Origin of the sequence: Streptomyces sp. NBC_00576 (genome assembly GCF_036345175.1) — a bacterium.
Classification (GTDB): domain Bacteria; phylum Actinomycetota; class Actinomycetes; order Streptomycetales; family Streptomycetaceae; genus Streptomyces.
The window spans coordinates 286,295-343,765 of record NZ_CP107780.1 but is presented as its reverse complement, the minus strand read 5'-3'; the positions used below and the strand labels follow the sequence as shown (position 1 = coordinate 343,765).

The window sequence follows — 57,471 nt, the reverse complement described above, 5'->3', positions numbered from 1 at the left end:
GACGGCGATGCGCCCGCCGACGAAGGCCGTGCAGGACCCGGAGACCGGGAACTGGGTGTCCGGCTACAACGCGGGCTCGCTGGGCACGGAGCCGATGGACCCGGCGCCGCCGGAGGCCACCCCGGAACACCCCGTCGTCGTGAACTCCGGCTGGACGGGCGGGTTCCTCAACGAGGAGGCGTACCAGTGGGTGCGCTCGGTGGAGTCGCTCAGCGATGAGGAGTGCATGCTGCCCTACGTGGTCGGCCTGGACCTCAACACCGCGTTCCTGGCCGCCGCGGCCCGCCTCACCGTGGGCCTGTCCGCCCCCGACCACTTCCACCATCCGATGTTCAACCCGAAGATCCCCGGCTCCTGGCTGGTCGACCTGTCCCACATCGCGCTGGACCAGCGCCTCCCGTCGCCGTTCACGCCGGACGGTACCCGGCCGACGGGACCTGCCTGGTACCAGACGCACACGGTCGCCTACGCCCAGGAGCTCGGCTACGACGTCCACCCGATCGAGGCGTACCTGCGCCGCGAGACCGGCGCGTACCTGGACCCCTGGCACGACCGCCTCAAGACCGCCTACGTCGACACCCTCGCCGACCTCGGCGTCACCAAGGACCTCTCCGACACCGAGTTCCTGGCGGCGATGGAGCAGCACAAGCAGGCCGACCCGGCGATGGCCGCCGTCCTCGCAGCCATCAAGGCAACCGTGAAGGGCGGCGTGGGCAAGCTCCGCGAGCGCCCCCAGGGCAAGCACTACACGGAAGGCGAGAGGTGGCCGGCCCTGGAACGCCCGACCTGGCGCCCCGACATCCGCGCCGCCGTCATCTCCAAGGCGCGGGTCAACATGCACCGCAAGCTCAACAACATGGTCAAGATGACGGGCCTGTACCCGCTCGCCGTTCTGTCCGACTGCGTCGTCTATCCGTCGCCGGGGGAGAGCCCGCTGGACTTCCTGCCGTACGCCGCCTCCGGCAAGCCGCAGCCCGGCGGGTTCCGTCTCGGACCGACGTCGGGCCTGGCGAAGCTTGAGGGCGTCCAGTCGATGCTGTGGGCGGTCGACCTGATGGAGAAGGGCCTCAACCCGGCCCGCCACATCAAGGGCGGCGACGCCGTCCTCGACGAAGGGGAGTGACCGGTGGGCGAGATCGACGACGCCATCGAACGGGCCGACCGGGAGTCCTTCACCCGCCAGCCGCCGAAGACCCTCAAGGGCCAGATCGGCTATCTGCTCAAGCAGTTCGGCAGCGCGAAGGCCGTCGCGCAGGAGCTCGGGGTCACCGCCGACTCCGTCAACCGCTACCGGCGTGGCGCCCGCAAGCACGCCCGCGCCGACGTCGCCGCGAAGATCGACGACGCGGTACGGCAACGGTGGCAGCCCCAAGTGCGCAAGCGCCGCCAGAAGCAGGCCGCGACGTCCGGCGGGATCACAGTGGAGACGAGGGCCCGGTTCGGATACACCGCGCCCGTCGGCACGACCGACGACGGACGGTTCAGGCGCCTGACCGTGCACCTCCCCCCGGCCTACGCGCAGCGCCTGTTCGACGCCCGCAACGCGGGAGCGAGCGACCAGCAGATGCGTGGAATCATCGCCGAAGGGTTTAAGGAAATCTATTTCCAGGACGGCGGAGGGCGCGCTACTGGGCTCTCGGACGTCGCTATCAACGACATTGATTACCTCGACCTGGATTACTGAAGGCGAGGCCGCAGCGCACCCTGATCGCCGTCTCCGCCCGCATCAACGCTGTCGCGGAACCGATCCCCGCCGCCTGGCCGCACTCGCCCACAGCGGGCCTCCTGGCCCTCGATGAGCCCGCGCGCTGCTCATCGAACACCTTCGCAAACGCGATGCTCACCGTCTCGGACAACCTGCTCGGCATCCGTGCTGGCGGAGGAGTCGGTGGCTTCCGCGAACGTGTACCCGAGGAAGGTCGCGCCGACCACGCGCAGCCCGGCCAGGTCCCCGCCACGCTTGCGCAGGCTCAGCCCGCGGATCCGCCACCCGTTCAAGCGGGTGGCGCCGGCCTCGACCCGGCGGTCGAGGCCGGCCAGCGGCTCGACCTGGACCACCCGCCCGCGGGCTGCGCCTCACGAGCGCAACCCAGCGCCAGCCGCCCGGTTCAGAAGGCGTGCGCCATCAGCTCCGCGAACAGCGCATGCTCGTCGACCTCGAGGCCCCGCGAGCGGAACCAGCCGCAGATGTTTGCGCAGTCGCGCTGGAGGAAGCCCATCCCATTCAGGTTGCCGACCAGGTCGACGATCTGCGGCAGGTCGATGATGACCAGCCGCTCGCCCGCCGCCAGGATGTTGTACGCCGAGAGGTCACCGTGCACGAAGCCGTTCTGCACCATCGTCGCGAGCGCATCGGTGAGCTGCTCGAAGTACGCAGCCAGTAGCTCGGGTGAGGGTCGAGTCTGGGCGAGCCGGGGCGCGGTCTCGACGGCGCCGTCCTCGTCGAAGACGGTGATCCACTCCATCAGGATCTCGGTGCCGTCGATCTGGACCGGGTAGGGAACCGGCAGCCCGAGGCCCCAGAGCCGCACCAGCGCACCCCACTCGGACACCGCCCACTCGCCGGCCGCGACCTGCCGGCCGAAGGTGCTCTTCCGCTTGAGGGCCCGCTCGTCACGTGAGCGCTTCATCGAGCGGCCCTCGGTGTAGGACGCGGCGCGGTGGAAGGCCCGGTGCTCGGGAGAGCGGTACCGCTTGGCCGCCATGATCACGCCGGCGGCGGGGTCGAGCGGGTCGGCGCGCTCGACGAGGTGGACGTCGGCCTCCTTGCCGGTCTTGAGGACGCCGAGCTCGGTGTCGATCGCGCCCTGCGAGGTCACCACCCAGTCCGGGAGCGGCTCGGGACCTCGGCAAAGGGGTTCGACGCTGAGCCAGGTAGACCAGCGCTGGCCGTCCTCGAGGTCGTCGTAGGGACGGAAGTCGAAGACGAACCGGTCGTCGACGTCGCCCAGGTCGTCCGGCGGCGGGACGTAGCGGTGGGCGTCCGTGCTGAAGTCGTCAGAAAATGCCGGGTGCTGAGGGTGCTGTGAAAGATCGTCGTGAGACATCGCTGGAGGTGCTCCATGAGGTGAGACAGAGGCGGTCTGCGGGCAGGCCGAGGACAGTCGTAGTCACGGTCGTGCCTCCTCTCGTGGAGCACCGGGCAGTTCCCGGTGTGCCGCCCATGGTGAGTGGCGGACACAGGGAGCGGCAACCGAATAAAGCCGGGGCGGTTTTCGGGCTCGGCCAACTGGTACTGGCGCCGGGCCCGGTCGGCCGCATAGTCCGCTCGTTCCAGACGCTGCTGCTGATCACACTTGGGACCGAGGCCGCCATGGCCGGCTTCCGGGGCCGCTCCACACTCGCCACCAGACTGGTCAACGAGCTGGTCGAAGCCACGGACCGAAAGATCCTGATCAAGACCATCGCCCACCACGGACGCGTCGATCTTCCCTGCAGAGACGACTCGGCTACATGGAGCCGCACCGTACGGGCGCTGAGCTGCTGTTCCAAGTGCTGACGGAACGTGAGGAGAAGAACAGCGTCGCCACCTCCTCCAATGAGTCGTTCGGCAAAGCGCACATGTTCCGCCGAACCTGTGCGAAGTGGTGCCGACGTTTCACAGGTTCCGCCTGCGCTCGGCGGTCCGGTGGTGCAGTACGGAGGACGGCTCTGGCATGCTGTTCCCATGCAGCGATTCAGAAAGGACGATGCCGCGTAGACGGCCGTCACAGCTCCGCGCCGCTAGCCGTTTCTCCAGGCAGCAGTCGCATGGAGCGTCAGAACCTGGGTTCGCGCGCGGCTCCGGCAAGTTCGCAGCCGCAGCCGCTCGTCTTGAACGAGACCGGCTGTGGCCCGGCGCGATAGCTCAAGCCCTTCGGCAGTGGTCACGGATAGCCCATCGTCCGGGGCTTGCCCTTTCGGGTGGTTGCGGATGCTCGCTATGCAGTCCCTTCCATACGACCGATGAACGCGCAGTCCTCGAACTCGCCCTCCACGCTCTGCCTCCGCGAGTTGCCCGTGAACTGCGAGGCATGGTCGAACCGCTCGATGAGCTCTATATCGCCGGCAGTTGGCCAGACCCGACTGCTTCACCGGACGACGGTTGGTGGGCACGCCGCTGTTGGGGGTGACAGCTGGACGTCACGGGGCCGCCGTGTGTTCGTTCCTGCTGGCGATCCGGAAATCACGATACTCGTCGCGGATGATGCCCTGGTTGACCCAGCGGTCGGGGATTACGCCCGGTTCGCTGCAGGCCCGGTTGACAGCCTCCTCCGGAGCCGAAACGGTGGCGATCTGCTTGCCCCAGGTCTTGTCATCGGGTTCCAGGGGCGGAAACTCCGAGATGGCGTCGAAGGTGTCGGTGCCCGCGTCTTGGATTTCACTCAGATAGATCGAGACGCCTTCGGGGTCCATGCCGAGGGCAGCGGCGACGAGCTTGGGGTGAGGGTATTCACCAGGTCTGCCAGGCGGGATGTTCGGTGCGTTCACGTCCTCGCAGGAGTGAGTCGGAGAACGCCTGGACATGGGGTCGAAGTGGGGGCGGGGTTGCTTCGATGCGGCGTCGGCTGCGGTCGGCCACGAGCCGGTTGGCATGGTCGGCAGGCAGGCAGGCAGGCAGGTCGGCGTTGAGCGTGGCGCGGTCGGTCGTCCAGGCCCCGGCCGCCTTCGCGTGGAGGCCGGCGACCCGGGGATCGGCGGCGGTGCGCTTGCGGACCTCGCCGGACGACTCACCCGTACGTGGGTCACAAGATCACACGGACCCTGATCCTTACTCCATGACGAAGGGCGTGTATCCGACCGGGACCTCGTTCACCTGAAGGTCAGCGAAGACCAAGGTCAGGTTGTGCGCGTTGGTCTCAATGCGTACCTCATGGAAGTCAATCCCGACGGCGTTCGACCAGAGGCGAGTCGCCTCCGACTCGGGGAGAAGCTTGGCTCCCGGGTACAGGGCATGCCACTTCACGCCCCAGACGTATCCGTCAAGGTCGGCACCGGTTTCGTGGTCGATGAGCCGGTCGTCCAAAGAGACCCGCCAGGTCTCCGCCGACACTGAGGTCTCACACTGGGCTTCGACGCAGTACCGAAAGAGATACCGCAGGTGGGATGGCGTGACGCCGGTACGGGGATCAGCCGTCGCGCAGACGATGACCTCGTAGTCACGCATGTAGTTGGCGTATCCGTGATGCACGAGAGCGTGATCGAAGGTCTCGTCCAGCATCTGTTCAAGCACGGCGGTATCCATGCCGCCCTTCTACCTCACTCGGCCAAACCGTCGACAACGAGATACACGGGTGTCAGCGCCGTCGCCTCAAAAATCGACCGGACATGTCCTGGCCGTCGATCACTGCCGGGCTGCAACGGGTCCCCGGCCTCAGGCGGTCCGGACTGCCGCCGCGGCCGGGGCCTGGGCGAGCCGTCCCCGGATCGGCCCCGGAGTCTCCCGTTCATCCCTCCAGCGTGATGGACAGGATCGCTCCGATGAAGCCTTCGGTGGCCATCTGGGAGCCGTGCCAGGTCTCCCCGGACTCCTGCTTGGTCCCGTACATCTTGAAGTAGAACAGGGGGTCGCCGCCGGAGGCGGTGGCGTTGCCGACGCCTGGGTCGCGCCGGGCGTAGTTCTCCATGGTGATGTAGTCGTTGCCGCTGGTCGCCACGGTGGCACCGAAGTGGTACTCGAAGGTGCTGTTCCTGTCCCGCGACGCCTCCTGATCGGCGTCGCCGTAGCCGACCGTCACCAGGGCGGAGCCGGGCGGCGGGGGCGGCAGGAACTCGTTGAGGCCCAACTCGTGCAGGGCCTGGTCCAGTTCGGCCGAGTTGGCCGCCTTCAGGTCCTGGAAGGCGCGGCTCATGTTCTGGGAGTAGGCCAGGTATGCCTTCTGGTCCCCGTCCACTCCCTTCTGGAAGGCGTCCTTGACGCCGTCCAGATGCTCGCTGCCGCTGTCCTCGACGATGTCGAGGACCCGGGCCAGGAAGTTCTCCCAGGCGCCGATCCCCTGGGCCGAGATCCCCTTCTTGCCGGTGACGAACTCCGCCATCTCGTTGCAGCGTTGCGGGGTGAGGATCGACAGTCCGGTCGCCTTCTTCGTCATGCCCAACGCTCCGGCCATACCGGTCTTCTTCGTCTCCACCACGGGCTTGACCTGGTAGAGCCGCAGTTCCCCGGTCTCGCCCTGCACGTGCAGGTAGCGGGTGCCGCGGCGGAACCGTACGCGACCGGCGAGCGCGGCGTTGGCCGCCTGGATATGGGCGTCGGTGGCGAAGAAGACCTTCGACTCGCCCGGTCCGTGCTCGATCGCGAGGTCCAAGCCGTCCGAGAGGCGCAGCGGGACACTGCCATTGAACGCGACGTTGGCGGTGCGCGCCTGCGTGTCGGAGAAGTAGCTCCCGCCCGCTTCTTGTTGGCTGGGGAAGAAGTGGTCGTCGCTTTCGGCGCTCTTGTTCGAACCGATGGACGCACGGCGGTGCTTGGACGGGTAGTTCTCCGTGCCGGGGTCGATCTCGACGTAGCGCTGGACGGGGGCCCGTTTGCCGCCGTGCGCCGGGGCGGCCCCGGCGGCGCCCGCGTCCGCCGCGTGCCCAGGACCTGGGGAGTGGCTGCCGCCCGCCATGACGCGGTGGGCGTTGGCCTCGGCCTCCCGCTCGAACCGGTCACAGGGGTCGCTCACGCTCAGGCCCTGGCCGGAGTCCGTGCCGGAGACGGGGCCGGAGCGCTGCTGGATGACATGAGTGAGCTCGTGGGCGAGAGTGTGCTTGTCCGAGCCGTTCTCGCCGATGACGATGTGCCGGCCGGAGGTGTACGCGCGGGCGCCGATCTCCGTCGCCGAGCGCTGGGCGGCGGCGTCCGCGTGCACGCGGACGTTACCGAAGTCGGCGCCGCCGAAGCGGGTTTCCATCTCGGCGCGGACACCGGGGTCCAGCGGCCGACCTGAGGAGTGCAGCACGTCGTGGACGCCGGACCGCCTCTGCACGGAGGGCTCCTGAGCGTTCTCGACGCGGTGCTCGCGCTCCTCCCCTGACAGCAAGCGGGCCACGGCCGCGTTTCCCACGGTGCGTTGCAGCGCTCGTAGGGAATCCGGGGTCAGCCGTCCGGCTGGGGCCCGCACCGGGACGGCAGGGCCAGCGGCCGACCGGCGAGGCCGGACCGACGCCTTGCCGGTTGCGCTGTCTGACTCCTCGTGTTTACGCACGGTGCTCCTTCGCCGGAGGACGGTGAACGTGCCTCTCGCCACAGTCTGTCCACGCACCCCGGCGCGGCGGAAGAGTCGGAAGGGCACCCGTGGGGCAGCTTCTGCCCGGGCCGGGGGCACCCGGGACCGAGTGGACCGGCTGGGTCGCCGTGCACGCGGACGCGGAAGCAGCCACTGCCGATTGGACGGCGACATGCTCGCCCGACTGCTCGCCGATCACCGTGGCCCGACCAGCCTCTACTACCTGCACGTGCCGTTCGAGCAGACCCTGGCCCGCCACGCCACCAAACCGTGGGCGGGACGGGCGGCGCGGACGCAGCCGGGGATCGGGGCGCGCTCAGCCGGCTGCGCGTCGGCCGGGCCGCCGCGCAGAGCTACGTCGTAGTGTCCTTCCGCCCAGTCGATGCCGCAGAAGATCGCGCTCAGTTTCTCTACCTCCGTGCCAACGTGGGGTTTCACTTCCCAGGCGGAGCACGCGGCGCTCCAATAGAAGTGCTCGGGGCACGCCATCCCATGAGCCGTTCGTGTCTGCAGCGACCGGCAGGGACCTCGGCCTGCTGAAGAGCTCTCGGGCTCGCGAACTGCTGAGAGGACGGCCCCTGCCAGCGGGCTGGCGACATGAAACCTGTGATGTCCTCGCTCCTGCCGGGCGGGGCCGGTCTTTGACAAGAGATCGAGTCCCGGAACTACCGAAGGTCTCGACCGACAGGGCGAGGGGCGAGGCGGAGTCGGTCCGACCACGGGAATCCAGTCCCGGAACCCGGAACGGGGGCAGGCTTCCACCTCGCACAGCGGGCCCTTGCACTCTCGCGCTCAGGCTCACCGATGAGCTATTAGAACTACTGGTACTCCGCCAATCACCAGGTCGTCACCGACGCCGACACCCGCCTGATCGTCGTGGTCGGGTGCCCCGTTTGGTGGTGAAGCTCCTGGTGCAGCTCGGGGTGGTGGCGGTTACGGGGCTGCTGAATCTGCCGCTGCCCCGCGTGGTCAGCTGAGCTGCGGGTGGTCGGCCGAGAGCTGGGCGGGACCAGCCGTGCCCGGTACGGCAGCAGGGTCCGGACCGCGTGTCGCGGTCCGGACCCTGCCCGTGCGGTGCCGCCCTGCGGTGGCGGTGCGTCAGCTCTGGGCGGTGTCGTCGCCCGCCTGCCCGGCGCCCTCGGCCGCGCCTGCCTTCTCGCGCATCTTGCGCACCAGCTCCGCCTTCCGGTCGGCTGCACCCTGGCGGTCGAGGTTGCGGTGCGGACCGTTGTTCTGCCGTTCGGCGCGGGACAGCTTCTTGCGCTGGCCGCCGCCCATGCCCACGGGGTTGTTGATGTTCTTGCTCACGGTCACGGGTTCTCCGGTAATGATGTGAAGTGATCTACGGGTCCATCGATGGGGGACGGGCGGCGACGTCGAAGGACGTCAGCAGCGGCCCATCATGTTCTCACTCGTAAATCGGCGTCTGGAAGAACATGACAAAGACGTTACCCGGTCCCGTCGGCCCCGCACACCAACCTTTCGCCCCCGGCGTCGGCCGGGCCTTCTGCGAGCGCCTGGGGTCAGCTGTTTCCTTCCGGGAATCGCGGCACAGCCGGCACCCACCCGGTGGTCTCCGCCTGCCCGGGGCAGGTCCAGCTGGGCGTTGCTGGGCCGCCGAGGACGTTGTCGGACGATTGCGGCCTCCAGTCCCGGCGGCGTCGACTTCCACCACCAGCTCGGGTTCCACCACCAGCTCGGGTTCCACCAGCGTGACGACCAGCTTTTCCTGGCCGCCACACCCGGCAGAGAACGACCAGCCTGTCCACGGATGACCGCCCCGTCCCGGAGCGAGTAGGCCGGCGACCGCAGCACCTGCCGCCTGAGCGAGGGTGGTGGTGCGGCCGCCGTACTGAAGGTGCCCTTGAGCGTTGTACCTTGCCGAGCAGCAGCGTGCGGGGAGTGCCCAGAGGGCCGGTCACGGTCACTGCGCCGACGATCGCCTCGCTCGTCTCGCGGACCTTGTATTTCTGCCAACCCCTCACCGACGGGCGGTAGGCGTCTTCCAGCCTCTTGAAGACGACGCCTTGTGCACAGAAAGTCATTGACCATATTCCTACCGTCGTGATCGTGAACGGGGTGGCGGGTACGGGCCACCGCGGAGGACGTGCAAGTCCCACCGGACGGGGTGGGGTTCGACGCGAGGCTGCTGGAGGCGGTCAGTGCGGTCGCCGTGGGCGAGACGGTCCCGGAATCCGGCCGGCACGCTGTGGTCGAAGCCAGGTCGTCCAGCTCTGTCAGAAGGCGAACAGCGCCATGGCCGGCAGCAGCAGGAGCAGTTGCAGCCACACGAGCCATCGTCGAGGCAGGCACAACGCCAGCAGTCCGAGAAGTCCGGAGGCGGCGAAGAGCGTAAGCCCCAGCGGCCAGTGGGTGGTCCAGTCGGCGCCGGAATGGGCGTACTGGTCCGCGCAGTAGAGCCAGATCAGGGCGGCGAGCACGAAAGAGACGGGGAGCAGGCCGAGACCGAAACCGGCCCGGATCCGTATGCGGCGGCTTTCCTGCGCGGACCGCGTACGAGGGGCGGCGACAGGGGCGCTGGTATTCACATCTGTCCTGTCCTGGTGGCCCGGGCGGGGCGGCTCGCCGCCATCCTCCGGCGGGGGTGGCCGAGGGCGCCGTATGAGGGCCGCCGATGTGCGCGACACGCCCGGAGCGGGGTGTCTTCTCACGGGAGAGACTAACAACGGCCGCTGGTCACCCCTGCGGCGGACGACGGCAGCGGTAGGCGGGATGCCGGGCGGCCGTTCATCCGGCGCGATGTGGTGGGGACCCGGCGCCGGTCCGTCCTGGTGGGGTCAGTACGCGGAAAGGTCAGGTCACGAACCGCGCTGGACACGCTCCAGGGCGAGGGCGGCGGACCGGCGCGTCGGCTGCGACGGGTCCGGGAGCTGGCCTGCCCCTTGGCCGGGCTGCTGGTTCCAGCCCAGAATGCGGCTGCCGATCGTGCTCAGTTCCTCGCTGCTGGGCGGGACGTCGATGTAGAACAGCGCCTCGTAGGGCCGCTTGTCGTCGCCTCCCCACCGCACCGCGCCGTCGCATTCGGCGAGGATGTCCCGGATGACGGCCAGCTGCGGCGCGAAGAAGCCCCCGGATATGCCCTCCGGGTACCAGCCGCTGCGGATCGAGACCGCGGTCCCCGAGGCTTGGTTGCTCTGCGGGGAGGAGAGGCTGGTGCTGCCCAGCTTCCTGAAGCCCACCACGTCGCCGGTCCGCAGGGCGTCGATCTCGTAATGAAAACGGCGCACCACGTAGACGAGGACCGCGGCAACGTCCCCGGTCCGTACCTCCACCGAGAGATTGCTGCCGTTGACGGCTCTGGACCATATGGTGCCGCCGTCGTTGGCCTTCGCCTCCGTTGCCCAGCCGTTGGCGCTGACCGGGGTCTTCCTCGGCGTCGGGTGTTCGTCGGTAGGTGTGGGCGGCCGGGTGGCTTTCACCGTCCTGCCCTTGCTGGCGGCCATCGCCGGGACCTGCCCCGCCCAGCCGGACAGGGCCGTACCGGCCAGCACCCCGGTGCCGGTCGTCAGAACGGACCGGCGGGTCGGGCGCCGGGCGGTCTTCTTCGCGTTCCCATGCTGTTCGGACATCGGATCTCCAGTCATTTCCGCACTCTTTTCCACTCGCTCGGCATGGGTCACAGGTTTCGGGCAGGCGCGTTGTACTTTTCGAACGTCTGGTAGACGCTCAGGTTTTGGACCCCGTACTCCGTCGCATCGGCGCCGGTGCCGTTGTAGCGTGCGAGGACGGCCTGTGTTTCAGTGTCCGTATAATCCAGGCCGGGAATGCGCTGACCGATGGAATGCGCATCGGATATGTGGACGAGGGCCACAGTGGTGATGTTGTACTCGTTGTTCGTGTACAGATTGTTCCAGACGGTTTCCATTGTGTGCCAGTCCGACGCATCGAGCGTCGCCTCGTTGGTGATTCCCGCCGAGGAGCAGTAATTGCGGGCACTGATGGCGGTGGCGGCGAAAATCTGACCCAGCCCTGCACTGGCGTCCTCCCTGGAACCGACCGGCATTTCCGGGACCGGCGTGATGAGCTGCTGCCAGACGGGCATGTTGTTCCATGCCTCCATTTGCTCCATGTAGCTGTAGTACTCCTGGACAAGGGTGTTCGCGACATCGTCCAGATAGGTGTACTTCCGGTATTCCCAGAAGATCGGAACCTGGATGAGAGACTTGCGCATTTTCAGCGAGCGGGCGAGTCCGGTGATGTAGGAGTCGTACTGGAGAACGACGTTCAGGGCGTCCTCCGTCGAATGATTGGTGTACCAGGTGGTCTCGTCCACACCCAGGGACTGCATGGTCGCCCGAATGTCGGCGAGCAGTGCGTCACGGTTTGCCGTGTCGAACGCGACGTCCAGCTTCTGGGTGGGGACGGGATCGAAGGTGTTCTGCCCACTGTCCCGGTCGGAGGAGATGTCGTTGTCGATCTGGATGGCACCGGTTCCCGACCCGACGGAGATCGTGGAAATCTGATCGAAGGCCCAGTCCTCCGGCATCGAGAAGCCGAGATTTCCGCTGAATCCGGTCGACATGTCCGAGACGAAGCTCGCGGAGGTCGCACCGGAGGCGGCGACGCGGCTGCAGATGTTTCTCGGCCCGTAGACGCCGATTTTGTAGCCGGCGGCATACTGGTCGAAGCGCTCCTGGATTCCCTGGAAATGCGGAATGATGTTGCTGGTGACATCGGCGTCGAGTGCGTCGTAGTCCACCGCGAAGTAGATCCGCGTCCCTCTCTTGAAGCCGTAACCCTGGGCTGCGTCGATGGCGGCCGACGCGTCCGCCACCCCCTGGCTGTGGTTGAAGTAGCTGACCGAGCCGCCGTAGGTCTGGTAGATCGGGAATACTCGCAGGCCGGCGCCCGCGATGGTGTCCAACTCCCCGGCCTGGATCTTCTTGTTGAGGGTGGTGCCCGCGACATTGGTCAGGTATCTGCCGATGATCGAATATCCGGACGCCTTGAGCGCTGCTGCGCGGTCGGCGGTGACCTCGGTGACGCAGTCGCAGGCGGTGCCCGAGCGGCTCGGGTCTCCGGTGCTGACCAGCAGGGAGGCCCAGGTCTGGAAGTTTCCGGTGCCGGTGACGGGAAGCCGCATGAAACTCTGGAAGTTCGCGACCGCGTCTGCCAGATCCGATCCGAAGGAACTGGCGAAAACTGCCCCCGAGCGCTTGTTGAATACCATGGCGGCAGTGAAGAGCTGAACGAAGGTGCCACTCGAACCGACCGACAGGGTATTGGCCTTCAAACCGGCCTGCGTCCCCGGCCCGAAGACGCCGTTCGCTGTGGCGTCGTCATAGCCGATGGCGAACTGGATCGCGAACATCAGCGCCTTCTGGACGTCCCGGGAGAAGTAGCCGTCGCAGGGGATGATGAAGAAATTTGCGCGGTTGATGTAACTCGCGTTCATCCACTGCTGGATCGCGCGCACCTGGTCGCTGCCGCCGCTGATAAGGACGTAGGGATCCATTGTCAGCAGCGCTTTGAAGACCTTGGGAGTGACACCGTTCCCAGGAAAGGTACTCGCGACGCCCATGTTGGCCTTGAGTTGGGTCACGCTGGAGCCGGTCGTCGAGTCGTACGACCCGGATATTCCGCTGCCGTCGTATCCCTTGCAGTAGAGGCCGGACTGGACGATGCGGTTGATGTTGGCGTTCCCGTTCGTCCCGTCGATGACCGGATAAAGCGAGGTGAGTTTGCCGAGCGTGGTCGGGCCGAAAGTATCGGACAGTGCGGTGATACCCAGCTCGTACTGGAGAGCCCGGGTCAGCGCGTACATGACGTCCCAGCCGGTTGTGCCGTCCTCGACAACCGTGGGTATTCCGGAGACCCCCGCGTAAGTGGTGTTGATGAATTTCTGCGCCTGCAGCACCATGGCGTCCATCGGTGTCCTTCCCCCCGGGTCCCGGCGTGGAGTCCTGGGCCGCCGGAAAGATCCAGCACAGTCCGTCCCCGCAGCTTTTCCTGAATTAGATCCTTGCAGATCCTGCAAGCGTTGATGCGTTCCAGTCCAGGAAATTTGCCCTACCTAGAGGCTATCGATATGTCCGAGTTGTTGGAGCATTGGAGAGATTTTTCGGATTTCGGTGCGGGTGAATCTCATTTACCCCAACGAGAAACGTGAGATGAGCCACAGAGATGCTGTGGAGATTCTGTGCGGCTACTCGCCCGGAAGGGCTTTGCTATTCCTGCTGGCCCGGCCGCGCCCGCCTGCGCCACAGAAGGCCACGTGGTTCTGGCGGTGGCGGGATGCCTGGGCGTAGCGGCCAGGCGTTCAACCGTCCTCGGGGGCGGCAGCGCCGCGCCCAGGCAGAGGACCTGTTTCCGGCATATTCCGGCTGGCCTCCAGTCTCGCCTGCCGACGCGGATCCCGTCCTGAGGTCGGGCGCGCGAGGGCTGCCGCCTCGGCTGGGTGCTGCCCGCGCTGTTCGATCGCCAGGAGGGCGGCGGTGACCGAGGCGCCGACCAGCAGCACATTCCCGGCCGGCGTCCACACGGACAGCCCCGGCCGGTCCGTGCTCCCGGCGCGGGCCGGGACGGCGAGCAGGCCCAGGACGGCGGCGGCCCAGCAGCAGGGGCGCCGGGCAGGAGGCGTCGTGCGGGCCCGATCCGCGGGCCCAGGCGGCCGGCGTGTGAGCAGCCCGCAGGGGCTGGCGTTCCGCGTCCGAGCCAGCACCCCGTGAAGCCGCCCATGTCGGCGGCCTCCTGGGGGCCGAGGTGCGACGCGTGGTGCAGGCCGCCGGCCGGTGATTCAGGCCGGGGTGCCCTGTTCATGGCGGGCGGTCCCGAGCCGGGCGCGGAGGGTGGCGGCGAAGTCTTCGGCGCGGGCCAGTTGGATGCGCAGGTCCTCGATTTTCTGGGCGGCGGCCTGCTCGTAGGTCTCTATCCGCTCCAGGAGTGCTTCCCGCTCGTCGATGCCGTCCGGCTCGTCGGAGTCGAGGCGGTCGGTGGCGTCCAGGAGGTCGCGCATTTCGTCCAGGGTGAAGCCGAGGGGCTTCATGCGGCGGATGACCATGAGGCGGGCGATGTCGGACTCTGTGTAGAGGCGGAAGCCGCCCTGCGAGCGGGCGGACGGGATGACCAGGCCGGTCTCTTCGTAGTGGCGGATGGTGCGCAGGGACAGCTCGGTCCGCGCGGCGACCTCGCCGATCTGCATGTGCTTGTCGTCCACGCCCGTGGTCCTGGCCCTTCCCGTTGTGGCGGGCCGCGTCCCGTGCGACCTCACCGACCTCTACTCTAACGTTAGGGTAGAGTTGCTGATGGCGAGGGCGGCCCGGCTGCCCCGTCATTGCCGTTCCGGGGCCGATGGCGCCCCCGGCGAAGATTCGATTCTTGCAGGAGAGAGCGTGCGCGAGCCCATGACGCTGATCGCCGCCGCCTGCCCGCCGTGACCCTTCGCCCCCGGATGTGAGCTGCCCGGCCGCGCTCCCGCGCCAGGCCCCGCCCTGCGTCCCTCCCTTTGACTTCCGGCCCGCCCTGCGGGTCGTCCGCAGGGTGCCGGCCCGGCTCCTGCGCGTCCTTCCCGCACGCCCCAGCCTGCTGATGGGGGGTGCCTGAGCACGACAGGTACGCATCTCCTTGTCTCCTTCCGCACTGTCCCCAGCCATGCGCCTACGCGGCCTGCGTCCCGACTGGCTGAACAATCCGAAGGTCTGGCGCACCGAGGTGCTGGCCGGCCTGGTCGTCGCCCTCGCCCTGATCCCCGAGTCGATCTCCTTCTCCATCATCGCCGGGGTCGACCCGGCGATCGGCCTGTTCGCCTCGTTCACCATGGCCGTGACGATCTCGATCGTCGGCGGCCGCCGCGCGATGATTTCCGCGGCGACCGGCGCCGTCGCCCTCGTGATCGCCCCGCTCAACCGTGAGCACGGCTTCGGCTACCTGGTCGCCGCCGTTATCCTCGCCGGCCTCATCCAGGTCGCCCTCGGCGCGCTGGGGGTGGCGAAGCTGATGCGTTTCGTGCCCCGCTCGGTGATGGTCGGCTTCGTCAACGCCCTCGCCATCCTGATCTTCATGGCGCAGGTCCCGGAGATGCACGACGTGCCCTGGCCCGTCTATCCGCTGATCATCGGCGGTCTCGCGCTGATGGTGTTCTTCCCGAAGGTCACCACGGTGATCCCGGCGCCGCTCGTCGCCATCGTCATCCTCACCGTGATCACGGTGGCAGCCGGGATCGCCGTGCCGACCGTGGGCGACAAGGGCGCGCTGCCGTCCTCCCTGCCCGTACCAGGCCTGCCCGACGTGCCGTTCACCATGGACACCCTCACCACCATCGCCCCCTACGCGTTCGCGATGGCACTGGTGGGCCTGATGGAATCGCTGATGACCGCCAAGCTCGTCGACGACATCACCGACACCCACTCCTCAAAGACCCGCGAGTCCATCGGCCAGGGCATCGCCAACATAGTCACCGGCTTCTTCGGCGGCATGGGCGGCTGCGCCATGATCGGCCAAACCATGATCAACGTGAAGGTGTCCGGGGCGCGCACCCGCCTCTCCACCTTCCTGGCGGGCTCATTCCTGATGGTGCTGTGCATCGTCTTCGGCCCGGTCGTCTCCGACATCCCGATGGCCGCCCTGGTCGCCGTGATGGTGATGGTGTCGTTCGCGACGTTCGACTGGCACTCCATCGCCCCCAAGACACTCAAGCGCATGCCGACGGGCGAGGTCGCCGTCATGGTCATCACGGTGGTCTGCGTGGTCGCCACCGACAACCTCGCCATCGGCGTCGTCGTGGGATCCATCACCGCGATGGTCATCTTCGCCAAGCGCGTCGCCCACCTCGCCAACGTCACCTCCGTCATCGACCCCGACCACGCCACGGTGGTGTACTCGGTGACCGGCGAGCTGTTCTTCGCCTCCTCCAACGACCTGGTCGGCCAGTTCAACTACGCCACCGACCCGGACAAGGTCGTCATCGACCTGAGCGCCGCCCATATCTGGGACGCCTCCTCCGTCGCCGCCCTGGACGCGATCGAGACCAAGTACGCCCAGCGCGGCAAGACCGTCGAGATCATCGGCCTCAACGACCCCAGCGCCGACCTCCACGGCAAGCTCACCGGCGAACTCACCAGCCACTGAAATCCCCGCTGCGATGGCCGCCTGGGAGACATCAGCTCTCCTCCGGCGGCCATCACTGGACCTACCCGCACCGGAGCAGCGCATCGACCCGGAGTCCTGGCAACTGCTGAGCCGGCTGGACAGCGAGGACGCAACCGGCGAGATCTACCGCTACGCCGTGGTCGGCCATGGCCCGAACCGAATCCCCGCTCGCCCGGACAAGCAGAACATCAACTTCCAGCAAGCCTCATGGCATCGGTTTCTTGTGCCGCTTGAGCAGTTCGGCGAAGAAGTCGGTGAGGTCCGGCTCTTCCCACTGCCAGGAACGCACATGGACACCCCCGGCGCTTCGCACCGGGGACTGCTCTCCAACGATCTACCACTGCCCTTGCCGCACGCCCGAGCGACATCAAAACCCACCGACATTCAGAAGCACGCAGACCCTCTACTGACATCGGAACTCAAGCGCTCCGAGCCTGCTGCCCGAGCCGTCGACGCCCCGCCGACTGGACCTTGTCGCTCGCTACCTGGCGAAAACATCCGTTGAGTAGATGGGGAAGTCGAAGCGGACGCTGGACCAGGAGCAATGCAGTGACTTTGCTGGTGACGCTGGTGGGGTCAGGGCGGCGGTGCGCAGAGCACGGGCGGCGATGTCGAGCCGGCCGAGCGCGGGGCTCGCGGGCCGCCACTGCAACCAGCCGGAACACGTCGAAGGAAGAACTTGAGTTTTACGTACGAAGACGAGGGACGGTCCGAGCAGGCCTGAGCTTCGGGGCAGGTGAGTTCCAGAACGGCAGCGGCCGTGCGTCCTACTCCTTCCTGAGGACGATGTCGAAGCGTGCCGACGTCCACGGCCCTTCCAGCTGGCGGCTGTCCGGTGTCGGCGTTCCCGGCCGGTGGCGGTCGAAGGGGCGCACCAGTGACTCCTTCACGCCGAATACGGAGTCGCTGTCCAGAGTGGGGTCGCCAGCGACGAACATGTGCGTGATGAGAGTGTGGAAGCCGGGTGCCGTCACCTTGAAGTGGAGGTGCGGTGCCCGCATCGGGGAACGTCCGGCGTGCTGGAGGAGCCGGCCGACGGGGCCGTCGTCGGGGATCGGGTACGGCGTGGGGGTGAGCGCCCAGAACCGGTAGCGGCCCTCGGTGTCGGCGAACAGGTGCGCGCGCCCGGCGAGGGCACCGTCGTCGTACTGGACGTCGTACATGCCGTCGTCGTCGGCCTCCCACACCTCGATGCGGGCCCCGGGGACCGGGTTGCCGTCGGTGTCCTTGACCGTGCCGGCGACCCACGACGGCTCGCCTTTCGCGCCGCCCGCGATGTCCCCGCCGAGGTCGATCTCGGGCGAGTCCTGGACGAAGAAGGGGCCGAGGACCGTGGACTCCGTCGACTCGCCGAGGCCCGGTTCGTTCACCGCGACGGTGAGCATGGAGATGCCGAGGACATCGGAGAGGAGGACGAACTCCTGGCGGGTGTCGGTCGTGATGTGACCGGCCGCGGTGAGGAACCCGATCGCCGCGGACCATTCGGCCTCGGTGAGCCGGGTCTCGCGCACGAACGCGTGGGCGTGCCGCACGAGCGCCTGCATGACCTCGCGGAACCGTTCGTCCTTGGCGGTGTCGAAGCTCGCGACGACGTTGTCGGTCAACTCCTGTTCAGTGGTCCCCCTTGTCCCAGTCCCAGTCCCAGTACCAGTCCCCGTCGTCCCGGTCCTGGTCGTCTCGGTCGTTTCAGTCATCGGGGTGGCTCTTTCGTACGGAGGGCGTTGGGCGGGACCGTCACCGGGGTGTCGCCCCGGTACGCGCGTCCCAGCAGGTCGCGCATCTCGTCGTGGGTGACCCGGCGCGGGTTGGAGTCCGGCACCTGTGGCATGACCAGGTCGGCGGCCCGGTCGAGTTCCTCCTCGGCGAGCCCCAACTCGCGTAGCGAATGCGGGGGGTCGAGCCGCGCGTAGAGGTCGAGCAACGCGGCGAACGGGTCGGTGTGTACGTCGAGCGCGGCTGCGAGGTGCCTGGCCGCGTCGGGTGCCACGGCCAGGTTGAGGCCGACCACATGTGGCAGGACCACCGAGTGCAGCGCGGCGTGTTCGAGGTCGTACGCGCCGCCCAGGACGTGGCACACCTTGTGGTGCAGCCCGGAGCCGGCGCCGGCGAAGGCGACCGCCCCGAGGTAGGTGCCGAAGAGGATGTCGCGGCGGGCGGCGACGTCCTGGCCGTCGGCGACGATGCGCGGCAGTGCGGACGCCAGCGAGCGGACGCCCTCGACGGCCAGCGCGGAGCTGATCGGGTTGTGCCGGGGCGCCCACCACGCGTCGACGCAGTGGGCGAGAGCGTTGAGGCCGGACGTCACCGACAGCCGGGTCGGCAGGGACAGCATGAGTGTGGCGTCGTAGACGACGACGCGGGGGAGCACTTTCGGGTCGACGCCGGTGCGCTTGTGGCCGTCCTCGGTGAGGCCCCAGACGGGGGTGGCCTCGGAGCCGGCGTAGGTGGTGGGGACGGCGAGGATCGGCAGTCCGGTGGTGAGCGCCGCCGCTTTGGCGGTGCCCGTCGTCGACCCTCCGCCGACGCTCAGCAGCAGGTCGGCCGCGTGTTCGCGGGCCGCGGCCCGCACGGCCTGCGCCACGTCGGCCGGTACGTGCGGCCGGACGCCGCCGAAGACCGCTACGACCGGTAGGTCCTTGCAGATGTCCTCGGCCAGGGCCCGCTCCCCGTCGGCCGCGATCACCAGGACCCGGCTTGCGCCAAGCCCCTTGACCGCGGCCGCCACGTCCTTGCGAACCGTGCCCGAGCCGAAGACGACCCGCTGGCCCCAGGACTCGTAGACGACCGGCGAAGGGGCGACGGTCATGCCTTCACCTCTCGCGCCCGGGGCACGGCACCCGCCGCGAACGCTCCGACGAGGGCGGGGACGGCGAAGGCGTAGAAAGCCCACTTGACGTCGGCGCCCGACGTGAGGACGAACGCGCCCAGGGACGGGCCGGCGATCGCGCCGAAGCGGCCGATGGACAGGGCCCAGGCGAGGCCGTTGCCGCGCACGGCGTCCGGATACCTGGTCACGATGAACGCGTTGCCGAGAATCTGCGAACCGATGAACCCGAACCCGCTGATGAACATGAGTACGAACATGACGGGCGTCGGCGGGCGGGTGCTCATCGCGATCAGGCTGACCGTGCCGACCAGGAACGCGACGACCACGACACGCTTGGCGCCGAGCGCGTCCGCGACCCGGCCGCCGACGATGGCGCCGACACCGACGCCCAACCACATCGCCGCCGTCTGCAGCAGCGCCGAGCCGAGGGAGAAGCCGGCGGCCTGCATGATGCTGGGCAGCCAGGTGCTGATGCCGAAGACGAGCAGGAGTCCGCAGAAGGACATGGCCCAGAAGAGCAGGGTCGAGACCGCGAGGCCGCCCGTGAGCAGCGATCCGAGGCCGAGCATGCGGCCCGGGTCCGAGGTCGGCGCGGCGTCCGACGGGACGAGGCCGTGCTGCTCCTCCACAGCTCTCGCCTCGGTGGCGCGGCCCGTGCGGTGGAGGTGGAACGGGCTCTCCGGGAGCCGGAGCACGAGAGGTACGGCCAGGAACACCGGGAGCACGCCGATGACGTACAGCCAGCGGTACGAGACGTCGGGGAGCAGGGCGGTGCCGAGCAGCGGGGAGAGCAGGGCGCCGGCCGCGTAGCCGCTCATGATCAGGGCGACGTTACGGCTGCGGCGGCCCGGCTCGCTCAGGTCGGCGACATAGGCGTTGATCGTAGGCAGTACGACACCGAGGCCGAGGCCGACGACAAGGCGTCCGGCGCCGAACGACGGGACGCCACCGGCGAACGTGCAGACCGCCATTCCGAGCGAGAACACGGTGGTGCCGGCGAGCAGGAGCCGACGCGGGCCGGTGCGGTGGAGCAGGGCTCCGGCGAGGGCCGCGCCGATCAGCATCCCGATGCCGACGAGGGAGCCGATGGTGCCGGCTTCGGCCTTGTCGATGCCGAGAGAGGGGTCGCCGAGGATCGCGGGGACGCTGACGCCGTACACGGCGAGGTCGTATCCCTCCAGGGACGCGACCACCCAGGCGGCGATCAGCATGAACGTGGTCGCGGATGCTCTGCGGACCTGCGGACGGACGGCGGACTGTGTGGTCATGGCCGGATCCCTTCTCCAGCTATGGCAGGAGCCTGTACGGGCTCGACTGCTGTGGCAAGTGTGGTCAGAAGTGCCGGTACGTCCGACAGGACGCCCGTGGTGCCGAGGATGTAGAAGTCGGGCCGCCACAGCACGGCTGCGCGGCCGGTCTCGTCGAACCAAGGCCCGTAGACGCCGCCGACATCGGTGACCCCCTCCGTGGTGTGGCGGCGGTCGGTGAGGTGGTGGACGGCCACGCCGAGACGCGCGGCGGCTTTCGTGGTCGAGGCGTCGAGCGAGGCACCGGTCCGGCCGTCGACGAGGAGTACGAATCCGCGGCCGAGGACCTCGTCGAAGAGCCCCTCGGTGCTGTGCGACTCCACCCGGCCCTGCGGCATCAGATGCCCGGCCTGCGGGGACTCGTCGCGCAGACCGGGGCCGAGGCCGGGGAAGCGCATCTTCTCGGGGCGCCCGTCCGCCTCGCGCAGGGCGATCAGTCGGGCGTCCCGCTCGGCGGCGGCCACCGGATCGCGCATGGTCTGTACCCGGCCCAGCTCGATGCCCTTGGCGATGATGGCCCGCACATGCGGTTCGCGTTCGCTCTGGTAGGTGTCGAGGAGCGCGTCGTCGGCGCCGCGCAGTACGACGTCGAGTTTGAAGGCGATGTTCTGGGCGTCGCGGATGCCCGAGCACATGCCCTGTCCGAGGAACGGCGGCATCTGATGGGCCGCGTCCCCGGCGAGCAGGACCCGGCCGCTGCGCCAGCGCTCCGCGACGAGCGAGCGGAACGTGTAGGTGGCGACGCGGACGAGTTCGGCCTGCGAGCGGTCGACGTAGCCGGCGACCCGTGCCCACACCCGGTCGGGCTCCCGCTCTGTGGGGAAGGAGTCCGCCGAGTCGAGCATGAAGCTGAACCGGTGGTGCCGGGGGCCCAGCGAGATGATCGACACCGGCTGCTTCGGGTCGCACACCTGACGGGCCTTGGGAATGTCGGTGGGGCCGGTCAGGCGGAAGTCGCAGACCATCCACGGCTCGGAGAACCCGTAGTCGTCCTGCCCGACGCCCAGCCAGGTGCGGGTGAAGCTGTTGCCGCCGTCGCAGGCGACGACATACCGGGCCGAGACGGCCGTGTCACTTCCCTCGACCTGGATGTCCACGCCGTGGTGCGTGCTCCGCAGGCCGGTGACCGGGGAGTCCATCCGGATCTCGACGTGTCCGAGACCGCGGACCAGGCCGTCGAGGGTGTCCTCCAGATAGGGCTGGTACATCATGTACCACTCGGCCCAGCCCTGGCCGCCGACGGCGGCGAAGTCGTGCTCGATGAGGAGCTCGCCCGCGCCGTTGCGCCATTCGTAGTTGCGCTGGACGTGCAGGGTGGGCAGCAGATCGCGGGAGATACCGAGGCGGTCGAAGGTCCGCATCGTCTCGTCGTCGAAGATGGCGGCGCGGGGAAGGTTGTAGAGGGTCGGGTAGCGCTCCAGCACGACCACGTCGTGGCCTGCCTGACCGAGCAGCGCCGCAGTGGCCATGCCGACGGGCCCGTACCCGATGACGGCGACGTCGTACACGTGCGTTCCCCTCCGCTCAGACACCCGCGAGCGCGGGTGTGGTGGCGAGGCCGAGGAGCTTCTCGGCGTTCTGGTGGCCGATCTTGAGCCGGTCGGCGTCGCTGATCGGGGCGTCCTGCAGGAACTTCGTGGCCGTCTCGATGTCCTCGAAGGGGTAGTCGGTGCCGAAGAGGATGTGGTCGGCGCCCACCGACAGCAGGGCGGTGAGCAGCGGGGCGGGGGAGCAGACGCCGCTGGTGGTGATGTAGAGGTTGTGCCGGATGTACTCCGAGGGGCGCTCGCGCTTGAGTTCGATGCCGTGGTGCGCGTGGAACTCCCAGCGGGAGTCCATGCGCCACATCACGTAGGGCAGTCCCTCTCCCATGTGGCCGAGGAGCAGCTTGGCGTTCGGGAAGTCGTCGAAGACGCCGCCGAAGATCAGTCGCAGGGCGTGGGTGGCGGTGTCGATCCCCCAGCTCCACATCGGTCCGACGAGTTCGGGGTGCCCGGAGAGCACGTGCGCGGTGTCGACGCCGTTGGCCGGGTGCAGATAGAGCGGTACGTCGAGGTGCTCGGCGCGTTCCCAGACGACGCGCAGGGCGGGGTCGTCCAGGTACCTGCCGTGGGTGTGCGCGTTGACGAGGGCGCCGCGCAGGCCGAGCTGGGTGACCGCGCGCTCCAGTTCGTCGGCCGCGGCCTTGGGGTCCTGGAGGGGCAGGGCGGCGAAGCCGGAGAAGCGGTCGGGGTGCTCGGCGATGACGCCGGTGAGGAAGTCGTTGACGGTGATCGCCTGACGTACGGCGGAGGCCGGGTCCTTCTCCGCCTGGAGGCCCGGGGAGTTGAGTGAGAGCACCTGCATGTCCAGGCCGGCGGCGTCCATGTCGTCGAGGCGTTCCTCGGTGAGGTCGAGGAGCCGCCGGGAGGCCTCGGCCCACGCATGGGGCTGGGCGATGGAGGCGGTGGAGGCGCCGTGGCCCACCAGGTCAGGGGTCACGAAGTGTTCTTCGAGGCCGATCAGCTTCATTGCGGAGTTCTCCTCGGAGGGATCTTGTATGCGGGATCTCGTACGCGGGCCTCGTTCTGCCGTTGAGGTCCTGTATGCAAGGCGGGGTGCGGCGGCGCCCGGCTCGGTGTGAGTGGCCGGGCGGATGGGATGCGCGGGTGTGTGCGCCGAAGGACGAGCGGCTCCGGGCGGCTGCGAGACGGGCCGCCGGTGGGGCGGGGCAGTCGGGGGAGGTGACCGCCACCGCTTCCGCAGTTCACCAGAACGTAACGCGTTCCGCAATAGTGAATGTAAGATCGGTTGTATCGGCCCTCTCGATAGGCTGACCGCGTTCATCCACCGGCAGGGGAGAAGGCTGCGCTGTGACCACGACTGACCCCAGGGAGAACGGGGAGCGGCAGGGCATCCAGTCCGTCGAGATGGCGATGAGGGTCCTGCTGGCGCTGGAGAGCGGCGGCGGTGCGCTGAGCCTGTCGGCGATCGCGCAGGCCAGTGGCATGCAGCCCAGCAAAGTGCACCGCTACCTCGTCAGCCTCGGCCGCATCGGTCTGACCTCGCAGGATCCCGCCTCGGGTCTCTACGACTTCGGGGCCGCCATGCGCCGTATGGGGGCCGAGTCGCTGCGCCGCACCAACGAGGTGGCGGTGGTGAGCGGTCATGCGACACAGCTCCGTGACCGCACCGGCCACTCGGTGAACCTCGCGGTGTGGGGGGACCGCGGCCCGATCGTGGTGAGCTGGGCGTACGGCACCCGCCCGCTGCCCCTGACGGTGCGCGTCGGCGCCACGCTTCCCCTGCTCACGTCGTCCGTGGGTCAGATCTTCCTGGCCCACCTGCCCGAGAGCCTCACCGGCGAGGTGCTGGGCGGAGAGCTCCACGGCAGGGAGGCGGAGTGGACGGGCGAGCGCCTCGCCGCCACCCGGGCGCGGATCCGCGACGATGGACACGTCGTGACGCACAGCGGCGTGATCCCGGGCATCATCTCGGTCGCCGCGCCCGTCTTCGCGGCAGGCGACCCGCTGCCGCTCGCCGTCTCCGTCGTGCTGCCCGAGAGCCTCGGTACACCGGACCACCTCGCCGAGGTGACCCGCGAACTGTGCGACACCGTGGCCGCGGCCTCGCGCGAGCTGGGTTACCTGTCATAGAGACCTACGCGAAGGGGCGCGGGCCGGTCACCTCGTCGTAGTAGGCCTCGGCCGAGGGGCCGAGGACCTCGTGGGCCTCCAGGAACATCTCGTGCGCCTCGTGGCCCACCCAGCCCGCGGGGAGGAGATCGGTCGGCAGATCCGGGTCGCGGAAGGGGAACTTGCGGTAGTCGTAGGTCAGCCGCATGCGCTCGACCATCGCCTCCTCGGGGCTGAGGTGCCCGGCCCGGTACGACGGCATCCGGCTGCGATAGGTGCGCAGCAGCTCCCGGTAGTCATCGTTGAGGGTGGCCAGGTCCCAGCCGCGCGCCGCCATCTCGCGGTCTACCGGCATCCCGCCCGACTGGCAGCGCAGGGTGTCCAGGCGCATGGCCGGCTCGTCCGCGAACTTCTCCCGGACCTGCTGGAGGCGGTCGTGCGGGGAGACGTAGGTGGACGGCGCCAGGGGGCCGAAGCCCAGCCAGGCAAGCTCCTTGCGGATACGGTCGCGCACGCCGCGCTCGGTCTCGGGGACCGAGTAGATGACCATGTACCAGTGCCGGTCCCAGTCGGACGGCGCCCGGTCGAAGATGCGGGAGCGGCCCTCGTCGAGGAGCTGGAGGCTGCGCTTGTTGAGCGCGTAGACGGTCTCCCTGCCTTCGCGCCGGACGTCGAACCAGTCCTCCTTGCGCAACCGCGCGAGGACCACCCGCACGGTGCTCTCGCCGACACCGAAGCAGCCCATCAGTGTGCTGAGGGTGCGCAGCCGGGCGGCGCCGCCGCGATAGCGGACGTAGTCGCCGAACAGGTCGAAGACGATCGATCGAGGCTTCACGGAACCGACTATCCCACAGGGACGGCCGTCGTGAGGGCGAGTCATCCGAGCGGGAGCGATCGAGGAATCCCTTGATTCTGCCGGAAAATTGGCCATCGGAAATGCGCAACAAATTATTGACGCCCGTGTATCCATTGACACAAGAGGTGCCGGGGCTGAGTCTGGGCCTGTACTCGACGTGGAGGCAGGAGCCATGGTGACTCGGATCGCTTGCGTGGGAGGCGGCCCCGGCGGGCTGTTCTTCGCGGCGCTCATCAAGCAGGCCGAGCCGTCGGTCGAGGTGACGGTCTTCGAACGCAATCGCGCCGAGGACACCTTCGGCTTCGGCGTGGTGTTCTCGGACGCGACCCTGGCCGCCATCCACGCGGCGGACCCCGTGCTGCGCACGGCTCTCGAAGAGTACGGCCGGCACTGGGACGACATCGAGGTGCGGCTGAAGGGACAGCGGATCCGGTGCGGTGGCAACGGCATGGCCGCCATCACCCGCAAGACGCTGCTCCAGCTGCTGCACCGGCGTGCCGAGGAGGTCGGGGTCGAACTCCGCTTCGACCACGAGGTTCCCGCCGATCCGGCGGAGCTGGCCGGCTACGACCTGATCGTGGCCGCCGACGGGGCGAACTCCCGGCTCCGCGACCGGCTCGCCGACGTGCTGGTGCCGGAGGTGGAGGTCGCCACCGCGAAGTTCATCTGGTTCGGCACCGACTACCTCTTCGACGGCCTGACCTTCGTGCACGAGCACGGCGAGCACGGCACCTTCGCCGTACACGGCTACCCGATCAGCGACAGCGTCAGCACCTTCATCGTCGAGACGGACGAGGAGTCCTGGCGCAGGGCGGGCCTCGACGAGTTCGACACCGCGCAGCCGCCCGGCCCGAGCGACGAGAAGAGCAAGGCGTACCTGGAGAAGCTCTTCGCCCAACACATCGACGGGCACGAACTGCTGGTCAACAACTCCCGCTGGGGCAACTTCCGCACCCGGCGCACCCAGCGCTGGCACAGCGGCAACGTCGTCCTCCTCGGCGACGCCGCACACACCGCCCACTTCTCCGTCGGGTCCGGCACCAAGATGGCCCTGGAGGACGCCGTCGCCCTCGCCGACAGCCTCCTCGCCCACCGCGACGACCTGCAGGGCGCCCTGGAGGCGTACGAGGCGGCCCGGCGGCCCTCGGTCGAGAAGATCCAGGGCTCCGCCCGGCCGAGCCTGTCCTGGTGGGAGAACTTCGGGCGCTATCACGACGCCTTCGAACCGACGCGGTTCGCCTTCCACTTCATCTCCCGCAGCATCGGCAAGGAACGCATCGCGCGCCGCGACCCCGGCTTCGTCGATCAGGTCGTACGAGACTGGCGGGCAGCGCACGAGGGGCGCGACCCCCTGGACACGCCCTTCAGGGAGTTCGCCGGACGGCGGCTGACCGCAGCCGACCTCGCGGACCTGCGCCCCGAGCAATGCCTGTGGCTCGCCGCACCCGAGGGTGAGGCCCAACTGCCCGACACCTACGAGAAGTTGACCGACGCCCTGAGCGGTGACACGCCCCCGGACCTGGTCGCCGTGCGGGGCGGCACCTCGCTCACCCGGTCGTTGCTCGCCGAACAGGCTCGGCTGGTGCACAGCATCCCCGTACTGATCCTGGAGGACCTGATGGACGACGACCGCGCTGAAACGCTGCTGCTGTCCGGACGGGCCGACCTGGTGGCGGGGGAGCGGGTATGAGCACCGACCTGACTCCGCTCTTCGCGCCCGAGGGCGTGGTGGTGATCGGCGCCTCCCGGCAGAGCGGAAAGCTGGGCGCCGCCATGGCCCGCTCGCTCGCCCGCTTCCCCGGCGCCCGCGCTCTGGTCAACGCACGGCGGCCGGAGCCCGGCGAGGGTGTGTACGCCTCGGTCGCCGAAGCTGCCGCGCACACCGCCGGACGGCTCGACCTGGCCGTCCTGTGCGTGCCCGCGGCCGGCTGCGCCGACGCACTGGCCGACGCGGCCGCCGCCGGCTGCCGTGCCGCGCTGGTCTGCGCCGGCGGTTTCGGCGAGGCGGGCCCGGAGGGCGAGGCGCACGCGGACGCACTGCGCGGCGTCGCCCAGGAGACCGGGATCCGGCTGCTCGGACCCAACACCTCCGGGTTCTTCGCCCCGCACCAGGGCCTGACGGCCAGCTTCGTGCCGGCGGCGGGCCAGATTCCGGCCGGGGACATCGCGGTGGTCGCGGCCAGCGGCGGCGTCAACCACGCGCTCTCCTTCGACCTGGTCGCCGCCGGCAACGGGATCAGCCTCGGCGTCGGCATCGGGACAGGCCTCGGCGTTACCGCCGCGGACGTCCTGGAGCATCTCGCGCAGGACCGTCGTACGACGGCCGTGGCGCTGCATCTGGAAACGGTGCCGGACGGACCACGGCTGGTGGAGGCCGTACGGCTGGTAGCCGCCGTCAAGCCGGTCGTGGCCCTGGTCGTCGGCCGCACGGACGTCGGCGACTTCGCCCGGTCGCACACCGGAGCACTCGCCACCTCCTGGCGTACGACACGGGCCGCGCTGCGCCAGGCCGGGGCCGTGCTCGTGGACGACGAACGGGAGATGGTGGACGCGCTCACCGCCCTCTCCCGCATCCAACTGCGCCCCCACCCTGACCCGGGGCTCGCCATCGTGACCGCCCAGGCCGGGCCGGGACTGCTGCTCGCGGACCGCGCGGGCGCCGACGGCATCCGGATGCCGGAACTGGCCGAGAGCACCCGGCGGGCACTGGGCGGCCTGCTGCCCCCGCTCACCTACCAGCGCAACCCGGTCGACACCGGCCGGCCCGCCGAGACCTTCGCGCGCGTGCTGGACACGACGGCCACGGACCCGGCGGTGGACCTGCTCGCCGTCTACGCCCTCACCGAACCCGACAGCGTCGACCTCGCCACGGCCGCGCAGGACGCCGGCCTCGGCGCGGACTCCCCGGCCGTGGTGGTCGTCGGCGGCCTGCCCGAGGACGTCGCCGAACAGCGGGCACGGCTGCACAAGGCGGGGATCCCGGCGCTGACCGGACCGGCGTCGGCCGCCAACGCCGTACGGGCCCTGGTGACGCATGCCCGCCGGCGGGCCGTACGCGCCGGCGAGTCTGCGCAGGACACGGCCGTCTCAGTGCCGTCCGGTCCGCTGGACGAGGACGCCGCCAAGACGTTCCTCGCCTCGCTCGGCATCCGCACCCCGAACCGCGTCGCCTGCGACACCCGCGCCGACGCCCATCACGCCCTGCGCCTGCTGGGCGGGCCCGTCGCGGTCAAGGTGCTCGACGCCGCGATCCTCCACAAGACGGAGATCGGCGGAGTCCACCTGGGCGTGCGCACCCCCGACGAACTCGACACGGCCCTGGACGCCATCGGCCCCGACCGCCGCTACCTGGTCGAGGCGATGGCCCCGGCCGGCGTCGACCTCGTGCTCGGCGCGCGCCGCGATCCCGTGTTCGGGCCGGTCGTCCTCGCCGGGCTGGGCGGCACGGCCGCCGAGGCCCTCGCCGACGTGGCGATCCGGCTCGCCCCGCTCTCCGCCGCCGAGGCCGCCGGGATGCCCGACGACCTGGCCGCCCGCGCCCTGCTCGACGGCTGGCGCGGCGGACCGGTGCTCGACCGCGCCGAGTTCGGGCGGGTCACCGCGGCGCTCGCGGGCGCCCTGGCCGCGAGTGCGGACACTGCCGAGATCGAGATCAACCCCCTGCGGCTCACCGCCGACGGGCTGATCGCCCTGGACGCCGTGATCGTGCACACGGCCGACCGCACCTGAGGAGAACGACCATGCCAAGGCCGAGCAGCAACGGCGCTGTCCCCTGGCCCGCGGAGTATGCCGAGCGCTACACCGCGAAGGGCTACTGGGAAGGCCACGCCATCGGCGACCGGCTCCACGCCGCCGCCGACGCCACTCCCGACACGGTCGCGCTCGTCGACGGCGACCGCAGGCTGACCTACCGCCACCTCGCCGAGCGCGCGGACGCCGTAGCCCTGCGCCTGGCCGTGCTCGGGCTCCGCCCGGACGACCGGCTCGTGGTGCAAGTGCCCAACACCGCCGAGTTCGTGATCCTCACCTACGCCTGTCTGCGTCTCGGCGTCATCCCGGTGATGGCACTGCCCGGGCACCGCAGACACGAGGTCGGCTACCTGGTCGAGCACAGCGAGGCCGTGGCCATCGCGGTGCCGGACCATCTCAAGGACCACGACCACCAGGCGATGGCTTTCGAGGTCGCCGGCGACTCACCAACCCTTCGCCACGTCCTCGTACTGGGCGACAAGGTCGGCCACGACGCCGTGGACCTGGGGGAGTTGTGCGCCGCGCCCGGCACACCCGAGGACCGGGCCGCCGTGGACGCGTACCGGCCCGACAGCCGCTCGATCGCCGTCTTCCTGCTCTCCGGCGGCACCACCGGGCTGCCCAAACTCATCGCCCGCACCCACGACGACTACCTCTACAACGCCCGCCGCAGCGCCGAGGTCTGCGCACTCGGCCCCGACACGGTCTACTTCGCCGCACTGCCCCTCGGGCACAACTTCCCGCTCGCCTGCCCCGGACTGCTGGGCACGCTGCTGAATGGCGGCCGGGTGGTGCTGGGTTCTCCCAACCCGGAGAAGGCGTTCCCGATCGTCGAGCGAGAGGGCGTCACCGCTTCGGCCCTGGTCCCGGCCATCGCCCAGCGCTGGCTCGACCACCACCGCGAACACCCCGGGAGCGATCTGAGCTCGCTGCGGCTCCTCCAGGTCGGCGGTTCCCGGCTCGCCGACCACGTCGCCACCCGGGTGCGTCCCGAACTCGGCTGCACGCTCCAGCAGGTGTTCGGCATGGCCGAGGGCCTGCTCAACTACACGCGCCTGGACGACCCGGAAGACGTCATCTGTACGACGCAGGGGCACCCCATGTGCGAGGACGACGAACTCCTCGTCGTCGACGAACTGGGCGCCCCCGTCCCCGACGGGACCCCGGGCGTGCTGCTCACCCGAGGGCCGTACACCCCGCGCGGCTACTACCGCGCCGAGGAGCAGAACGCCCGCGCCTTCACCGAGGACGGCTGGTACCGCACCGGCGACATCGTGCGGCTGCTGCCCGACGGCAACCTCGTCGTCGAGGGCCGCGACAAGGACATGATCATCCGAGGCGGGGAGAACATCTCCGCCGAGGAGATCGAGAACTTCGCCTACCAGACCCCCGGCGTCGCCCGCGCCGCCGCCGTGGCGATGCCCGACGACCGACTCGGCGAGCGCGTCTGCCTGTACGTCGTACCGGAACCGGGGCACACGGTGACCCTCGACGACATCCACCACGTCATGGACGGCGCGGGTATCGCCCGCTTCAAGTTCCCGGACCGGCTGGTGACGGTCCCCGAACTCACCGCCACCAAGGTCGGAAAGATCGACAAGAAGGCCCTGCGCGCCGACATCGCACGCCGCCTCGACGCCGAAGGAACCCCCGATGACCAGTGACACCGTCATAGCCCCCGGGGAGACGGACCCCGAACTCCGCAGGCTGTACGACGGGTTCGCGGCGGCCGGACTCATCCCCCTGTGGACCGAGATCGGCAACCTCATGCCGCTCACCCCGCAGCCCGAGGCCGTACCGCACGTCTGGCCGTGGGACACGCTCCTCCCGCTCGCCCGCAGGGCCGGCGACCTCGTGCCGGTAGGGCGTGGCGGTGAGCGCCGCGCGATAGCGCTCGCCAACCCGGGCCTGCCCGGCCGGCCGTACGCGACTCCCAACCTGTGGGCGGCCGTTCAGTACCTCGGCCCGCGCGAGGTCGCCCCCGCGCACCGGCACTCGCAGGGCGCCTTCCGCTTCATCCTGGAGGGCGAGGGCGTGTGGACGGTCGTCAACGGAGACGCCGTCGAGATGCGCCCCGGCGACCTGCTGCTCACCCCGTCGATGCACTGGCACGGCCATCACCACGTCGGTGACGCGCCGATGGTCTGGCTGGACGGCCTCGACATCCCGCTCGTGCACCGCCTGGACGCCGGGTTCTTCGAGTTCGGCGAGGACGGCGTCTCGGACCGCTCGACCCCCTCCCGGTCGCGCAACGAGCGCCTGTGGGGCCACCCGGGCCTGCGCCCGATCTCAGCCCCCCGCACCCCCGACTCCCCGCTCATGGCCTACCGCTGGGCCGACACCGACGACGCCCTCACCGCCCAGCTGGAGCTGGAGCACGAGGGACACCCGGGTGTCATCGAGCCCGGTCACGCCGGTATCCGCTTCACCAACCCCGCCACCGGCCGCGACGCCCTCGCCAGCCTGCGTACCGAGATGCACCGCCTGCGCCCGGGCACCGCCACCGCGACCCGCCGCACCGTCGGCTCGTCCGTCTGGCAGGTCTTCCGCGGCGGCGGCACCGTCACCCTCGACGACCGGGTGATCGAGGTGAGTGAGGGCGACCTGATCGCCGTGCCCTCCTGGTGCGCGCTGACCATCGCCGCGCACACGCGGCTCGACCTGTTCACCTTCAACGACGCGCCCCTCTACGAGGCGCTGAACCTCGCCCGCACCGAAACGACCGGGAGCACGTCCGCATGAAGCTCGCCACCATCCGCACCGCCGACGCCACGGTGGCCGTCCGCCTCGACGGCGACCGTGCCGTGGAAACCGGCGCCCCCGACGTCGCCGCCCTGCTGCGCCGCCCCGACTGGCGCACGTACGCGACCGCCGCCGACGGCCCGGCGCACGACGTGGCGGCCCTCGACCTCGCCCCGGTCGTCACAACCCCCGCCAAGATCTTCTGCGTGGGCCACAACTACCGCACCCACATCGCGGAGATGGGCCGCGAGATGCCGTCGTACCCCGCCCTCTTCGGCAAGTTCGCCAACGTCCTGCTCGGCGCCCGCGACGACATCGTCCACCCGGGCGAGACGGAGCAGCTGGACTGGGAGGCCGAACTCGGCTTCGTCATCGGTTCGCAGCTGCGTCGGCGGGCCACCAAGGAGGAGGCGGCGGCCGCGATCGCCGGCTACACCGTCGTCAACGACATCTCCATGCGGGACTGGCAGTGGCGCACCCCGCAGTGGCTCCAGGGCAAGGCGTGGGAGGCCAGCACGCCGGCCGGGCCCTGGCTGGTGACCGGCGACGAGGTCGATCACGCGGCCGACCTGGAGATCCGCCTGGAGGTGGACGGGCAGGTCATGCAGCGCTCGCGCACGTCCGACCTGCTGTTCACGCCGGCGGACATCGCCGCGTACCTCAGTACTTTCACGACGCTGGAACCGGGCGACCTCGTCCTGACCGGTACACCGGGAGGGGTCGGCGCGGCCCGCGACCCGAAGGTGTTCCTGCGGCCGGGGCAGGTCGTACGGACCGTGATCGAGGGCCTCGGGGAGTGCGTGAACACGGTCGTCGAGGACAAGCAGTGAGGGAGCCGGCACGGGTTCTCGGATGGGCCGACGACGGACAGCACCGGCTGCGGCAGGCGGTCGACGCGTTGCCTGAGGGCTCGGTCACCGAACCGTCCGCGCTGCCCGGCTGGACCCGCGGCCATCTGGTCACCCACCTCGCCCGTAACGCCGACGCCCTGGTCAACCTGCTGACCTGGGCTGGGACAGGCATCCGGACACCCATGTACACCTCGCCGGACCAGCGCGTCACGGACATCGAGGCGGGCGCAGGACGTCCTCTTGCCGAACAGCGCGCGGACCTACGGGAGTCCGCCGCCCGTTTCCGGAAGGCCGCCGAGGCGCTCTCCGCCGACGCCTGGGCGGCCGCCGTCGTCAGCGGGCAGGGCCGCGAGATCCCGGCGTCTGAAGTGCCGTGGCTGCGGGCCCGCGAGGTGTGGATCCACCTGGTAGACCTGCGCGTGGGCGTCGGCATGGACACGTTGCCGCCCGACTTCGCCTGGGCCCTCGTACGCGATGTGGCCGGGTGGATGTCGGCTCGCGTCGAGACGGGCACCGGCGCCGAGCTGGCGGCGGAGGGCTACGGCACCGTCGTCCTCGGCACGCCCGCCACAGGCGTCACGGTCACCGGACCGCCGTACGCCCTCGCCGCCTGGCTCACCGGCCGAGGCGGCCCCCAAGAACTGCGTGAGCTGCGTGTCACGGGTGAACTCCCGGACCTCCCACGCTGGTTGTGAGCCCAGTTTTTCATCACTCGATCACTCGAATCACTCGATCAAAGGAGACCGACATGAGCGAGACCTTCGTCCTGGTGACCGGAGCCTGTCACGGCGGATGGGCCTGGCGCCCGGTCGCGACAGAGCTGAGAGCCGCCGGGCACCAGGTGCACACCCCCACCCTGGCCGGGCTGGGCGCCGACGACGACCCGCGCGGCGTGACCCTCACCGACTGCGTGAACAGCCTCGTGGACTACGTCGAACGCGCCGGACTGACCGACATCACCCTGCTCGGCCACAGCTGGGGCGGATACGTCCTGACCGGCGCGGCGCCGAGGCTCGAGGCCCGGATACGGCGCCTGGTCTTCTGGAACGCGTTCGTCCCGAACGACGGCGAGTCGCTGATCGACGCCTGCCCGCCGCACTACGGCGAGATGTTCCACGCCGTGGCGGCCGCCTCCGGTAACGACACCGTGACGTTTCCCTTCGAGGTGTTCCAGCAGGCGTTCATGCAGGACGCCAGTGAGGAGACCCAGCGTCTGATCCACTCGCTGCTCGTCCCGCAGCCCCTGGGCACCTTCACCGAGAAGCCGGACACGACGGCGTTCGCCGCACTCGACATCCCCACCGCCTACATCCTGGCCACCGAAGACCTCGCCCTTCCCGGCGAGTGGGCCTGGGCCGACCGCTTCCTGCCACGGCTCAAGAACCCGCTGGTCATCGAGACCCCGGGCAGCCATGAGGCCCTCTTCACCCGCCCCGCCGAACTGGCCGACGCGTTCGTCCGGGCCTGCGCGGCATAGCGCGGCCGACGGCGGCCATCTCGCGGGACACACTCTCGTGCCCACTCCCAACCGTCTGTGACTATCGCCTTCACATCCCATTAGATGATCTCGGCGCCAGGATGGTCCCTGGGCCAGGCCGGCCGACGTCTCCGAGGTGCGGTCGGGCAGCACGTCCACGACCCGGCCGGCCTCGACGTCGACGTCGACGAGCACGGCGCCGTAGGTGCAGCCCTTGCGGAAGGCGAACTCGTCCACCCCCAGCACCCGCGGGGCACGGGATTGAACCGGCGGCGCCGTCCGCAGCCGGAGCAGCCGGGTCCGGCCCGCGGCCAGCCCGCAGGCGACGGCACAGGCGTGCCGCCGGACGCCCCGTGCAGCCAGGACCGCCTGTTCTGTCACGTCTACGGTCGCAACGGACGCTCCAGCGACCAGATCATCCCCGGCTGGCCCTACTCCTTCGTCGCGGACATGGAGACCCGGACGCACCTCGTGGCGCCAGCTGCTGGACGCGGTCCGTCTCGGCCCTGACGATGACGTCGCCGAGGTCACCGCCGCCAGGTCCGCCGTGTCGTCATCGACTTGATCGACGGCTGCCAGCGGGAGGCCGGCGACCCGGACATCCTCGTCCCCGCGATCCTTCGCCGCCGTCTCGTCGGCTCTGTCGAGTCCGCGCGTCCGGTGCCGCCGCAGCACGATGAACCTTCGGGGGTTGTGGGTGGGGGGTTGCGCCCGCCTTGTACAGCTCGTCCCGGTCCAGGGTCCCGCCGGTCATGCTTCAGAACTGAACGCTTCAGGGCAGCGCCAAGCTGTTGTCGGGGGTCAGGCCGCTGAGCTTTCGGGGTTGACCTGGAAGCGCAGGTTCTGGATGCGGGCGTCGACGAGGTCGAACGAGAGGGCGCCGACGGTGTGTCCGCCGAGGGTGGCCAGGACGCCGAGCTCGCCGTTGATGATGGCCGGCTCCATGGTCAGGGCGGCCAGTTCGGGCTTGGCCAGGAAACCCACGATCCAGCGCGCGACGTGGTCGGTGCCGTGGAGGGGGGCGGCGGGCGCCCTGAACCGGTGATGCCGGCGCCGGACGCTGGTTCTGTCACTCGGTTGCAGAGCAGCCGTGTTCGCATGCCACTTCGTTGTGACCGCGCGGCCATGATGGCTACGCCGTTTGACGGGATGCTGCCTCGTTTGGAGCGCGGGGTCATCGTCGCCAAAAGCCAGTTGAGATGGTGCCCTTGATGGGGAAGGGTCTGTGGTCATGGAGTTCTTCTGCTACCACCGTGACCGGCCCGGCTCCCTCGCGTTACGCGAGGAGTTGCTGGAGGAGCACTGGTCCTACATGGACTGGTACGCGAAGGAGCTGATCGCTCGCGGCCCGACCTTCGCCGATGATGGTGAAACACCCACCGGCAGTGTGCACATCGTCGACCTGCCGGATCACGCCGCCGCCCGCGCGTTCGCCTTCGACGAGCCGGGCTACCAGGCCGGCGCGTATCGGGACGTGCTGCTGCGCCGGTGGCGCAACGTGCTGGGGCGCACCATGTGGGATTTCCCCGGTGGCCGGACCGGTGGCAACCGGTACCTGGTGCTCGGTCTCGGCGAGGGCCCGGCCGCCGACCTTGCCCTGCCGCCCGACCGGGACGAGCTGGTCGCGTACGGGCCGCTGCTGTCCGACGACGGCGACACCTGGCTGGGTACGGCGGTGCTGCTCCGGGCCCCGGATCCGGACACGGCGCGAGCCGTCCTGAATCCGGACCGGTACGCGGACATCGAGGTCCACGATTGGGAGTTCGGCGGGCGCCGATGAGCCACGGAGGCCTCGGGTTGACGTCATCTCCGGACCACATTGACCTCGGACAGGAGCGGTGGCGGTGACGATGCGGGCGGTTCCGCTGGTGGGCGGGCCGGTGGAGTTACGGGGTGCGCTGGACCTGGAGACCACGCAGGCAGGAGTGATGCCGCGCCGGTTGCCCGCGTGGACCAAGGAGCAGTACCAGGACCCGTCGGTCTACGGGGTGACCGTGATGCCTTCGGGGGTGCGGCTGGTATTCCGCACCGATGCGCGCGCATTGGAGTTCGAGGTACTCACCTCCACCGGCCAGCTCGACTCCGACCTCCACCCTCGCCCGACCGGGATGCTGGAGTTGCTGGTGGACGGCGCCTTGGCCGGGCGTCAGCAGGCGCCAGTGGGCAACGTGCTGCGGATGGCGGGCCCCGGGGCCGTACAGCGACTCATCCGGGGCGAGCCAGGGACCATACGGTTCGCCGGGCTGCCGGCCGGCATGAAGGGCGTCGAGTTGTGGCTGCCACAGCAGACCCCGACGGAACTGGTGGCACTGCGCGCGGACGGCGAGGTGCTGGCACCGCTGCCGGACGGGCGGCGCCGCTGGGTGCACCACGGCAGTTCCATCAGCCACTGCATCGAGGCTGACGGCCCGACCGGGACCTGGCCGGTGGTGGCAGCTGCGCTCGGAGGGGTGGAGGTGATCAACCTCAGTCAGGCGGGCAACGCACTGCTGGATCCCTATGTCGCCCGGACGATCCGCGATACGCCCGCCGACCTGATCAGCCTCAAGGTGGGCATCAACATCGTGAGCCTGTCCGCCTTCCGGCTGCGGACATTCGGCCCGGCGGTACACGGATTCCTGGACACGATCCGGGATGGGCACCCGGACACCCCGCTGCTGTTGATCTCTCCGGTGAGCTGTCCGGCCCTGGAGGAGGCCCCCGGGCCGACCGCGACCGGCCCGGACGGGAGGCTCGTTGCCCTGGGCGACTCGGCCGATGTGGCCGGCGGGGCATTGTCACTGGCGGTGGTCCGTGCCGAGCTGGCCCGGATCGCTGCGGCACGACAGGCGTCCGATCCGCACCTCCACTATCTCGACGGACGCGAGCTGCTCGGCCCGGACGAGGCGGATGACCTGGCCGACGGCCTTCACCCCACCGCCGCCGCATACCGTCGAATGGGCAAGCGCTTTGCAGCCCACGCCTTCGCGACCGACGGTCCCTTCCGCTCAGTGAGCTGGGCTCCACACCCTGTACCAGGAGAAGGCGCCCGAGGTTCCGGAGGCGGCTGCGCCGGAGGTGCCGATGCTCGGTCTGATGGCGGTGCTGGCGGATTCCGTGGCCAGGGCGGAGAAGCGGGTGCGCGGTTTTGAGACAGGGCGGACGGTCGTACGGCGTGACGTGTACCGCGGCGGGCGGGTATGGAGCGAGCAGGCGCTGCGGGTCGTCGCCGACACGGATGAGGCTCTGGTGAGCGCGTGCGCGCCGGGAGCGGAGGCGCGGCCGGCCCGTCCTGTGTGCCAAGGCCCGTGCCGACGGTGACCGTTCGGTGCGTACGGAGGCGTTCGAGGCGTTGGCGGCGGGGGAGTGGGAGCTCGCGGACGACCGGTGGCAAGAGACCGACACCCGGCGGTCCGGACGGCCAATGGGTTCGACACCTTCGACCTGACCGTGGACCTGGTCGTCGACCCTGACCTGAGCCGGTGGCGGTGGAAGGACGAAGACGAGTACGCGCACGTGCGGCGGCTCGGCATCATCACCGACTCCGAACACCGGGCCGTCGACGACGCCCGCGCTTCGTCCACCGGCCGGTGTAGCCGACCTGTCGGGAGGCAGGGCGCCGCGATCAGACGGCGCCCGGCGGATCACGGTGTGGATCGGGCGGCGGATCCTTGCGCAGGGTGGTGGTGATGGCGTCGCCGACCTCCCTGGTGAGGGCGGGCCGTTCGCCAGTCAGGCCGAGTTCCTGGGCCAGGGTGATGGCGTGCAGGTCGACGGTGGCCTCGACGAGATCGGCGAACACCGCCGTCGCCGAACGGCTCCGGATCCATGCCGTGGCCGCGACGACCGCGGCGGCGGGCAGCGCCGGCCACCACCAGGCGCCAAGCAGCAGGTACAGCGCGGCCCATCCGGCGAGCTCGAAAGCGGCGCTGTAGGCCTCGCGAGCGGAGAGGAGTTCGGCCCGGACCGCATCGGGCACCGTCAGCCAGAGCCGGGGCCAGGCGGCGCCAAGCTCCAGGCCGTAGGCGTCATACACCCGCTGGTCGGCCGCGTGTAGGCGGTCGCCGATCCAGGTGGGCCGCCGGGGGCGGACGAGGGCGATGGCCTCGCGCCGTTCGATGGCCCTGGCGAGTTCGGCGCGGGTCCCGGCCGCCTCGCACGCCGCGTCGGCCCGCCGCCAGCGGTGGACGCGGCGCCGTACGAGAAGGCGCGCGGGCCACCGGTCGCCCCGACTGGTCCACAGGCGCTCCACGACGACGGCAGACGCTCTGGCGCACAGTCCGGCCAGCGTGGCCGCCGCCAGCACACCGGCAGCCACGAGGAGGATCGCACCGGCGTTGGAGGCTCCTGGATGGGCGGCCAACCGGTCGATGGCGGGCTGGAGTTCAGCCAGGTCCAGGGCGTGGGCGTGTCCCAATACGACGGCGGCGGCCACACCGATGAGGTAGACCACCCCGGGCAGGACGAGCAGGGCGAGCCATTTCTCGGCGGCCTTGCCGGCGAGGGCGGACAGAAAGGTGGTCACAGCCGGGCTCGGCCATAGACGAAGGGACGGCCAGTCATCGCGCACACGGGGGCCTCCGGGTACAACTCCGCGCTCGACAACCGCTCACAGGGGTGGGCGGCGGGACAGGTCCACCGGTGCACCACCGGACGGCCGGCGCTGTTCCCCGGCAGAGTCGGCAAGCCCTTCGCCGCCCTGGTCACGATGCCGAAGCCGGCCGCGGCCATCCGGTCGTCCAGGGTGTCCAGCCAACGCTCCAGCACGGAGCGTGCCACAGGTTCGTCTCCGCGCAGCGCCGCAAGAACAGCCCCGATGAGTTCCGCCGCGCCCGCCTCACGCGCCGCCTCCTCCAGCTCGCCCGCACCCATGAGTGTGCACACGCGACTGAGCCGTTCCGCGAGTTCGTCCACCGAGCGCTCCCTGCCTTCGCGATCGCCATGTCAGTTGCATGATCCCGGAGTTGGTGACTCTACGGGGCCCCAGGATCCGGCGCATCCCGCTACGGTGGTCGGCGGTGTGGCGCCAGTGTGATGCCGGGACGCCGCGGGGGACCAGAAGGAAGCAAGGAAGCAATGAGTAAGTGGAAGCGCCGCAGACTGCTCGTCATGGCCGAAGTGCACGAGAGGCGGGGCACCGACCCGTCCGACGTGCTGGCCGGGCTGCACGAACTGGCGGCCGAAGATCCGTACGATCTCGAAGTGCTGCTCACTGCCGCGGAACTGCTCGCCGACCGCGCCGGCCGCAGAACCGGCACTGCGCGGGAAGCGGACCTCGCGGCCTCGATCGCCCTGCTGCATCGCTGCGTTCCGCTGGTGCCGCCGGGCCACTACGACCGCGGCCGGGTCTTCAACAGCCTGGGGCAGCGGCTGTTCACGGTCGCACAGGGCACCGATTCCCCCGAGCCCGTGGCCGAGTCGGTGCTCGCCTTCCGCGAGGCCGTGGCGGCGACGCCGCACGGCAACAGCATGCGCCAAGTGAATCAGTTCTATCTGGTGGTCCAGCTCGGTGAGCACTTCGAGCGGAGCGGGGACCGGGACGCACCCGTCGAGGCCGTCCAGGTGGCACGCGAGGGCTACGCCACCGTCCCGCCCAGCGACGGGCTCCGCCCCATGTTCCGGACGGCCCTGATCACCTCGCTGCGGCATCTCGCGGGCGCCACCGCACACGTCGAACCGCTCCAGGAAGCCGTCGGCCTCGCGCGCGAGGCACTGTCCGAGGCCGGCAGCACCTCCGACCGTGCCGGGGCACAATTCGATCTCGTACGCGCTCTGAGGGCACTGCACGACGCGACGACGGACACGCGACTGCTGGTCGAGGCGGTCGACCTGAGCGAACAGTGCCTTGCGGCCACACCGCGGCGCGATCCCGAGTTCAACAGGCGTCGGACACGTCTCGCGTCCGCCGTCAGGCTGCTCGCCCAGGACCGCAGGGACCCCGACCTGATGCGCCGGGCCATCGACCTGATGCGGGCGACGATCGAGACACCGTCGGCCACCGACGAGCACGCCGACACTCTCATCGACCTCACTCAGTCGCTGGCTTCCCTGCACACCATGACCGACGACCAACTCGCGCTCAGGGACGCGGAACTGACCGCCCGCACGGCCGTGGCCGCCGCCCCCGACCCCGGCCCATGGCGCACAGAGGCACAATTCGCCCTGGCAACGATCCTGTTGTACCGCTCCAGCGTGGACGCGCGCGGCACGGACGCCGTAGCACTGCATGAAGCGCTGGGGCTGTTCCAGCACGTGGCGGCTGCCACACCGCCCGACCACCGGGAACGTGGCGATCGCCTGTGGCATCTGGGCGTCACCCTGCGCGACCTGGCCAGGCACGGCGACGGCGACACCGCCGCGTGGCGGCGCCAGGCACGGCATGTCTTCGCCGAGGCCGCGTCCGCCGCCGGACCGCCCAACGTACGGATCAAGATCTTCCAGCACCTGGGCGCCATGGAGGCCGCCCTCGGCGACCCGCACGCCGCACTCGCCGCCTACGAAGCCGCAGTTGCCCTGCTGCCGCAGCTCACCCCGGACTGGCTGTCCTACATGGGCAACGTCATCGGACTCAGACAGATCGAGGGACTGCCGGACGGTGCCGCTGCCGCCGCACTGGAGCTCGGCAGACCGGAACGGGCCCTGGAAATTCTGGAGTTGTCGCGCGGAATCCTGCACGGCCGGACGCTGGAGGCCCGTGACCTCAGGCTGCTGCGGCACCGGTCACCCCAGCTCCATGCCGAGTTCCTGCGGCTGCGCACCGCCCTCAACGCCCGTGTCCGCGACGGGAACGACGGGAACGACAGGAACTGGGACGACCTGATGAGCCGGATCCGGAGCCTCGACGGCATGGCAGGCTTCCTGCGGGCGCCCTCCGTCCAGGCGCTGCGCCGCCACGCCGATCAGGGCCCCGTAGTGATCGTGAACATCAGCGAGCGCCGCTGCGACGCACTCATCCTGCGGGCGGACGCCGAACAGCCCGTCCTGCCGGTCCCGTTGACCGGCCTGACCCAGGCCGACGTCATCGCTCGCCTCCTGCGCCTGACTCGTGCCGTCTTCGCCGCCCCGAACGACCCGTCGCTGCTCACCCGTCGGGACGCCCAGCGGGACCTGGACGAGATCCTGCGCTGGCTGTGGGACCGCGTCACCGCACCCGTGCTCGACGCGCTGAGCCTCACCGCCCCGTCCTCCGATACGCAGCCCCCGCCCCGCATCTGGTGGTGCCCCGTCGGCCTGATGGCGTACTTCCCGCTCCATGCCGCCGGCCATCACGACAGCGGCGGGAAGGCGACGGTGATGGACCGGGCCGTCTCCTCCTACACAACCACCGTGCGCGCCCTGGCCGGCCGGTTCAGTCCCCCGGCGGCCGGTACGACCCTGCACACGCTGGTCGTGGCGGTGCCCGACGCCGAGAACGCCCCCTCGCTGCCGGGCGCGGCGGCAGAGGCCGGGGCCCTCACGGAACTACTGCCGAACGCCCTGGTCCTGTCCGGCGCGCAGGCCACGTACGAGAACGTCGTCCGCGCGCTGCCCGCCTACCCCGTCGCCCATTTCTCCTGCCACGGCCTCACCTTCTGGGAGAACCCCGCCGCCGGCATGCTGCTGCTCCACGACCACCTCATCCGACCGCTGACCGTGGAACAGCTTTCCGCCATGGAACTGCCCTACGCGGACCTCGCCTACCTGTCCGCCTGCAGCACCTCCAACACGCACCCGGACAACGCCGACGAGGCACTGCACATCACCGGGGCCTTCCAACTCGCCGGATACCGACGCGTCATCGGCACCCTCTGGCCGGTCAACGACACCACCTCGGTGGAGATCACCCGCGCGACCTACGCCGACCTCACCCACGGCGGCAGCCCCCGCACCGAACTGTCGGCCCAGGCCCTGCACCGGGCCGTACGCGCCCTGCGTGACCGGTATCCGGCCAGCCCCTCACTGTGGGCCGGGTATGTCCACGTCGGTCACTGAAGGGGTATCCGTACCCGCAGCTTCACTGCCGGCCGCCCCCGGGACGGTCAGGGCCAGGTTTCCATGGGCTCCGGTACAGGCGCCACCAGTCAGAAGAGCGGTCCCATGTAGAGGGGTTCCTCGGCATGGGCGACGGCGGTCTCGGCCGCCAGGACCAAGGTCGGCACGGTGAGGACACCATCCAACTGCGCAACCTCTTCGGCGCCGGCAGCTACCCGGACGTCTTTACCAGAACGACGGCGAGCACCTCGATGTGAACGGCGCTGAGAACGCACCGCATTCACCAACTCCTGGAAAGGAAGGGCAGACAGGCATGGCAAACCGGAAGGTGTACCTCGCGGTGGGCAGGACGAACACCAGGTTCTATCGTTTTGACCCGATCGACGGCGACGTCCGCTTGATCGAGAACGTCCCCGTCTACGTGAACGGGTACACCGCCATGGGGGCGCAGTACCGCGGCGACGGCCAGGAGCCCCTGCTGCACGCGGTCAGCGGAACAAGCTGGTCAGCATGGACCCGCAGGAAGGCACTCTGACCGACGCGGTGGTGGAGGGCTTGCCCAGCGGCAAGACGTGGTACGACGGCGACATCGCATCCCACGGCACATCAAGGCGGAGGCCGAGCAGACGTGGGACCGTGATGCTGCCGTAGACCCGCGGCACCATCCACCAGGCGTACCGGGACGGCATGGAGGACCAGCTCGGCTCGCTCGGCCTGGTCCTCAACGCCATCGTGCTCTGGACGCCCCGTTACGTCGACGCCGCCGTCGCCCAGCTCCAGGCCGAGGGCCACGAGATCCGCGAGGAGGACATCACCCGGCTCTCCCCGCTCAAGCACCGCAACCTGAACCTGCTTGGCCGCTGCAGCTTCACCGCCTCGACCCCGGCCGCCGTCGCCCTGCGCCCGCTGAGCGACACGGACGCGCTCGAGCTGGACGAGGACGACGAAGGCGTGGACTGAACGCTCACATCGGGTGACGCGGGCATATCGGGTGGCCAGGTGCTCGGAAATCGCAAGTGCCGGTAGGGGAGCTGATGCCAGGCTGCCTGGTATGTCCGACTAAGCCTTGATTGGTGCGGCCGACCTGGCGGCCTGCTCGATCTTCGCGCGGTAGGCGGCACGGGCTTCCTCGTCGATCTGCTTCTCGTGTTCGGCGCGCACCCCGGTCCGGCCGTCGAGGCCCTCGCGCAGGATATCGGCGTGCCCGGCATGCCGGATGGACTCGCCGAGGACATGGACCATGACAGCGAACAGGTTCGTGTTGGGATAAGGCTCCGGCCACCACGGCACGTGGCCGGGGGCGTCGAGGGGAAGCTCGTTGATCGACGCGTCCGAGTGTTCCCACGTGCGCCGGTAGAACCCAATGACCTGAGCGCGGGTCTCGTCCTCGGTCACCCAATGATCGCTGCCGTCGGAGTCCTGCCACCGGGACAGCGGTTCCGGGGAAGGGCGGTCGAAGACCTCGCCGAAGTACCTCGCCTCGACGATGGCCACGTGTTTGACCAGGCCGAGGAGGTTGGTCCCGGTCGCGGTCAAAGGTCTGCGGGCGTCGTACTCGGACAAGCCGTCGAGTTTCCAGAGCAGCGCCTCGCGGTCCCGCCGCAGTCTCCCGTACAGGTTGTCCTTCGCGAATTTATCGATCATGCGGCATGAACCTTCCATGGGCTGTTCGTGGTCTCAAGATCCCGTACGTGGTCCGCAACGGCTGGCAGAGCCGAGGCTCAGGACTCCTTACGCAATGAGCTACCGGGAATGACTGTCTGTCAGAGAGACGTGGGGGTGGGGTGCGTGACGGCACGCGGCCGACTCGACCGGCGACGGTTACTGCGCAGGAGAACTACACGCATGCTGTTCGGTGCCGTTCTCTGCTCCCGTTGAGTAGTTCGGGACGGGAGCCGGGGATGTGGGCGGGTGCCAGGTGAGAATCCAGCCGGCGGTAAGCGCCACCGCGCCGCCTGCCAGGGCGATTGCGCCGCCTGTTCCAATGCCTGCGGCCACCGCGCCCAAGCAGACCGGCCCGACGCCCTGTAGCGTCATGCTGCCGGAGCCGAGCAAGCCGAAGGCCTGGCCTTGGCCATCCTGCGGCAGGGCGTCCAGGAACGGGCGTTGCAGGCCGAGACCGTAGGCGTATCCGAGGCCGCTGAGCAGCAGCAGACAGGACGAGACGCCCACTCCGGGCTCGGCAGCAAAGCCGATCAGCGGCAGCCCCGCCAGCGCAATCAACGGGACTACCAGGCGCTCCCGGGCGCGTGGCCGTAGCAGTCGACCCACCAGCAGGTCACCGACAAGCATGCCAACCGGCAGACAGCCCATCAGCATCGCGTACCAGCCGGGCGCGAAGTGGCGTTCTCCCGCGTAGGCGACGATGAGGCCTTCCGCGCCCGCTACGAACGCGACGGGTAGCCACTGGGCCAGCATCAGTCGTCGCACTGTGCGTCCGCGCAGCAGCAGGCCAGCACCATGCAGGCTTGCACGGACGGCCCCGCTATCGCCCCCAGCGCTGCCGGGTGTGCCGCCGAACTCTCCCGGCTGCAGCCGGGGTAGCCGGATGCGGATAGCAACCGCGCAGCCGAGGTAAAGGACGGCGCTGACCGCGAGCGCCCGGCGCGGGCCAAGTGCCGCGACGGCCGTACCTCCCAGCGCCAGGCCGAACAATTGCGCGCCGGCGCCAGCGATGTTGTTCAGTGACCGGCCCAGTACATAGGCGTCGCCCTCCAGCGACTGCGCGACCAGCCGACTCGACGCGCCGTGAAACACCGGTGTGGCGAGGGAGACCAGCGCCACGACACCGAGGCTTGCCGCGACCGGCATCCGCACCAGGGTGAGCAGCAGGGCGGTGGCGCCCGTCAAGGCGTAGCCGCCGGTGATGAGCGCGCGGGGCGGCAGTCGGTCGGCCAGTGAGCCCAGCAGCAGCGAGCCGAACAACTGCGGGATGAAGCCGATGCCGAAGGCCACTGCGCTCAGCAGCGCGGAGCCGGTGGCCGCGAAGACCAGCACCGAGAACGTGGTGATCCGCAGCGCGTCCGCAGTGATCGAGACGGCGCGTGTTGAGAAGAGCAGCCGGAATCGCGGCTCGGCCAGCACCTCCCGGTAGGTGGCACGGTGGTTGCCCTGCGCGGGCTCGGCGGTTGGGGTCATGACGCCCAGCCTCGCCGTGCGCCCACGCTGCCCCCAATGATTCGTCGCTGGACGAATCGGAACGGACGTCCCGCGGTAGCATGGCAGGGTGCGCCGCGTCGAAGTCTCCGTCGAGGACCTGCTGCGCAGCCGCTTCGCACTGTCGCCCGCGCTGGACCTCTGCCTACTGCTGCGCTCGCTCGCCGGCCAAAACCGGCCGCTGCCGCGAGCCTGGGCCACCCGGCTCATGCCGGCCTTTGAACGGCTTCGCCGCGAGACCGAACTGAACGCCGCCCTCGCCCTGCACACCCCGCAATCCGGACCGAACTTCGTCGCCCCGCCCCCGCGCGGCCTCAACCAGACCTGGGCAGACGACCTGGCCATGATCCGGGCCACACCGCTGGAAGCGGCCCGCCACGAATTCGCCACCAACGCGACCGGCCCGTCCGCCGGTGATCCCCGCGTACGCGCAGTGCTGGACTCGACGGACGCCGTCTCCAGGGTCGCCGAGGCGATGGACCAGGCGTGGCACGAGCTGCTCGCCACGGACTGGCCGCAACTGCGCGCGATCTGTGAGCGCGATGTCGTGCACCGGGTGGGTGTGATCGGCGAACACGGATGGGCCACGACCATCGAGAGCCTGCACCCGAGCATCGCCTGGCGCGCCGGCGGTATCGAGCTCGGCTTCTTCCCCCGAGGCGAAACAGTCCGCCTCGCCGGCGACGGGCTACTGCTGATCCCTTCGGTCTTCGTCGGGAATATCGCCGCCCAGCTGGAAGACCCCTGGCCCAGGACCTTGGTCTATCCTGCCCGCGGCACCGCCGCCCTGTGGGGCGAACAGGAGACCGTCCTCCAACCGGACGCGCTGACCGCTCTGGTCGGCCGGTCCCGAGCCCGGCTGCTGTTGGCGCTGGACGCCCCGGCCAGTACCAGCCACCTCGCCCGAAGCCTCGCCATGGCACCCGGCGCGGTAGGCGACCACCTCGCCATCCTGCGAGGCGCGGGGCTGCTCGTCCGCGCCCGGTCCGGACGGTCGGTGCTCTACCGGCGCACCCCGCTCGGCGAGGCACTGGTCGGCGGTTCGGGCTGAGGGCTCAGATCAGCACTGTTTTTTGAGGCGCCGCCAGCAGATGATTGCGCAGCCGAGGGTGAGGAAGCCCTGGTGGATGTCGGCGCGGATTTCCCAGCGGATACGCAGTCGGCGGAACCAGCGCAGAAGTGCGAAGGCCGCTTCGACGACCCAGCGGTTCTTGCCCAGGCCGCTTCCGTGCTCGGTGCCGTGCCGGGCGATGAGCGGGCGGATGCCCAGCTCACGGACCTGGCGGCGGTAGACGTCGTGGTCGTAACCGCGGTCGGCGTAGAGGACGTCGGGGCGCTGACGGGGTCGTCCGCGCTTGCCGCGGATGGGCGGTACGGCGTGGATCAGGGGCAGGAGCTGGGCGACGTCGTTGCGGTTGCCGCCGGTCACGGTGGCGGCCAGGGGTATGCCGTGGACGTCGACAATGACGTGGTGCTTGGCTGCCCGTCTTGCCCCGGTCCACTGGCGAGGGCCCGGTGGCGTCTCCGCCCTTCAGGGCCCGCAGGTGGGAGCCGTCTACGGAGGCGCGGGACAGGGCCAGCTCGGCCCGCGGTACTGGTCCCGGCGCAAACAGGATGATCGTGAGCTGGTGAAGGAACCAGAGCAAGAGCGGCGAACGTCTCCTGAAACGATCAAGATTTGGGAACGTCGCGCAGCCATATGATGCGCCAGGACGGCACGCGTCGTGACTCGCTGTACTACAGCGTGCCTGCGGACGAGTGGCCTGCCGTGCACTACAAGCTGCTTACTAGGATCGCGGCCAAGTCCAGCGCCTGATATCGCGGTTGCCTGTACCTGTGACATCAACGACCGGTTGTGACTCCTTCATCCGGCTGGCGCGGGGTATTGGCGGCGAGCAGTTCCTGTAGAAGTTCAATGATGAGATCCGGCTGTCCTACGAACGGGGAGTGGCCCGTCTGCCACTCGCGCACGTCGGTGCAACGTGAGGCCATCTTCCGCTGCATGCCCGGGTCGATGGCCCGGTCCTGCGCGCAGACGACGTAGGTGGAGGGAGCATGCTTCCAGCTCTGCCGCTCTGGGATGCCTCGCCCGCAGCCGGAGGCTTGTGCACGCAGCAGGCCAACTGCCCAGGCGGCGAGAGATTCCGGACAGTCGCCGTAGAGGGTGTCGGCAGCCCGGTCGGGGTGCAGGCTGGTCGATCCGTCGGGCTCAGGTGTGATCGCATCCTTCAGCTGAGGGGACGCGCCCCCCAGACCGGCCGCGCTCTCGTCGACATCCGGCACGAAGGCCGCCAGATAGACCAGGTGTCCCGCTCCACGCACCCCGGTGATCACTGACCCTCCGTAGGAGTGCCCGAGCACAATCGGAGGCTCCGGCAGCGAGTCGATGCCAGCCTGGACTGCGGCTGTGTCAGCGGGCAACGAGCCGCGGTGGAGCTTGGGAACGACGACCTCGGTTCCTGCGGTCCGCAAGCGTTCTGCCACCAGGGCGAAGTGTTCGGGACGGTGATACAGACCATGAACGAGCACCACGGCGGGCAATGCGCACGTCTCCTCGGGGCGGTGTCGGACAAGTGCTCCAGGGCCGGTCAGCCGTACCGCTGCAGCAGTCCGGCCACGTACGCCTCCAGCCGTTCTCCCAGCACCTCGGACGTCAGATCGTCCCGCCCCAGGTCACGCCACGGGCCGGCCAGCTTCACCGCGTCGGGGCAGTAGTGCAGGGCGTCGAGCAGCCGCCAGTACAGGTGGTCGGGGTCGTCGGCGAGGTCTCGGCCGCCGTGTGCCTCGTACCGCTCGCGGAAGTCCAGCCCGTGCTCCGGTCCGTGCAGCAGCGCGAGCGCGGTCGAGCAGTGCGCCACGTCCAGGTCGGCAGGTCCCCACGAGGTCTCGACCCAGTCGACGACGCCGCTGATCCGCAGCCCCGGCCCGGCTCCCGTGAAGAGCACGTTCCCGGGGTGGAAATCGCGGTGCAGAAAGCAGCCCTCGTACGGCGGCGGGTCGCGGCGGATCATGTCCACGGCCCGCTCCCACAGAGGACCGTCCGGGGTGCGGACGCGCTCCGGGGACGTCCACGCCTGCCACGCGCGCGGTCTTTCGGCCGGTACGACGCCGTGGACGCGGACGAGCTGGGCCGCGAGCAGGTCCAGGCGCCGGTCGAGATCTTCCTGGTCCAGGCGGACGCCGCCCGGCAACGCGGACATCAACAGGGTCGGGTGGTCGCAGTGTTCGGCCGTGGCGTCCACAGCGACGAAACCGGGCGCAGGGATGCCCTCCTGCCCGGCGAGCAGCGTCAGGACGGACGCCTCGCGGGCCAGCAGCCCGGGCCCGTGGTGGCGGAAGAACGGCTTCACGAAGGTCCGTTGGACCAGGTCCGTGCCGTCGTCGAGCGTGAGCCGGCGCATCTGGGAGCTCCAGCCGCCGGACAGGAGGCGCAAATCGGTGACCGAGCGGCCGTGGCCGAGTTGCTTGGCCACCCACGAGCGTGTGCCCGTCCAGCCACGGTCGTCGAGGCCGGTCAGTACCGCCTCCACGAACTCCCGCCGGTCGTCGCCGTGATCGCGGAACCACATTCCCAGCTGGTGCTGCGCGTCCGGAAGGTCGAACCGCGTGTACTGGGCGCACGCGGTCAGCGCATCCTGTACGGCCTCGGTCACCGCGGGCGGGATCACCGCGTCGGTGCCCGGCACTGCGAGCACTGCCCGGCCCTCGTACGCCCGCAGCACCTGAAGCGCGGTGGCCTCTCGCCAGCTGTCCGGCTGCCGGATGATCCCGCTGAACCGGCCGTTCCCGTCCTCGAAGAGCACGTCCCACGCCTTGGCGGTGTACACAGCGGGCGCGCACAGCCCCAGAGCCGTCACCCGATCCCCGTAGTGTGCGACGAGATCCGCCACCGTCTGCCCGCTCATGCTGAACCCCACCAGGACCAGCGGCCCGTCCGCCTCCGCGTACGCGTCGATCACCGCGACGGCCTGCTCGAACCGTCGCCGCAGGCTTAACTCACTGAGCTTTCCGGTGCTTTCGCCATGCCCGGAGAAGTCGAAGGCGACCCCTCGACAGCCGTGGGCCACGAACTCCCGCACCAGCGGAAGCAGTCGCTCCGTGCTGCTGGTGCCCGCGCCATGCAGCACCACGGCGGTGACCCCGGAAGGATCACCGCCGTACACACCGCTGAGCCGTTCACCGTCGTGGTCGTGCGTGAAGTCGAAGAGCATGCCCCCTATTCACTCACGCCGTTGCCATCGTCTGTCGGGAGTGTCACCGCCGGCGTCCCACCCCGGTCGTTGTCCGTTCGGGGATGGGACGGTTGGGATGCCGAGGGCGACAGGGGCTCGGCGCGTAACGCGGTGTGGGTGGGCCACGAGGACGGCATGGTCTTCCGCACCGCCAACGGCACCGCAACTACGCCCACCTGGGAACGCGTCGGAGCGACCGGCCCGAATCCGCTGACCCCACGGCGCTTCTGCACCTGCATCACCGTGCACCCGACCGACCCGGACACCGCCTACGTCGCGTTCGGCGGATACGAACAGGGCAACCTGTGGGTGACCACGGACGGCGGCGAGCACTGGACCAACCTCGCCACCGCTCTGCCACACGCCCCGATCCGCGCCCTGGCGGTACACCCGCGGCGGACGAAGCTGCTCTAATGCGGCACCGAGGTCGGGCTGTTCGCCAGCGAGGACGCCGGCGCGAGCTGGTCGCCGACGAACGAGGGCCCTGCCAACTGCTCGGTCGACGACCTGTTCTGGATGGACGAGACACTGGTCTGTGTGACTCACGGTCGCGGGATGTTCCACATCGACCTGTCGGCGCTCCCGTAGGTCGCCGCGCTTCGGTCGATGACGGACCCGCCAGTGTGGGCGCTATTCCGGACGTCGGCGAGAGATTCCGGTCGACGCCCATGTGGGGGTCCGCGGTTCGCCCTCTGAGAGCGTCTGGGCGGTGAGGCGTTCTTCGCCGCGCTGTGCGGGGTGAGCCCTGTCGAGCGGTCCTCGGGCAGTCGGCAGTACCGTCGGCTCAACCGCGGCGGCGAGCGCCAGGCCAACGCCGCCCTGCACCGCATCGTGCAGACCCGGCTGCGCTTCCCCCCATTGCCGTCTTCCTCGGCCCCGCAATGGGGTTCCCGGCCTCCGGGCCCGGCATGACTGCTCCCCCCTGTTGATCATGATCTGGGGGGCGGTGTCACCGATGCCCGGAGGCACTGGCAGACCGCTGATTAGGGGCATGACCACCGGTTCCTCTGGGACTTGGGAGGCTCTTCGTAATGTGGATGCCTTGGCAGCTGGTGCCGCAGGTGAGGCCGGGACGGCACCTTCTACGAACCGCAGCCGGCGTCCGTGGTCAACTGACCGGCGGTTCAGCCAAGAGAACGACCCGATCGGCTTCCACATCGAACCCGAGCACCGGATGCCCGCAGTCACCCTCCGGATCCATCAGCACCGGCTTGGCCAGCCGCCGCCCGATCGCCCGCAGGAAGCCGCAGGACACATCGAGTCGCTCCTGGCCCTGCAGCTCCCGCAGATCAACGTCGAAGCCGATCTCCCAGCTGGAGGCACTTTCGCGTTTCCGCCCAGAATCCGGACGCCGCCACGCACGGAGGCTAGCGGCCTAGGAATCTTTCGACCACTGTCGCCAGGGCCTCTGGGCTCTCATCCGGGGCGAAGTGGCCGGCGTCGTTGAAGACCTGGAGCTCGGCGTTCGGATACCACTGCAGCCAGGTGGACCGCATGGTGTCGGGGCCCATCGCCGGGTCGTTCGCACCAGCCACGACAAGCACCGGGGTCGGATTTCCCTCAAGCCGCTCGTGGATGTCGGAGCCACGAGTCCAGGATTCGAGGTACGAGCGCAGGGCAGCCGACGAGGAGTGTCCCGAGCCGCTCACCCTGGCATCCAACCATGCATCGTCGTGCCGACTGCCGGTGGTGACATCAAAGATCGTCCTGCGGTTGCCGACATCCTCCACGGCTCCGACGAACAGCTCCCACATCTCCCCTTCGAGCGGGAATCCGGACGCGGGTACCGGCGAGATGCCGACGATCGAGCGGACCCGCGAGGGGGCGTCCAGCAACATCAGCTGGGCCGCCTTGCCGCCCATGGAGTGACCGATGACCGAGAAGGTGTTCCAGCCGAGGTCGTCGGCCACGGCGAGGGCGTCCGCTGCGACCTCCTCCATCGTGTACGTGCCGGGTGTGTCCATCGCCTCGCCGTACCCACGGCAGTCCACGAACGCGTAACTGAACGCGCTCTCGTCCAGGTACCGCCGCATATGGCCGAAACTCGACCTGTCGCTGAGCCAGTGGTGGAGTGCGAGGACCCGCTCCGGACCGCTGCCCTGTACCTCGTACGGAATTACGTGTCCTGCTACATGACCTGTCACAACGCTGGGCCTTCCCCTCCGGGCCGAGCCCGGAATCCTGCCTGATTGAGGCTTCGCTCCAACGGCGTAGCAGCGCGAGCGAGCGACCCAAGGCGTCGCAGGCCAGATGAATCTTGCCGGTCAGGCCACCCCGGCCCGGGAACTTCCAGACGATCCCGTGAGGGCCCCCGGTAGTCCAGCCGCTTGCGTCCACGCAAACGCCTCGCCGGTGTTGGCCCAGGAAGCACACCAGCGGGTGGAACCCGAACCGCCCTTGCATGTGGGTGCGGCTCTGCGTTGCGGGTCGAGCCGAGGTCCACTCCGCGGTGAAGTCCCGCTCCATGGCCATCAACCAGCTCAAGGCCGTGCTCGTGGCGGCAGATCCGGCCCTTCGGGAGTCCCTGGCTGGGCAGAGCAACCCCAAACTCATCCGCCGGTGTTCGCAGCTGAGGTCGGCCCAGGACAGTGGGCAACAAGCGACATCCCGCCATACGCTCCGGCTGTCGTAATACTCGGCGTACGTCAGCTCGTCCTCGTAGCTGTACCGGCCAGGCTCGGCCTGGGTGAACCCGCCGGGCCCCTCGTCGAAACAGTTGACGCGGCCGAGGCGACGGGGGCCGGTGCCCCCAACGAGGCGCTGACGGCGGCAATGGCCGGCAGAACAGCAAGGGCTACGCATGGTCAGCTCCGTCGGTACGACGACGGGCCACTCATTGCGACAACGACCGCCACCTTCCATGGGACGGATTCGAGCCCAGTGAAGTGGCTCCGCTCGGAAGGGAGTTGGTGCGCGGATCTTGACCCTCCCCAGACTCCAGGCATACCGTTCCGGCGTTTAGTGCGGAATGAATCGTTTCAATTTCTGTGTGATCCCTTGTCCGTTCCCTGACCCACACCTTGGGGCGAAACATGCACGAGCCCACTACGCAGCGCGGCGGGATCTCCCGCCGCGCGGTACTGGCCGTTTCCCTGGCTGCGGGCGCCGCCACGGCGCTCACCACGGCCGGCGCGACGAACGCACATGCCGCCCCGCCGGCCGGCCGCCTGTACCCGACCGGCGGCCCGCGCCTGGACGGTGACTGGTTCGCCGTGCCGCCTCGCTCGGTGCGCCCCAAGTTCCGCTGGTGGTGGCCGGACGGCCTCGTCGACCGGACAGAGATCGCCCGTGAGATCGACCAGATCGCCGACGCCGGCTTCGGCGGCGCCGAGATCGCCGCGGTCCACCACAGCATCAAGGACAAGGCCGTCCTGGACACGGCACATCACAGCTGGGGCAGCACGCCCTGGCGCGAAGGCGTCGAGGCCGCGCTGCGACAGGCGGCCCGCCGTGGCCTCACCGTCGACCTCACCCTCGGCCCCAGCTGGCCCGCCGCCGTCCCCGGCCTCACCCCCGACGACGAGGCGGCCGCGCAGGAACTCGCCTACGGCCGCACCGCCGTGGCCGCCGGGGCCACCTACCAGGGACCGGTGCCCGAGCCCGTACGCGAGGTCGCCGACGGCATCACCCGGCGCAGCCTGCTCGCCGTCCAGGCCGCCCGCGTCAACGCGGCCTACGCCACCCGAAAGGAGACCGGGCTGGACCTCGACAGCGTCCAGGACCTGACCGACAGCATCCGCGACGGCGCCCTCAGCTGGACCGCGCCCGCCGACGGCGACTGGGTGCTGATCTCCTACTGGCAGCGCGGCACCGCCCAGCAGCCCGAGTCGGGCCCGCACTCCGCCCCGGCCGCCTACGTCGTCGACCACTTCAGCCCGGCCGGTACCGCCGCCGTCACGGGTTTCTGGGAGCGCGCCGTTCTGACCGGCACGGTGCGCAGGCTCCTCAAGGCCGCGGGCGGCGCCTTCTTCGAGGACTCCATCGAGCTGGAGACCGACGCGCTGGTATGGACATCGGCACTGCCCGCAGCCTTCGAGAAGAAGACGGGCCGTTCCCTCCTGCCCTGCCTGGCGGCCGTCGTCCTCGACAACAGCAACCAGGTCTACGCATTCGAGGCCCAGGCCACCCGGCAGATCCGGCACGACTTCTGGGAGACCGTCTCCGAGCTCTTCAACACCCACCACGTCACCACCCTGCGCGACTGGGCCCACTGCCTCGGTATGGAGCTGCGGTCGCAGCCGTACGGCCTGCAGACGGACGCCATCGCCTCCGCCGCGATCCTCGACATCGCGGAGGGGGAGTCGCTCGGCTTCAAGAACCTGGACGACTATCGCTGCCTGGCCGGCGGGCGGGACATGGCCGGGCACACCGTCCTGTCCTGCGAGTCGGGCGCCTACAACGGCTCGGCGTACAGCACGACCTGGGACCGGTTCTTGCGCACCATGGGCGGCGCGTACGCGGCCGGTGTCAACCAGACGGTGGTGCACGGCTTCTCGTACGCGACCGCCCCCGGCGTGAGCTGGCCGGGCTTCGCCGCCTTCAGCCCGTACAACGGAGCACCCGGCTACGGCGAGTCGTGGGGCCCCCGGCAGCCCACCTGGCGGCACGCCGAGGACATCGCCGGCTACCTCGGCCGCGTGCACCAGGTCCTGCAGACCGGCAGCCCCCGCGCCGACGTCGCCGTCTTCCGGCAGACCGGCTACACCGCCACCGGCATCGGCGCCTCCTGGTTCACCGCGACCGGCATCCCGCTCGGCTGGACCCACCAGTTCCTGAGCGGACCCCTACTCGACCTGCCCAGCGCCCGCGTCTCGGGCGGCCGCCTGGCTCCGAACGGACCGGCTTACAAGGCCCTGTTCGTCGAGGGCGACTTCTTCTACGGCTCCACCCCGTCCCTCGCCCTCGCGGACGCCCGCAGGCTGATCGGACTCGCCCGATCAGGACTGCCCATGGTCCTGCTCGGCGCGTTCGAGCAGGTACTCACCCCCGGCGTACCCGCCCAGGACGAGACGGAGCGGCTGCGCGAGATCCTCGCGAACCTCCTCGCCCTGCCCCACGTCAAGAACATCACCGACAAGACAGCCGTCGGCGACGCCCTGGCCGCTCTCGGAGTCACCCCCGACGCCCGCAACGCCGCCTCCTCCACCCTCCTCAACGCCCACCGCGTCACCGGCGACACCGACCTGTACTACCTCTGCAACGGCAAGCACGCCGAGACCGTCAAGCCGCCCGTGGCGACCATCGACCACGACATCACCCTGCGCCCCACCCGCCGTGGCACGACCGTTCCGTACCTGCTCGACCCGTGGACGGGAGAGGTGAGCCGCGTCGGCCGCTACACCGAGGACGCCGACGGCATCACCCTGCGTGTCACCCTCCAACCCGGTCAGGCCACGGTCGTCGCCCTCGGCCGCCCGGGCCTCTTCGGGGACCGCCACGGCAACCGGCAGCATGCCGTGGCGAGCAGCGCCGACCGCGTGTTCTACTCCGCCCGCGGTCTGGCGGTCCGCGCGGCGCACGGCGGCACGTACACCACCCAGCTCTCCCGGGGCGGTACGGCCACCACTACGCTGCCGCCGGTACCCGACCCCGTGCCCCTCGACCGATGGCAGCTCGACGTCGAGGACTGGTACCCCGGCGCCGGGCCGACCGACACCGACGTCGTGCGGCGCACGCTCGTCCTCGACGCCCTTCTGCCCTGGTCGCAGATTGCCGAACTGGCGGACTCCGCGGGCATCGGCCGCTACCGCACCACGGTGACCCTGCCCGCCGACTGGACCTCGGCCCACGGCGCATACCTCGAACTGGGCACGGTCAGCGACACGTTCAGGGTCACGGTCAACGGCACCCGGCTGGCCCCCGCCGACCGCCTCCACCCCGTCGTCGACCTCGGCGGACACCTGCGACGCGGCTCCAACGCGATCGAGATCGAGGTCGCGACCCCCCTCATCAACCGCCTCCGGGCCAGCCGGCCATCGGTCTTCGGCACGGCCACCCGCCAGGCATACGGACTCTCGGGCCCCGTCCGCCTGGTCCCCTACGTCCAGGCGGAGGTGGGCTGACGCTGCCCCGGCCAAGGGCGGTCCTGCCGCAGATGAGAGCGGATGAGAGCGGATGAGAAACGCTCAGTCATGCCGACCGGCCCCAGTGATGAGTTTTCGCGCCCGCACCCGTCACACCTACGAGGGGACACGACGAGGCGGAAGGATGGCGTGATGAGTGCGAAAACGCGGCTGGAGGAGCTGGGCGTGAGCGGTCTGGGCGAGGTCGACGAGCCGGAGTTCTCGGGGCTGGCGGAGCGGCACCGGCGGGAGCTGCACGTGCACTGCTACCGGATGCTCGGGTCGTTCGAGGACGCCGAGGACACCGTGCAGGAGACGTTCCTCCGTGCCTGGCGGCGGCGGGAGACCTTCGAGGGGCGATCCACGTTCCGAGCCTGGCTGTACCGGATCGCCACCAACGCCTGCCTGGACCTGCTCGCCAAATGCCGCCCGGAGCCTGCGACCGGCGGCGAGGTGCTCTGGCTGCAGCCCTACCCGGACCGGCTGCTCGACGAGCTGCCCGCGGGCGACACGGACGAGCCGGAGACCGTAGCGGTCGCGCGGGAGACGATCGAGCTGGCGTACCTGGTCGCAGTCCAGCACCTCGCGCCGCGCCCGCGGGCCGTGCTGATTCTGCGAGACGTGCTCGGCTGGCCGGCGAAGGACGTCGCGGAACTCCTCGGAGACTCCGTCAACTCCGTGAACAGCGCGCTGCAGCGGGCCCGCACCGGCATGAGGGAGCACCTGCCCGCCGAACGGCAGGACTGGACCGGCGGCGAACAGGACGCCGGGACGCGCGAGCTGGTACGCCGCTACACCGACGCCAGCGTGGCCACGGACATCCCGGCGCTCGCCGCGCTGCTGCGGGACGACGTCCGCTCCTCGATGCCACCCACGCCGGGCCTGTACGCCGGCCGCGACGCGGTGGTGAACGGCTGGGTCGAGGGCGGCTTCGAAGGCATGAAGGGCCTGCGCGCCGTCCTCACCTCCGTGAACCGGCAGCCCGCCGTCGCCTTCTACCTCTGGCAGAAGCGGGAGAGCGCATACCTGCCGCTGACGATCGACGTCCTGCGCGTCACCGGTGGGGCGATCGCCGAGATCGTCACGTTCCACGACGACCAGTTCCCTCGGCTCGGGCTGCCGGAGCGCCTGCCCGCGGACGGCACGGAGTAGTCCCGGTGCGCACGCTCGCGCTGCGCGGTGGCGCGCGTGTCGCGGTGGTCGCGGCGGAGTGGTGCGATGCGTTCGGCGTCGTCACCCGCGGGCGGGTGCAGCTTGAGCTGCGCGACGGCAAGCCCGGGCCGGTCCTCGGACGCGACGCCGGGTTCTGGCTCCGCGGCACCGGAGTCCGCGCCCTGCGGAACCCCGGCCGTCGCACGGCGAGGGTGCGCATCGGCACACCCGGCACAGGACCGTCACGCGCCAGGCCGCACTCCGTACGCCAATTACCGAATGACGGCGGAACGACATGAACAGCATGAATGACACCCGGGTCGTCGCAGGCCCGGCATCGGACCAGACCCGCCAGGAAGTATCCGGGACCTCGCGAGGACGACGAAGTCGCCGTCCTCCTCGGGGGCGAAGTGCGCCTGGCTCAGGTCGAGACGTCTCAGCCAGGGGTGCCTGGATGCCGCAAGCTCATCAAGGATGGTGTTCGAGGCCGCGACCCCATGGACGTCGTCCTCGATCTCCACTGCCAGCGAGACCAGAGCCGGTGTCGAGAACGCGAACAAGGAGCCGTCCGACAGGACCGCGCCCAGGATCCGCGAAGTGTCAAAGCGTCGTGTTCCACGTCGTCGAACAGGAACCCGCCTTCGAGCCTCGTGTGGGTGAAGGGCGTGCGACCATCCGGATGTCGACCGCGTGGCGAGCCCTTGACCGTGGTGTGTGTGATGTGCCCTGAGGCGTTGGGACGGCTCACCGGTGAAGGAGACACACGGCATGTTCGGACAGGCACAGGCGTTCAGTGGTTTCGCGGTCGTCGACCTCGGCGAGGCTCGCCGGTTCTACGGAGAGACCCTCGGTCTGCAGGTGGAGGAGACCGGACAGGGGGAGATGCGGATGCTGACCCTCACGCTCGGCAGCGGCGCGCGTGTCTTCGTTTATCCCAAGGAGACGCACACCCCCGCGACGTTCACGCTTCTCAACTTCCCCGTGGACGACATCGAGGCCGCCGTCGACGAACTGGAGCGACGCGGCGTGAATCTTGAGCGCTATCCCGAATTCGACCACGACGAGAAGGGCATCGTCAGGGTCGGCAAGGGCGGCCCCGCGGCGATCGCGTGGTTCACAGATCCCGCCGGGAACGTTCTCTCCGTGCTTCAGGAGAATTGAGAACCGGGCCATGGCGTGAGTGGCCTCTGGTTTCGA

The 57,471-nt window shown here is 69.7% G+C and carries 49 protein-coding genes and 8 pseudogenes (1 of these 57 running past the window's edge); 31 read left to right on the top strand and 26 right to left on the bottom strand.

The features are described 5' to 3' along the window. On the top strand, nt 1–1,123 hold the 3' portion of the coding sequence (gene tap, locus OG734_RS01480) for a telomere-associated protein Tap (RefSeq protein WP_330285622.1). It extends 1,010 nt beyond the left edge of the window; only the last 1,123 of its 2,133 coding nucleotides appear in the window; its start codon lies beyond the left edge, outside the window; it ends in the stop codon at nt 1,121–1,123. Nucleotides 1,124–1,126: 3 nt separating this feature from the next. Continuing rightward, a complete protein-coding gene (tpg, locus tag OG734_RS01475; protein ID WP_330285621.1) occupies nt 1,127–1,684 on the top strand; it encodes a telomere-protecting terminal protein Tpg in 558 nt (185 codons plus the stop codon). Nucleotides 1,685–1,812: 128 nt separating this feature from the next. Here tpg and OG734_RS01470 read toward each other — a convergent pair whose 3' ends face one another. Both OG734_RS01470 and OG734_RS01465 read right to left on the bottom strand, forming a co-directional pair. Then, nucleotides 1,813–2,058, bottom strand: coding sequence for a hypothetical protein (locus OG734_RS01470; RefSeq protein ID WP_330285620.1), 246 nt, complete (start codon nt 2,056–2,058; stop codon nt 1,813–1,815). Nucleotides 2,059–2,108: 50 nt separating this feature from the next. Beyond that, nucleotides 2,109–3,047 carry a serine protein kinase RIO gene (locus OG734_RS01465; protein WP_330285619.1) on the bottom strand — a complete coding sequence of 313 codons (939 nt, stop codon included), beginning with the start codon at nt 3,045–3,047 and terminating at the stop codon, nt 2,109–2,111. Between the two features lie 236 nt (nt 3,048–3,283). Here OG734_RS01465 and OG734_RS01460 point away from each other — a divergent pair. Next, a pseudogene (locus tag OG734_RS01460) lies at nt 3,284–3,603 on the top strand (ATP-binding protein); the annotation flags it as partial. Between the two features lie 519 nt (nt 3,604–4,122). On the opposite strand, the gene OG734_RS01455 reads toward OG734_RS01460, so the two are convergent. From OG734_RS01455 to OG734_RS47830, 3 genes are all read right to left on the bottom strand, one after another. After that, nucleotides 4,123–4,470 carry a hypothetical protein gene (locus OG734_RS01455; RefSeq protein WP_330285618.1) on the bottom strand — a complete coding sequence of 116 codons (348 nt, stop codon included), beginning with the start codon at nt 4,468–4,470 and terminating at the stop codon, nt 4,123–4,125. Nucleotides 4,471–4,750: 280 nt separating this feature from the next. Beyond that, nucleotides 4,751–5,224, bottom strand: a complete 474-nt coding sequence (locus OG734_RS01450; protein WP_330285617.1) for a YxiG-like protein — start codon at nt 5,222–5,224, stop codon at nt 4,751–4,753. A 202-nt stretch (nt 5,225–5,426) separates the two neighbouring features. Beyond that, the gene (locus OG734_RS47830; protein ID WP_443064814.1) at nt 5,427–6,950 is read right to left on the bottom strand and encodes an eCIS core domain-containing protein; all 1,524 of its coding nucleotides are present in this window, start codon (nt 6,948–6,950) and stop codon (nt 5,427–5,429) included. Between the two features lie 406 nt (nt 6,951–7,356). On the opposite strand from OG734_RS47830, the pseudogene OG734_RS01440 reads away from it, so the two are divergent. After that, a pseudogene (locus OG734_RS01440) lies at nt 7,357–7,470 on the top strand (kinase); the annotation flags it as partial. 536 nt (nt 7,471–8,006) lie between these two features. Continuing rightward, a pseudogene (locus OG734_RS01435) lies at nt 8,007–8,084 on the top strand (IS5/IS1182 family transposase); the annotation flags it as partial. A gap of 204 nt (nt 8,085–8,288) precedes the next feature. On the opposite strand, the gene OG734_RS01430 reads toward OG734_RS01435, so the two are convergent. From OG734_RS01430 to OG734_RS01415, 4 genes are all read right to left on the bottom strand, one after another. Next, nucleotides 8,289–8,504 (bottom strand): DUF6243 family protein, encoded by a 216-nt coding sequence (locus OG734_RS01430; RefSeq protein ID WP_180985858.1) that lies wholly within the window; start codon nt 8,502–8,504, stop codon nt 8,289–8,291. 923 nt (nt 8,505–9,427) lie between these two features. Further along, on the bottom strand, nt 9,428–9,739 hold the full coding sequence (locus OG734_RS01425) for a hypothetical protein (protein ID WP_330285616.1): 312 nt from the start codon (nt 9,737–9,739) through the stop codon (nt 9,428–9,430). 270 nt (nt 9,740–10,009) lie between these two features. After that, nucleotides 10,010–10,780: a hypothetical protein gene (locus OG734_RS01420; protein WP_330285615.1), complete on the bottom strand. Its 771-nt coding sequence runs from the start codon at nt 10,778–10,780 to the stop codon at nt 10,010–10,012. A gap of 47 nt (nt 10,781–10,827) precedes the next feature. Next, nucleotides 10,828–13,080, bottom strand: coding sequence for a glycoside hydrolase domain-containing protein (locus OG734_RS01415; RefSeq protein WP_330285614.1), 2,253 nt, complete (start codon nt 13,078–13,080; stop codon nt 10,828–10,830). A gap of 565 nt (nt 13,081–13,645) precedes the next feature. Between OG734_RS01415 and OG734_RS01410 the strand changes: the two genes are divergently transcribed. Beyond that, entirely contained in the window at nt 13,646–13,879 is a 234-nt protein-coding gene (locus tag OG734_RS01410; RefSeq protein ID WP_330285613.1) for a hypothetical protein, read from the top strand. A gap of 68 nt (nt 13,880–13,947) precedes the next feature. On the opposite strand, the gene OG734_RS01405 is transcribed toward OG734_RS01410, so the two are convergent. Next, complete coding sequence (locus OG734_RS01405; protein ID WP_330285612.1) at nt 13,948–14,367, bottom strand: MerR family transcriptional regulator; 420 nt, start codon at nt 14,365–14,367, stop codon at nt 13,948–13,950. Nucleotides 14,368–14,801: 434 nt separating this feature from the next. On the opposite strand from OG734_RS01405, the gene OG734_RS01400 reads away from it, so the two are divergent. Continuing rightward, a complete protein-coding gene (locus tag OG734_RS01400) occupies nt 14,802–16,277 on the top strand; it encodes a SulP family inorganic anion transporter (protein ID WP_330285611.1) in 1,476 nt (491 codons plus the stop codon). Nucleotides 16,278–16,290: 13 nt separating this feature from the next. After that, the gene (locus OG734_RS01395) at nt 16,291–16,803 is read left to right on the top strand and encodes a hypothetical protein (protein ID WP_330285610.1); all 513 of its coding nucleotides are present in this window, start codon (nt 16,291–16,293) and stop codon (nt 16,801–16,803) included. Between the two features lie 262 nt (nt 16,804–17,065). Here OG734_RS01395 and OG734_RS01390 read toward each other — a convergent pair whose 3' ends face one another. Genes OG734_RS01390 through OG734_RS01370 form a run of 5 tightly spaced genes read right to left on the bottom strand, consistent with a single transcriptional unit; the run spans nt 17,066 to nt 22,943 of the window. Continuing rightward, nucleotides 17,066–17,992 (bottom strand): dioxygenase family protein, encoded by a 927-nt coding sequence (locus tag OG734_RS01390; RefSeq protein ID WP_443064813.1) that lies wholly within the window; start codon nt 17,990–17,992, stop codon nt 17,066–17,068. Beyond that, nucleotides 17,989–19,104 (bottom strand): maleylacetate reductase, encoded by a 1,116-nt coding sequence (locus tag OG734_RS01385; RefSeq protein ID WP_330285608.1) that lies wholly within the window; start codon nt 19,102–19,104, stop codon nt 17,989–17,991. The genes OG734_RS01390 and OG734_RS01385 overlap by 4 nt, the downstream gene beginning before the upstream one ends. After that, nucleotides 19,101–20,393, bottom strand: coding sequence for an MFS transporter (locus OG734_RS01380; RefSeq protein WP_330285607.1), 1,293 nt, complete (start codon nt 20,391–20,393; stop codon nt 19,101–19,103). Before OG734_RS01380 ends, OG734_RS01385 begins: the two co-directional genes overlap by 4 nt. Next, a complete protein-coding gene (locus tag OG734_RS01375; protein ID WP_330285606.1) occupies nt 20,390–21,940 on the bottom strand; it encodes a bifunctional 3-(3-hydroxy-phenyl)propionate/3-hydroxycinnamic acid hydroxylase in 1,551 nt (516 codons plus the stop codon). Before OG734_RS01375 ends, OG734_RS01380 begins: the two co-directional genes overlap by 4 nt. 16 nt (nt 21,941–21,956) lie before the next feature. Then, nucleotides 21,957–22,943, bottom strand: a complete 987-nt coding sequence (locus tag OG734_RS01370) for an amidohydrolase family protein (RefSeq protein WP_330285605.1) — start codon at nt 22,941–22,943, stop codon at nt 21,957–21,959. A 341-nt stretch (nt 22,944–23,284) separates the two neighbouring features. Here OG734_RS01370 and OG734_RS01365 point away from each other — a divergent pair, with 341 nt between their 5' ends. Beyond that, nucleotides 23,285–24,067 (top strand): IclR family transcriptional regulator, encoded by a 783-nt coding sequence (locus OG734_RS01365; RefSeq protein ID WP_330285604.1) that lies wholly within the window; start codon nt 23,285–23,287, stop codon nt 24,065–24,067. A 4-nt stretch (nt 24,068–24,071) separates the two neighbouring features. Here the strand turns inward: OG734_RS01365 and OG734_RS01360 are convergent, their stop codons facing one another. Beyond that, nucleotides 24,072–24,881: a PaaX family transcriptional regulator gene (locus tag OG734_RS01360; protein ID WP_330285603.1), complete on the bottom strand. Its 810-nt coding sequence runs from the start codon at nt 24,879–24,881 to the stop codon at nt 24,072–24,074. A 193-nt stretch (nt 24,882–25,074) separates the two neighbouring features. On the opposite strand from OG734_RS01360, the gene OG734_RS01355 reads away from it, so the two are divergent. The 8 genes and pseudogenes from OG734_RS01355 to OG734_RS01320 all read left to right on the top strand — a co-directional run. Next, a complete protein-coding gene (locus OG734_RS01355) occupies nt 25,075–26,592 on the top strand; it encodes an FAD-dependent monooxygenase (protein ID WP_330285602.1) in 1,518 nt (505 codons plus the stop codon). Further along, nucleotides 26,589–28,631 carry an acetate--CoA ligase family protein gene (locus OG734_RS01350; RefSeq protein ID WP_330285601.1) on the top strand — a complete coding sequence of 681 codons (2,043 nt, stop codon included), beginning with the start codon at nt 26,589–26,591 and terminating at the stop codon, nt 28,629–28,631. The genes OG734_RS01355 and OG734_RS01350 overlap by 4 nt, the downstream gene beginning before the upstream one ends. 11 nt (nt 28,632–28,642) lie before the next feature. Then, nucleotides 28,643–30,316: a (2,3-dihydroxybenzoyl)adenylate synthase gene (locus OG734_RS01345; RefSeq protein ID WP_330285600.1), complete on the top strand. Its 1,674-nt coding sequence runs from the start codon at nt 28,643–28,645 to the stop codon at nt 30,314–30,316. Continuing rightward, nucleotides 30,306–31,394, top strand: a complete 1,089-nt coding sequence (locus OG734_RS01340; protein ID WP_330285599.1) for a cupin domain-containing protein — start codon at nt 30,306–30,308, stop codon at nt 31,392–31,394. The genes OG734_RS01345 and OG734_RS01340 overlap by 11 nt, the downstream gene beginning before the upstream one ends. Further along, nucleotides 31,391–32,224 carry a fumarylacetoacetate hydrolase family protein gene (locus OG734_RS01335; RefSeq protein ID WP_330285598.1) on the top strand — a complete coding sequence of 278 codons (834 nt, stop codon included), beginning with the start codon at nt 31,391–31,393 and terminating at the stop codon, nt 32,222–32,224. The genes OG734_RS01340 and OG734_RS01335 overlap by 4 nt, the downstream gene beginning before the upstream one ends. Continuing rightward, nucleotides 32,221–32,940: a maleylpyruvate isomerase family mycothiol-dependent enzyme gene (locus OG734_RS01330; protein WP_330285597.1), complete on the top strand. Its 720-nt coding sequence runs from the start codon at nt 32,221–32,223 to the stop codon at nt 32,938–32,940. The genes OG734_RS01335 and OG734_RS01330 overlap by 4 nt, the downstream gene beginning before the upstream one ends. Before the next feature lie 53 nt (nt 32,941–32,993). After that, nucleotides 32,994–33,722 (top strand): alpha/beta fold hydrolase, encoded by a 729-nt coding sequence (locus tag OG734_RS01325; protein WP_330285596.1) that lies wholly within the window; start codon nt 32,994–32,996, stop codon nt 33,720–33,722. Nucleotides 33,723–33,983: 261 nt separating this feature from the next. Continuing rightward, nucleotides 33,984–34,331 (top strand): annotated as a pseudogene (locus OG734_RS01320) (transposase); the annotation flags it as partial. A gap of 192 nt (nt 34,332–34,523) precedes the next feature. On the opposite strand, the gene OG734_RS01315 reads toward OG734_RS01320, so the two are convergent. Continuing rightward, nucleotides 34,524–34,706 (bottom strand): hypothetical protein, encoded by a 183-nt coding sequence (locus OG734_RS01315; RefSeq protein ID WP_330285595.1) that lies wholly within the window; start codon nt 34,704–34,706, stop codon nt 34,524–34,526. Nucleotides 34,707–34,953: 247 nt separating this feature from the next. Here OG734_RS01315 and OG734_RS01310 point away from each other — a divergent pair, with 247 nt between their 5' ends. Together OG734_RS01310 and OG734_RS01305 are read left to right on the top strand one after the other, a co-directional pair. Further along, complete coding sequence (locus tag OG734_RS01310; protein ID WP_330285594.1) at nt 34,954–35,502, top strand: YciI family protein; 549 nt, start codon at nt 34,954–34,956, stop codon at nt 35,500–35,502. A gap of 70 nt (nt 35,503–35,572) precedes the next feature. Beyond that, complete coding sequence (locus OG734_RS01305) at nt 35,573–36,853, top strand: GDSL-type esterase/lipase family protein (RefSeq protein WP_330293528.1); 1,281 nt, start codon at nt 35,573–35,575, stop codon at nt 36,851–36,853. 473 nt (nt 36,854–37,326) lie between these two features. Here the strand turns inward: OG734_RS01305 and OG734_RS01300 are convergent, their stop codons facing one another. Together OG734_RS01300 and OG734_RS01295 are read right to left on the bottom strand one after the other, a co-directional pair. Beyond that, nucleotides 37,327–38,226, bottom strand: coding sequence for a hypothetical protein (locus tag OG734_RS01300; protein WP_330285593.1), 900 nt, complete (start codon nt 38,224–38,226; stop codon nt 37,327–37,329). Then, complete coding sequence (locus OG734_RS01295; protein ID WP_330285592.1) at nt 38,223–38,615, bottom strand: hypothetical protein; 393 nt, start codon at nt 38,613–38,615, stop codon at nt 38,223–38,225. Before OG734_RS01295 ends, OG734_RS01300 begins: the two co-directional genes overlap by 4 nt. 162 nt (nt 38,616–38,777) lie before the next feature. On the opposite strand from OG734_RS01295, the gene OG734_RS01290 reads away from it, so the two are divergent. The 4 genes and pseudogenes from OG734_RS01290 to OG734_RS01275 all read left to right on the top strand — a co-directional run. Then, on the top strand, nt 38,778–41,672 hold the full coding sequence (locus tag OG734_RS01290; RefSeq protein ID WP_330285591.1) for a CHAT domain-containing protein: 2,895 nt from the start codon (nt 38,778–38,780) through the stop codon (nt 41,670–41,672). Between the two features lie 125 nt (nt 41,673–41,797). Next, nucleotides 41,798–41,929: a hypothetical protein gene (locus OG734_RS01285; RefSeq protein WP_330285590.1), complete on the top strand. Its 132-nt coding sequence runs from the start codon at nt 41,798–41,800 to the stop codon at nt 41,927–41,929. Between the two features lie 56 nt (nt 41,930–41,985). Beyond that, nucleotides 41,986–42,207: a hypothetical protein gene (locus OG734_RS01280; RefSeq protein ID WP_330285589.1), complete on the top strand. Its 222-nt coding sequence runs from the start codon at nt 41,986–41,988 to the stop codon at nt 42,205–42,207. 119 nt (nt 42,208–42,326) lie between these two features. Then, a pseudogene (locus tag OG734_RS01275) lies at nt 42,327–42,632 on the top strand (Tn3 family transposase); the annotation flags it as partial. A 99-nt stretch (nt 42,633–42,731) separates the two neighbouring features. Here OG734_RS01275 and OG734_RS01270 read toward each other — a convergent pair. Both OG734_RS01270 and OG734_RS01265 read right to left on the bottom strand, forming a co-directional pair. Then, a complete protein-coding gene (locus tag OG734_RS01270; protein WP_330285588.1) occupies nt 42,732–43,316 on the bottom strand; it encodes a DinB family protein in 585 nt (194 codons plus the stop codon). A 177-nt stretch (nt 43,317–43,493) separates the two neighbouring features. Then, nucleotides 43,494–44,810, bottom strand: a complete 1,317-nt coding sequence (locus OG734_RS01265; protein ID WP_330285587.1) for an MFS transporter — start codon at nt 44,808–44,810, stop codon at nt 43,494–43,496. 88 nt (nt 44,811–44,898) lie between these two features. Between OG734_RS01265 and OG734_RS01260 the strand changes: the two genes are divergently transcribed. Continuing rightward, nucleotides 44,899–45,879 (top strand): ArsR/SmtB family transcription factor, encoded by a 981-nt coding sequence (locus OG734_RS01260; RefSeq protein ID WP_330285586.1) that lies wholly within the window; start codon nt 44,899–44,901, stop codon nt 45,877–45,879. A gap of 9 nt (nt 45,880–45,888) precedes the next feature. Here OG734_RS01260 and OG734_RS01255 read toward each other — a convergent pair. Next, nucleotides 45,889–46,411 (bottom strand): annotated as a pseudogene (locus tag OG734_RS01255) (IS5 family transposase); the annotation flags it as partial. 95 nt (nt 46,412–46,506) lie between these two features. Between OG734_RS01255 and OG734_RS01250 the strand changes: the two are divergent. Next, nucleotides 46,507–46,644: a hypothetical protein gene (locus OG734_RS01250; RefSeq protein ID WP_330285585.1), complete on the top strand. Its 138-nt coding sequence runs from the start codon at nt 46,507–46,509 to the stop codon at nt 46,642–46,644. A 26-nt stretch (nt 46,645–46,670) separates the two neighbouring features. Here the strand turns inward: OG734_RS01250 and OG734_RS01245 are convergent, their stop codons facing one another. Beyond that, entirely contained in the window at nt 46,671–47,369 is a 699-nt protein-coding gene (locus OG734_RS01245; RefSeq protein ID WP_330285584.1) for an alpha/beta hydrolase, read from the bottom strand. Between the two features lie 47 nt (nt 47,370–47,416). Then, nucleotides 47,417–49,039, bottom strand: coding sequence for an alpha/beta fold hydrolase (locus tag OG734_RS01240; RefSeq protein ID WP_330285583.1), 1,623 nt, complete (start codon nt 49,037–49,039; stop codon nt 47,417–47,419). Between the two features lie 138 nt (nt 49,040–49,177). Between OG734_RS01240 and OG734_RS01235 the strand changes: the two genes are divergently transcribed. Further along, on the top strand, nt 49,178–49,474 hold the full coding sequence (locus tag OG734_RS01235) for a WD40/YVTN/BNR-like repeat-containing protein (RefSeq protein WP_330285582.1): 297 nt from the start codon (nt 49,178–49,180) through the stop codon (nt 49,472–49,474). A gap of 282 nt (nt 49,475–49,756) precedes the next feature. Continuing rightward, nucleotides 49,757–49,909 (top strand): annotated as a pseudogene (locus OG734_RS01230) (transposase); the annotation flags it as partial. Nucleotides 49,910–50,168: 259 nt separating this feature from the next. On the opposite strand, the pseudogene OG734_RS01225 reads toward OG734_RS01230, so the two are convergent. Continuing rightward, nucleotides 50,169–50,369: pseudogene (locus OG734_RS01225) on the bottom strand (hypothetical protein); the annotation flags it as partial. Between the two features lie 58 nt (nt 50,370–50,427). Further along, nucleotides 50,428–51,204, bottom strand: coding sequence for an alpha/beta fold hydrolase (locus tag OG734_RS01220; RefSeq protein ID WP_330285581.1), 777 nt, complete (start codon nt 51,202–51,204; stop codon nt 50,428–50,430). An 888-nt stretch (nt 51,205–52,092) separates the two neighbouring features. On the opposite strand from OG734_RS01220, the gene OG734_RS01215 reads away from it, so the two are divergent. From OG734_RS01215 to OG734_RS01200, 4 genes are all read left to right on the top strand, one after another. Beyond that, nucleotides 52,093–55,122: a glycosyl hydrolase gene (locus OG734_RS01215; RefSeq protein WP_330285580.1), complete on the top strand. Its 3,030-nt coding sequence runs from the start codon at nt 52,093–52,095 to the stop codon at nt 55,120–55,122. 153 nt (nt 55,123–55,275) lie between these two features. Beyond that, nucleotides 55,276–56,274, top strand: a complete 999-nt coding sequence (locus OG734_RS01210; RefSeq protein WP_330285579.1) for an RNA polymerase subunit sigma-70 — start codon at nt 55,276–55,278, stop codon at nt 56,272–56,274. A 5-nt stretch (nt 56,275–56,279) separates the two neighbouring features. Then, nucleotides 56,280–56,573: a hypothetical protein gene (locus OG734_RS01205; RefSeq protein WP_330285578.1), complete on the top strand. Its 294-nt coding sequence runs from the start codon at nt 56,280–56,282 to the stop codon at nt 56,571–56,573. A 469-nt stretch (nt 56,574–57,042) separates the two neighbouring features. Further along, nucleotides 57,043–57,435, top strand: coding sequence for a VOC family protein (locus tag OG734_RS01200; RefSeq protein ID WP_330285577.1), 393 nt, complete (start codon nt 57,043–57,045; stop codon nt 57,433–57,435). Nucleotides 57,436–57,471: the final 36 nt, after the last annotated feature.

Bases quoted from the DNA above. Each gene is read 5' to 3' on its own strand.
- OG734_RS01305 (WP_330293528.1), top strand. From the start codon at position 35,573: ATGCGGGCGGTTCCGCTGGTGGGCGGGCCGGTGGAGTTACGGGGTGCG.
- OG734_RS01355 (WP_330285602.1), top strand. From the start codon at position 25,075: ATGGTGACTCGGATCGCTTGCGTGGGAGGCGGCCCCGGCGGGCTGTTC.
- OG734_RS01345 (WP_330285600.1), top strand. From the start codon at position 28,643: ATGCCAAGGCCGAGCAGCAACGGCGCTGTCCCCTGGCCCGCGGAGTAT.
- OG734_RS01270 (WP_330285588.1), bottom strand. From the start codon at position 43,316: ATGATCGATAAATTCGCGAAGGACAACCTGTACGGGAGACTGCGGCGG.
- OG734_RS01325 (WP_330285596.1), top strand. From the start codon at position 32,994: ATGAGCGAGACCTTCGTCCTGGTGACCGGAGCCTGTCACGGCGGATGG.
- OG734_RS01390 (WP_443064813.1), bottom strand. From the start codon at position 17,992: ATGACTGAAACGACCGAGACGACCAGGACCGGGACGACGGGGACTGGT.
- OG734_RS01415 (WP_330285614.1), bottom strand. From the start codon at position 13,080: ATGGACGCCATGGTGCTGCAGGCGCAGAAATTCATCAACACCACTTAC.
- OG734_RS01200 (WP_330285577.1), top strand. From the start codon at position 57,043: ATGTTCGGACAGGCACAGGCGTTCAGTGGTTTCGCGGTCGTCGACCTC.
- OG734_RS01240 (WP_330285583.1), bottom strand. From the start codon at position 49,039: ATGCTCTTCGACTTCACGCACGACCACGACGGTGAACGGCTCAGCGGT.
- OG734_RS01465 (WP_330285619.1), bottom strand. From the start codon at position 3,047: ATGTCTCACGACGATCTTTCACAGCACCCTCAGCACCCGGCATTTTCT.
- OG734_RS01395 (WP_330285610.1), top strand. From the start codon at position 16,291: ATGGCCGCCTGGGAGACATCAGCTCTCCTCCGGCGGCCATCACTGGAC.
- OG734_RS01215 (WP_330285580.1), top strand. From the start codon at position 52,093: ATGCACGAGCCCACTACGCAGCGCGGCGGGATCTCCCGCCGCGCGGTA.
- OG734_RS01310 (WP_330285594.1), top strand. From the start codon at position 34,954: ATGGAGTTCTTCTGCTACCACCGTGACCGGCCCGGCTCCCTCGCGTTA.
- OG734_RS01290 (WP_330285591.1), top strand. From the start codon at position 38,778: ATGAGTAAGTGGAAGCGCCGCAGACTGCTCGTCATGGCCGAAGTGCAC.
- OG734_RS01380 (WP_330285607.1), bottom strand. From the start codon at position 20,393: ATGACCACACAGTCCGCCGTCCGTCCGCAGGTCCGCAGAGCATCCGCG.
- OG734_RS01350 (WP_330285601.1), top strand. From the start codon at position 26,589: ATGAGCACCGACCTGACTCCGCTCTTCGCGCCCGAGGGCGTGGTGGTG.
- OG734_RS01400 (WP_330285611.1), top strand. From the start codon at position 14,802: ATGCGCCTACGCGGCCTGCGTCCCGACTGGCTGAACAATCCGAAGGTC.
- OG734_RS01450 (WP_330285617.1), bottom strand. From the start codon at position 5,224: ATGGATACCGCCGTGCTTGAACAGATGCTGGACGAGACCTTCGATCAC.
- OG734_RS01280 (WP_330285589.1), top strand. From the start codon at position 41,986: ATGGCAAACCGGAAGGTGTACCTCGCGGTGGGCAGGACGAACACCAGG.
- OG734_RS01285 (WP_330285590.1), top strand. From the start codon at position 41,798: ATGGGCGACGGCGGTCTCGGCCGCCAGGACCAAGGTCGGCACGGTGAG.
- OG734_RS01385 (WP_330285608.1), bottom strand. From the start codon at position 19,104: ATGACCGTCGCCCCTTCGCCGGTCGTCTACGAGTCCTGGGGCCAGCGG.
- OG734_RS01210 (WP_330285579.1), top strand. From the start codon at position 55,276: ATGAGTGCGAAAACGCGGCTGGAGGAGCTGGGCGTGAGCGGTCTGGGC.
- OG734_RS01420 (WP_330285615.1), bottom strand. From the start codon at position 10,780: ATGTCCGAACAGCATGGGAACGCGAAGAAGACCGCCCGGCGCCCGACC.
- OG734_RS01265 (WP_330285587.1), bottom strand. From the start codon at position 44,810: ATGACCCCAACCGCCGAGCCCGCGCAGGGCAACCACCGTGCCACCTAC.
- OG734_RS01340 (WP_330285599.1), top strand. From the start codon at position 30,306: ATGACCAGTGACACCGTCATAGCCCCCGGGGAGACGGACCCCGAACTC.
- OG734_RS01370 (WP_330285605.1), bottom strand. From the start codon at position 22,943: ATGAAGCTGATCGGCCTCGAAGAACACTTCGTGACCCCTGACCTGGTG.
- OG734_RS01335 (WP_330285598.1), top strand. From the start codon at position 31,391: ATGAAGCTCGCCACCATCCGCACCGCCGACGCCACGGTGGCCGTCCGC.